At 71.1% G+C, this 56,501-nt stretch carries 54 protein-coding genes (1 of these 54 running past the window's edge); 18 read left to right on the top strand and 36 right to left on the bottom strand.

Going from position 1 to position 56,501, the window contains the following annotated elements:
• The 6 genes from AB0C82_RS19495 to AB0C82_RS19470 form a co-directional block, all read left to right on the top strand.
• Positions 1-825 carry the 3' portion of a hypothetical protein gene (locus tag AB0C82_RS19495; RefSeq protein ID WP_362843326.1) on the top strand. The gene continues 459 nt to the left of window position 1, outside the view, so only the last 825 of its 1,284 coding nucleotides appear in the window; its start codon lies off the left edge, out of view; its stop codon occupies positions 823-825.
• Entirely contained in the window at positions 812-2,086 is a 1,275-nt protein-coding gene (locus AB0C82_RS19490) for an MFS transporter (protein ID WP_362843324.1), read from the top strand. The genes AB0C82_RS19495 and AB0C82_RS19490 overlap by 14 nt, the downstream gene beginning before the upstream one ends.
• 56 nt (positions 2,087-2,142) lie before the next feature.
• Positions 2,143-2,742, top strand: a complete 600-nt coding sequence (locus tag AB0C82_RS19485) for a phosphoribosylanthranilate isomerase (protein ID WP_362843321.1) — start codon at positions 2,143-2,145, stop codon at positions 2,740-2,742.
• Between the two features lie 185 nt (positions 2,743-2,927).
• Positions 2,928-4,340, top strand: coding sequence for an AMP-binding protein (locus tag AB0C82_RS19480; protein ID WP_362843319.1), 1,413 nt, complete (start codon positions 2,928-2,930; stop codon positions 4,338-4,340).
• Positions 4,337-5,059: a hypothetical protein gene (locus AB0C82_RS19475; protein WP_362843316.1), complete on the top strand. Its 723-nt coding sequence runs from the start codon at positions 4,337-4,339 to the stop codon at positions 5,057-5,059. Before AB0C82_RS19480 ends, AB0C82_RS19475 begins: the two co-directional genes overlap by 4 nt.
• Positions 5,060-5,061: 2 nt before the next feature.
• Positions 5,062-6,333 (top strand): amidohydrolase family protein, encoded by a 1,272-nt coding sequence (locus tag AB0C82_RS19470; protein WP_362843313.1) that lies wholly within the window; start codon positions 5,062-5,064, stop codon positions 6,331-6,333.
• A gap of 23 nt (positions 6,334-6,356) precedes the next feature.
• On the opposite strand, the gene AB0C82_RS19465 is transcribed toward AB0C82_RS19470, so the two are convergent.
• The 15 genes from AB0C82_RS19465 to AB0C82_RS19395 all read right to left on the bottom strand — a co-directional run bounded on the left by AB0C82_RS19465 (position 6,357) and on the right by AB0C82_RS19395 (position 22,084).
• Entirely contained in the window at positions 6,357-7,022 is a 666-nt protein-coding gene (locus AB0C82_RS19465; protein WP_362843310.1) for a flavodoxin family protein, read from the bottom strand.
• Positions 6,992-7,591, bottom strand: coding sequence for an aminodeoxychorismate/anthranilate synthase component II (locus tag AB0C82_RS19460; protein WP_362843307.1), 600 nt, complete (start codon positions 7,589-7,591; stop codon positions 6,992-6,994). Before AB0C82_RS19460 ends, AB0C82_RS19465 begins: the two co-directional genes overlap by 31 nt.
• Positions 7,588-9,081: an anthranilate synthase component I family protein gene (locus AB0C82_RS19455; protein WP_362843304.1), complete on the bottom strand. Its 1,494-nt coding sequence runs from the start codon at positions 9,079-9,081 to the stop codon at positions 7,588-7,590. Before AB0C82_RS19455 ends, AB0C82_RS19460 begins: the two co-directional genes overlap by 4 nt.
• A 141-nt stretch (positions 9,082-9,222) precedes the next feature.
• The gene (locus AB0C82_RS19450) at positions 9,223-9,900 is read right to left on the bottom strand and encodes a phenylalanine--tRNA ligase beta subunit-related protein (protein WP_362843301.1); all 678 of its coding nucleotides are present in this window, start codon (positions 9,898-9,900) and stop codon (positions 9,223-9,225) included.
• A complete protein-coding gene (locus AB0C82_RS19445) occupies positions 9,897-11,210 on the bottom strand; it encodes a Gfo/Idh/MocA family oxidoreductase (RefSeq protein ID WP_362843299.1) in 1,314 nt (437 codons plus the stop codon). The genes AB0C82_RS19450 and AB0C82_RS19445 overlap by 4 nt, the downstream gene beginning before the upstream one ends.
• A 67-nt stretch (positions 11,211-11,277) precedes the next feature.
• Positions 11,278-12,393, bottom strand: coding sequence for an Ldh family oxidoreductase (locus tag AB0C82_RS19440; protein WP_362843296.1), 1,116 nt, complete (start codon positions 12,391-12,393; stop codon positions 11,278-11,280).
• Positions 12,394-12,436: 43 nt separating this feature from the next.
• Positions 12,437-13,744 carry a M20/M25/M40 family metallo-hydrolase gene (locus tag AB0C82_RS19435; RefSeq protein WP_362843293.1) on the bottom strand — a complete coding sequence of 436 codons (1,308 nt, stop codon included), beginning with the start codon at positions 13,742-13,744 and terminating at the stop codon, positions 12,437-12,439.
• Positions 13,737-14,639 (bottom strand): sugar phosphate isomerase/epimerase family protein, encoded by a 903-nt coding sequence (locus AB0C82_RS19430; protein WP_362843290.1) that lies wholly within the window; start codon positions 14,637-14,639, stop codon positions 13,737-13,739. Before AB0C82_RS19430 ends, AB0C82_RS19435 begins: the two co-directional genes overlap by 8 nt.
• A 5-nt stretch (positions 14,640-14,644) precedes the next feature.
• Positions 14,645-15,769, bottom strand: coding sequence for a DegT/DnrJ/EryC1/StrS family aminotransferase (locus tag AB0C82_RS19425; RefSeq protein WP_362843288.1), 1,125 nt, complete (start codon positions 15,767-15,769; stop codon positions 14,645-14,647).
• Complete coding sequence (locus AB0C82_RS19420; protein WP_362843286.1) at positions 15,766-16,926, bottom strand: DegT/DnrJ/EryC1/StrS family aminotransferase; 1,161 nt, start codon at positions 16,924-16,926, stop codon at positions 15,766-15,768. The genes AB0C82_RS19425 and AB0C82_RS19420 overlap by 4 nt, the downstream gene beginning before the upstream one ends.
• The gene (gene trpA / locus AB0C82_RS19415) at positions 16,923-17,720 is read right to left on the bottom strand and encodes a tryptophan synthase subunit alpha (protein WP_362843284.1); all 798 of its coding nucleotides are present in this window, start codon (positions 17,718-17,720) and stop codon (positions 16,923-16,925) included. Before trpA ends, AB0C82_RS19420 begins: the two co-directional genes overlap by 4 nt.
• Positions 17,717-18,904, bottom strand: a complete 1,188-nt coding sequence (gene trpB / locus AB0C82_RS19410; RefSeq protein ID WP_362843281.1) for a tryptophan synthase subunit beta — start codon at positions 18,902-18,904, stop codon at positions 17,717-17,719. Before trpB ends, trpA begins: the two co-directional genes overlap by 4 nt.
• On the bottom strand, positions 18,901-19,698 hold the full coding sequence (locus tag AB0C82_RS19405) for an indole-3-glycerol phosphate synthase TrpC (protein WP_362843279.1): 798 nt from the start codon (positions 19,696-19,698) through the stop codon (positions 18,901-18,903). Before AB0C82_RS19405 ends, trpB begins: the two co-directional genes overlap by 4 nt.
• On the bottom strand, positions 19,698-20,744 hold the full coding sequence (trpD, locus tag AB0C82_RS19400) for an anthranilate phosphoribosyltransferase (RefSeq protein WP_362843277.1): 1,047 nt from the start codon (positions 20,742-20,744) through the stop codon (positions 19,698-19,700). The genes AB0C82_RS19405 and trpD overlap by 1 nt, the downstream gene beginning before the upstream one ends.
• Positions 20,744-22,084 carry a nucleotide sugar dehydrogenase gene (locus AB0C82_RS19395; RefSeq protein ID WP_362843274.1) on the bottom strand — a complete coding sequence of 447 codons (1,341 nt, stop codon included), beginning with the start codon at positions 22,082-22,084 and terminating at the stop codon, positions 20,744-20,746. The genes trpD and AB0C82_RS19395 overlap by 1 nt, the downstream gene beginning before the upstream one ends.
• A 107-nt stretch (positions 22,085-22,191) precedes the next feature.
• Here AB0C82_RS19395 and AB0C82_RS19390 point away from each other — a divergent pair, with 107 nt between their 5' ends.
• Complete coding sequence (locus tag AB0C82_RS19390; RefSeq protein WP_362843272.1) at positions 22,192-23,592, top strand: PLP-dependent aminotransferase family protein; 1,401 nt, start codon at positions 22,192-22,194, stop codon at positions 23,590-23,592.
• A 21-nt stretch (positions 23,593-23,613) separates the two neighbouring features.
• Here AB0C82_RS19390 and AB0C82_RS19385 read toward each other — a convergent pair whose 3' ends face one another.
• The 3 genes from AB0C82_RS19385 to AB0C82_RS19375 all read right to left on the bottom strand — a co-directional run bounded on the left by AB0C82_RS19385 (position 23,614) and on the right by AB0C82_RS19375 (position 26,202).
• Positions 23,614-24,288, bottom strand: coding sequence for a response regulator transcription factor (locus tag AB0C82_RS19385; protein WP_362843269.1), 675 nt, complete (start codon positions 24,286-24,288; stop codon positions 23,614-23,616).
• Positions 24,272-25,288, bottom strand: a complete 1,017-nt coding sequence (locus AB0C82_RS19380; protein WP_362843266.1) for a histidine kinase — start codon at positions 25,286-25,288, stop codon at positions 24,272-24,274. Before AB0C82_RS19380 ends, AB0C82_RS19385 begins: the two co-directional genes overlap by 17 nt.
• 194 nt (positions 25,289-25,482) lie before the next feature.
• The gene (locus AB0C82_RS19375; protein WP_362843263.1) at positions 25,483-26,202 is read right to left on the bottom strand and encodes a hypothetical protein; all 720 of its coding nucleotides are present in this window, start codon (positions 26,200-26,202) and stop codon (positions 25,483-25,485) included.
• 397 nt (positions 26,203-26,599) lie between these two features.
• Between AB0C82_RS19375 and AB0C82_RS19370 the strand changes: the two genes are divergently transcribed.
• Both AB0C82_RS19370 and AB0C82_RS19365 read left to right on the top strand, forming a co-directional pair.
• Positions 26,600-27,430, top strand: a complete 831-nt coding sequence (locus AB0C82_RS19370; RefSeq protein ID WP_362843260.1) for a UbiA family prenyltransferase — start codon at positions 26,600-26,602, stop codon at positions 27,428-27,430.
• A 309-nt stretch (positions 27,431-27,739) separates the two neighbouring features.
• Positions 27,740-28,678 (top strand): ACP S-malonyltransferase, encoded by a 939-nt coding sequence (locus AB0C82_RS19365; protein WP_362843256.1) that lies wholly within the window; start codon positions 27,740-27,742, stop codon positions 28,676-28,678.
• Positions 28,679-28,942: 264 nt separating this feature from the next.
• On the opposite strand, the gene lysS is transcribed toward AB0C82_RS19365, so the two are convergent.
• Positions 28,943-30,703 carry a lysine--tRNA ligase gene (lysS, locus tag AB0C82_RS19360; protein WP_362843253.1) on the bottom strand — a complete coding sequence of 587 codons (1,761 nt, stop codon included), beginning with the start codon at positions 30,701-30,703 and terminating at the stop codon, positions 28,943-28,945.
• Positions 30,704-30,839: 136 nt separating this feature from the next.
• Between lysS and argS the strand changes: the two genes are divergently transcribed.
• Complete coding sequence (gene argS / locus AB0C82_RS19355; RefSeq protein WP_362844183.1) at positions 30,840-32,612, top strand: arginine--tRNA ligase; 1,773 nt, start codon at positions 30,840-30,842, stop codon at positions 32,610-32,612.
• A 96-nt stretch (positions 32,613-32,708) separates the two neighbouring features.
• Here argS and AB0C82_RS19350 read toward each other — a convergent pair whose 3' ends face one another.
• Both AB0C82_RS19350 and AB0C82_RS19345 read right to left on the bottom strand, forming a co-directional pair.
• Complete coding sequence (locus AB0C82_RS19350; RefSeq protein ID WP_362843250.1) at positions 32,709-33,902, bottom strand: phospholipase D-like domain-containing protein; 1,194 nt, start codon at positions 33,900-33,902, stop codon at positions 32,709-32,711.
• Positions 33,903-33,976: 74 nt separating this feature from the next.
• Complete coding sequence (locus AB0C82_RS19345; protein WP_362843247.1) at positions 33,977-35,332, bottom strand: helix-turn-helix transcriptional regulator; 1,356 nt, start codon at positions 35,330-35,332, stop codon at positions 33,977-33,979.
• Positions 35,333-35,705: 373 nt separating this feature from the next.
• Here AB0C82_RS19345 and AB0C82_RS19340 point away from each other — a divergent pair, with 373 nt between their 5' ends.
• Positions 35,706-36,449 carry a DUF4232 domain-containing protein gene (locus AB0C82_RS19340; RefSeq protein ID WP_362843244.1) on the top strand — a complete coding sequence of 248 codons (744 nt, stop codon included), beginning with the start codon at positions 35,706-35,708 and terminating at the stop codon, positions 36,447-36,449.
• On the opposite strand, the gene AB0C82_RS19335 is transcribed toward AB0C82_RS19340, so the two are convergent.
• On the bottom strand, positions 36,410-36,862 hold the full coding sequence (locus tag AB0C82_RS19335; RefSeq protein WP_362843242.1) for an ATP-binding protein: 453 nt from the start codon (positions 36,860-36,862) through the stop codon (positions 36,410-36,412). The two genes, AB0C82_RS19340 and AB0C82_RS19335, sit on opposite strands and share 40 nt — an antisense overlap.
• A 152-nt stretch (positions 36,863-37,014) precedes the next feature.
• Between AB0C82_RS19335 and AB0C82_RS19330 the strand changes: the two genes are divergently transcribed.
• The 4 genes from AB0C82_RS19330 to AB0C82_RS19315 are packed head-to-tail and all read left to right on the top strand — an operon-like array spanning position 37,015 to position 39,128.
• The gene (locus AB0C82_RS19330; protein ID WP_362843239.1) at positions 37,015-37,800 is read left to right on the top strand and encodes a helix-turn-helix transcriptional regulator; all 786 of its coding nucleotides are present in this window, start codon (positions 37,015-37,017) and stop codon (positions 37,798-37,800) included.
• Positions 37,797-38,048, top strand: a complete 252-nt coding sequence (locus AB0C82_RS19325) for a DUF397 domain-containing protein (protein ID WP_362843236.1) — start codon at positions 37,797-37,799, stop codon at positions 38,046-38,048. Before AB0C82_RS19330 ends, AB0C82_RS19325 begins: the two co-directional genes overlap by 4 nt.
• Positions 38,049-38,072: 24 nt before the next feature.
• Entirely contained in the window at positions 38,073-38,729 is a 657-nt protein-coding gene (locus tag AB0C82_RS19320; RefSeq protein WP_362843234.1) for a 1,4-alpha-glucan branching protein, read from the top strand.
• A 48-nt stretch (positions 38,730-38,777) separates the two neighbouring features.
• The gene (locus tag AB0C82_RS19315; RefSeq protein ID WP_362843231.1) at positions 38,778-39,128 is read left to right on the top strand and encodes a hypothetical protein; all 351 of its coding nucleotides are present in this window, start codon (positions 38,778-38,780) and stop codon (positions 39,126-39,128) included.
• Positions 39,129-39,154: 26 nt separating this feature from the next.
• On the opposite strand, the gene hemB is transcribed toward AB0C82_RS19315, so the two are convergent.
• The 6 genes from hemB to AB0C82_RS19285 all read right to left on the bottom strand — a co-directional run bounded on the left by hemB (position 39,155) and on the right by AB0C82_RS19285 (position 45,708).
• The gene (hemB, locus tag AB0C82_RS19310; RefSeq protein WP_362843228.1) at positions 39,155-40,153 is read right to left on the bottom strand and encodes a porphobilinogen synthase; all 999 of its coding nucleotides are present in this window, start codon (positions 40,151-40,153) and stop codon (positions 39,155-39,157) included.
• 111 nt (positions 40,154-40,264) lie between these two features.
• Positions 40,265-41,932: a bifunctional uroporphyrinogen-III C-methyltransferase/uroporphyrinogen-III synthase gene (locus tag AB0C82_RS19305; RefSeq protein WP_362843225.1), complete on the bottom strand. Its 1,668-nt coding sequence runs from the start codon at positions 41,930-41,932 to the stop codon at positions 40,265-40,267.
• On the bottom strand, positions 41,929-42,915 hold the full coding sequence (hemC, locus tag AB0C82_RS19300) for a hydroxymethylbilane synthase (RefSeq protein WP_362843223.1): 987 nt from the start codon (positions 42,913-42,915) through the stop codon (positions 41,929-41,931). Before hemC ends, AB0C82_RS19305 begins: the two co-directional genes overlap by 4 nt.
• Positions 42,912-44,393, bottom strand: a complete 1,482-nt coding sequence (locus AB0C82_RS19295; RefSeq protein WP_362843220.1) for a glutamyl-tRNA reductase — start codon at positions 44,391-44,393, stop codon at positions 42,912-42,914. The genes hemC and AB0C82_RS19295 overlap by 4 nt, the downstream gene beginning before the upstream one ends.
• A complete protein-coding gene (locus tag AB0C82_RS19290) occupies positions 44,390-45,160 on the bottom strand; it encodes a redox-sensing transcriptional repressor Rex (RefSeq protein WP_362843217.1) in 771 nt (256 codons plus the stop codon). The genes AB0C82_RS19295 and AB0C82_RS19290 overlap by 4 nt, the downstream gene beginning before the upstream one ends.
• A gap of 272 nt (positions 45,161-45,432) precedes the next feature.
• Positions 45,433-45,708 (bottom strand): glutaredoxin family protein, encoded by a 276-nt coding sequence (locus AB0C82_RS19285; RefSeq protein WP_362843215.1) that lies wholly within the window; start codon positions 45,706-45,708, stop codon positions 45,433-45,435.
• A 135-nt stretch (positions 45,709-45,843) separates the two neighbouring features.
• On the opposite strand from AB0C82_RS19285, the gene AB0C82_RS19280 reads away from it, so the two are divergent.
• The 3 genes from AB0C82_RS19280 to AB0C82_RS19270 all read left to right on the top strand — a co-directional run bounded on the left by AB0C82_RS19280 (position 45,844) and on the right by AB0C82_RS19270 (position 49,465).
• A complete protein-coding gene (locus AB0C82_RS19280) occupies positions 45,844-46,788 on the top strand; it encodes an HAD-IB family hydrolase (protein ID WP_362843212.1) in 945 nt (314 codons plus the stop codon).
• 493 nt (positions 46,789-47,281) lie between these two features.
• Entirely contained in the window at positions 47,282-48,058 is a 777-nt protein-coding gene (locus AB0C82_RS19275; protein WP_362843210.1) for an ECF subfamily RNA polymerase sigma factor, BldN family, read from the top strand.
• A gap of 210 nt (positions 48,059-48,268) precedes the next feature.
• Positions 48,269-49,465, top strand: coding sequence for a DUF5667 domain-containing protein (locus AB0C82_RS19270; protein ID WP_362843208.1), 1,197 nt, complete (start codon positions 48,269-48,271; stop codon positions 49,463-49,465).
• A gap of 75 nt (positions 49,466-49,540) precedes the next feature.
• Here the strand turns inward: AB0C82_RS19270 and AB0C82_RS19265 are convergent, their stop codons facing one another.
• The 8 genes from AB0C82_RS19265 to AB0C82_RS19230 all read right to left on the bottom strand — a co-directional run bounded on the left by AB0C82_RS19265 (position 49,541) and on the right by AB0C82_RS19230 (position 56,389).
• On the bottom strand, positions 49,541-50,608 hold the full coding sequence (locus AB0C82_RS19265) for a lysophospholipid acyltransferase family protein (RefSeq protein ID WP_362843205.1): 1,068 nt from the start codon (positions 50,606-50,608) through the stop codon (positions 49,541-49,543).
• 15 nt (positions 50,609-50,623) lie between these two features.
• Positions 50,624-51,682, bottom strand: coding sequence for an NAD-dependent epimerase/dehydratase family protein (locus AB0C82_RS19260; protein ID WP_362843203.1), 1,059 nt, complete (start codon positions 51,680-51,682; stop codon positions 50,624-50,626).
• Between the two features lie 192 nt (positions 51,683-51,874).
• Complete coding sequence (locus AB0C82_RS19255; RefSeq protein WP_003948845.1) at positions 51,875-51,973, bottom strand: AURKAIP1/COX24 domain-containing protein; 99 nt, start codon at positions 51,971-51,973, stop codon at positions 51,875-51,877.
• Positions 51,974-52,083: 110 nt separating this feature from the next.
• A complete protein-coding gene (locus AB0C82_RS19250; protein ID WP_362843200.1) occupies positions 52,084-52,296 on the bottom strand; it encodes a helix-turn-helix domain-containing protein in 213 nt (70 codons plus the stop codon).
• A 128-nt stretch (positions 52,297-52,424) separates the two neighbouring features.
• Positions 52,425-53,240: a phosphatase gene (locus AB0C82_RS19245; protein WP_362843197.1), complete on the bottom strand. Its 816-nt coding sequence runs from the start codon at positions 53,238-53,240 to the stop codon at positions 52,425-52,427.
• Positions 53,241-53,355: 115 nt separating this feature from the next.
• Positions 53,356-54,528 (bottom strand): acetoin utilization protein AcuC, encoded by a 1,173-nt coding sequence (locus tag AB0C82_RS19240; protein WP_362843194.1) that lies wholly within the window; start codon positions 54,526-54,528, stop codon positions 53,356-53,358.
• On the bottom strand, positions 54,497-55,702 hold the full coding sequence (locus tag AB0C82_RS19235; protein WP_362843191.1) for an MFS transporter: 1,206 nt from the start codon (positions 55,700-55,702) through the stop codon (positions 54,497-54,499). The genes AB0C82_RS19240 and AB0C82_RS19235 overlap by 32 nt, the downstream gene beginning before the upstream one ends.
• A 42-nt stretch (positions 55,703-55,744) precedes the next feature.
• Positions 55,745-56,389, bottom strand: coding sequence for an HAD family hydrolase (locus AB0C82_RS19230; protein ID WP_362843188.1), 645 nt, complete (start codon positions 56,387-56,389; stop codon positions 55,745-55,747).
• Positions 56,390-56,501 lie beyond the last annotated feature (112 nt).

Here is a 56,501-nt window from a genome sequence, read left to right as displayed (position 1 = left end):
CGCGCGGGCGCCGACAGCCAGGGCGTGCACGTGGTGCGTTCCGAGGACGGACTGGACGCCCTGCTGGACGGCGCCGACCTCGCCGACGCCCAGTGCGAGGAGTTCATCGACGGGGCGCTCTACCAGATCGACGGGGTGGTGAAGGGCGGCAAGCTGCTCACCTCGCGCGCCTGGCGCTGCGGTGGCAACTGCCTGGACTTCGCCACCGGCACGGCCTTCAGCTCGGTCGCCAACGACGACCGGGACTTCGAGAGGCGGGTGACCGGCTTCGCCGAGCGCGTGTGCGCCGCCCTCGCCCTCACCGACGACGTCTTCCACCTGGAGGTCTTCCGCACCCCCCGGCCCTCGGGCGACGGCGACGACCTGGTGTTCCTGGAGATCGGGGCACGGGCCGGCGGCGGTCAGGTCCGGGTCATCTGGGAGGAGGTGTACGGGGTCGACCTGGTCGCCGCGTCCGCACTGGTCCAGCTCGGCGAGGACGTGACGATCGAGCCGATGGACCTGGACGGACCGGTCGCCGGGTATCTGATGATGCCCGAGCCGCCCGTGCGCCCGGCCGTCGTGGACGCGGTGACCTCACTGGTGGACCGGGTTCCCGTGCTCTGCTCCGAGACACTGCCGCCGCCCGGCACGGTCCTGCGCGGCAACGGAGGCGCCGTGCACACCGCCGGCACGTTCCGCTACCGCGGGGACAGTTCGGCGGAGGTCGAGGAGGCGATCCGGCAGACGCTCGCCTCCTACCGGCTCGACTGGCATCCGCTCGACGAGCAGCCCGCAGGCGCCGGGGGGCCGGTAGTCCGGGAGGCTGTCCATGTCGTCGGCTGAGCTCCTCGACCGGGCCGGGCCGCAGGCCCCGGAGCCGGCCCGCGGGCTGTGGCACCACCGGGACTTCCGCAGGCTCTGGGCCGGGCAGACGGTCTCCCTGCTCGGCTCCCGGGTCACCGAACTGGCCCTGCCGATCACCGCGATCGTGCTGCTGGACGCGAGCCCCGCCCAGCTGGGACTGCTGAACAGCGCCCAGTACCTGCCGGTGCTCTGCGTCACCCTGCTCGCCGGAGTGCTGGCCGACCGGGTGCGCCGCCGTCCACTCCTGATCACCGCCAACCTCGGGCGGGCCGCGATCCTCACCGCGGTGCCGCTGCTCGCCTGGCTGGGCGGGCTCGACATCTGGGCCCTGTGCGCCGTGGCGTTCGCGACCGGGGTGCTCACCGCCCTGTTCGACGTGGCGTACCAGGCGTACGTGCCCTCCCTGGTGGCCAAGGAGCAGCTGGTCGAGGGCAACAGCAAGCTGCAGGCGAGCCGTTCGGTCGCGGAGACCGCGGGTCAGGGTCTCGGCGGGACGCTGATCCAGGTGCTCACGGCGCCCGTGGCCATCCTGGTCGACTGCCTGGGCTATCTCTTCGGCGCGGCCATGCTGCTGCGGATCCGCACCCCGGAGACCCGGCCGGTCCGCGCGCCCGGTGCCAGGCCCTCCGTCCGCAAGGACATCGCCGCGGGACTGCGCATGACGCTGAACAGCAGGCTGCTGCGCGTGATCATGCTGCACGCGTCCCTGTACAACCTGCTCTGGGACGTCGTCCTGGTCGTCTTCCCGCTCTACGCCATCCGGGTCCTGCACCTCGGCCCGGCCGGACTCGGCGTGATCATCGCGGTCGGCAGTATCGGTGCGCTCGGCGGGGCCCTGTCCGCCGGACCGCTCGGGAAGCGGCTCGGGGTGGGCCGCACCATGGTGTTCGGCATGATCATCGCCTCGTCGGCGACGCTGCTGCTGCCGCTCGCGGCCGGTTTCGGCAGCGGCCCCGCGTCCGTGCTCCTCGGCGTCAGCTACGTCCTCAACGGCTTCGGCATCGCGATCTTCAACATCCACTCGATCACGCTGCGCCAGGCGACCGTGCCCCCGGAGCTCATCGGCCGGGTCAGCGCCACCTTCCGGTTCCTCACCTGGGCGGTGATCCCGGTGGGCGGGCTGCTCGGCGGGCTGCTCGCCTCGGCGGCCGGTCCGCGGGCCGCACTGGCCGTGACGGCCTGCGGACTGACCGCGGGGGCGCTGCTCTTCCTGTGCTCACGTACCGCCGTCCGGTCGTGAGCACCGGCCCTGACAGCATCGACGTCACCACTCCCGTTCCGGATCCAGGAGGAAACGTGTACATCAAGGTATGCGGGCTGAGCCGCCCCCAGGACGTGGCGGCCGCGGTCGGCGCCGGGGCCGACGCGATCGGCTTCGTGCTCACGCCGAGCCCCCGCCAGGTCACCCCCGCGGCCGTCCGCGCGCTGACCGCCCTGGTGCCGGAGGGCACCGCCACGGTCGCCGTGTTCCGCGGGGAGCCGCTCGACGAGGTGCGCCGGGCCGCGGCCGAGGCGGGCGTCGACACCGTGCAGCTGCACGGCGGGGAGCCCCCCGAGGCGTTCGCCGCGCTGCGCGCCGACGGGTTCCGGCTGATCCGGGCCACCTCCCCGGAGGGCGGGGCGCCGCTGGAGAGCGGTGCGTACGGAGAGGACCTGCTGATCATCGACTCGCCCCGGCCCGGCTCCGGCGAGCGCTGGGACCCGGCCGCTCTCGGGGTCTCCCCCACCGGTCCGTGGCTCCTCGCCGGCGGGCTCTCCCCGGACAACGTCGCCGGGGCGGTCACCGGTATGCGGCCGTGGGGGGTGGACGTCTCCAGCGGCGTGGAGCACACGCGCGGCGTCAAGGACCCGGACCTGATCAGGCAGTTCGTGGCGGCGTCCAGAGCGGCCGCGTGAGCGCGGCGGCCCCCGCCGCACTGCCACCAAGAGCGAACGGACTGTCTCCTAAGGCGAATTGAGGACGCATCGGCGTGGCCCGCAGTATCGGATAGCCGCTTCCCGGACGCGTACGGGCGCACCCGGGCACCCACCTGGTGCACGGCACTCCGTCCACCGCACCCGCCGAATCACCTGGGGGATCCATGTGGCTGCCCACATCCGGGAAGCACCGCGACTTCATCGAGCGCTATCTGAGCCTGCACGACCGCTACACCGCGGGTGAACTCGGCGACGACGAATGGGGGGTGTGGGCGCAACGGCAGCTGCGCGAGGTCGTCGCGCTCGCGCAGGACGGCTCACCCTTCTACGCCCGTCACCTGGCCGGTGTGCCGGCCGCCGGGCTCACCCTCGACGACATGCGTTTCCTGCCCTTCACCACGAAGGACGATCTGCGTACGGCCATGTCCGACGTCCTCAGCCGTGATCTCGACGAGGCCTGCTTCTACTACGAGACCACCGGCACCACCGGACCGGCCACCCCCTGCCCCCGCGACCCGCGCGAGGTGATCGCCTCCAACGCCCATGTGACGGAGAGCTGGCGGAACATCTTCGCGGATGTCTTCGGCGACCGGGCCCCGCGCGTCGGCGTGATGGGCCCCACCGAGGTGCACTCGCTCGGCGACACCCTCGGTGACGTGGCCCGCAACGTGGGATCGGCCGTCGCCAAGATCTGGCCGTACTCCCCCGTCATCGGCTTCCCCAAGGCCCTGCAGCTGATGCGGGACCTGGCCCTGGACGTGGTGTTCTGCACACCGAACGTGGCGCTCTCGCTGGCCCGGGCGGCCCGCGAGCAGGGGCTCGACCCGCGCCGCGACTTCGCCGTGAAGGTCTTCCTGGTCACCGGCGAGATGTGCACCCCCGACCTCGCCCGTCAGATCGACCAGGCCTGGGGCGCCCGGACGTACAACGCGCTCTACGGCTCCCAGGAGACCCTGGTCATCGCCTCGGCCTGCGCACACGGCCGGCTCCACCTGGCCCGGCCCAACTACATCGCCGAGCTGGTCGATCCGGACACCGGCGTCGCACTCGGTGACCGGGGGACCGGGGAACTGGTCGTCACCATGCTGATCGACGGGATCAAGCCGCTGATCCGCTACCGCACAGGCGACCTGGTCGAACTCTCCGACAACGCGTGCGGCTGCGGCATCCGGGGCCCCGTCATGCGGGTCGTCGGCCGTACCCGCGACCGGATCGTGCTGGGCGGTCACAGCTTCCAGGCCTGGCAGATCGAGCGGGCCGTGCTGTGCCGGATCGATCACAGCTACGGCTACCAGGTCGTCATCGACCGCGCCGAGGACGGCGAGGACCTGCTCACCGTCCGGCTCGACCTGCCCGACGGGCCCGTACCCGGGCTGGAGGCCGCGCACGCTGCGCGGGTCGCCGACGCGCTCGGGGTGCGGTGCCGGGTGGAGCTTCCGGACGAGCTGGACCCGGTCACCACGACCGGCGCCTTCGTCAGCTGGAAGGCCGCGCGCATCCACGACCGGCGTACCGCCGTCGACCACGAGACGGCTGCCGCCCGCCGGCTCGCCGGGGCCAGGGGGCACCGCGCATGACCGAGCCCCTGTTCCGCGCCCTGAGCGTCCGCGGCGGCGACGCCGACTCCGACTCCGACGCGACACCGTTCCCCATCCTGTGGGAGCCCGCCCGGATACCCCACTCGCCGCTGCTGCGGCCCGGCACCCTGCGCGTCGGCACCCTCGGCCCGGACGGCACCACGTCGATGGTCGCCCTCGCCCGCCTCGGGCGCCGGCTCGCCCACCTCGGGGGCCCCGTGGTGGAGCCCGTGCCGTACGACTCCTTCGAGGAGCTGCTCGCCGCCGTCGGCAACCGCGGCGGCCCCGCCTACGCCCTGGTGCCGGGGGCCGCCGAGTGCGCGACCCGTTTCTTCTGGTCGCCCCGGCTGCGGCTGGACGCCACCTTCTCCTCGCCGACCCCCGAGTACGGCATCGCGGCCCCGGCGCCGCGGCTGCGCGAGGGAGTCCTGCGGCTCGCGACCCTGCACGAGACCCGCCGCCTGGTGGAGCTGCTCGACGGGGCCGAGGGCGGCCGGGGCGGTTACGACATCGCCTGGGTACCCGCCGAGTCCACCATGCACGCGGCCCAACTGGTCACCGAGGGACGCGCGGACGCCGCCGTCACCAACGAGCCGGGACGCGCCGCGCACCGGCTGAGGTTCCACGTCTCGCGGCCGGGCGTCCCCATGGTGTGGATGGTGTTCGGGCCCGCGGTCCTCGCCCGGCCCGAGGCCGGCCGACAGCCTCTGGGGAGTTGATCGTGACCACTGACCGCCGACTGCTGCTGCACGACGTCACCGTCCAGGAGGGGCTGGGCCGCGCCTCGCTGCCCGCCCGCTCCGTACTGGTGGCGGGGGATCGCGTCGAGGCCGTGCTGCCGGCCGCCGAGGCTCCCGCCGAGGGCGACTTCGTCCGCTGGGACCTGGCCGGGGCGGCGGTGATGCCCGGCATGACGCTGGGCCACACCCACATCGCGTACGTCAATGTCACCACCGGCCGCGAGACGCTGTTCAAGTACCGGGTGCCCGAGGTCGCTCTGCACGCCGCCCGGCACGCGGCGGACCTGCTGAGCTGCGGATACACGGCGTTCGTCGGAGCCGGATCGGTCGCCGGGATCGACATGGCCCTGAAGAACGCGATCGAGGCCGGTGTCATCGCCGGCCCGCGCATCACCCCGTGCAGCCGCGACCTGATGGTGTCCGGCCCGCCGGGGCGCCGTTCGCCCGAGCTCAAGGAGCGGATGCCGCGCGAGCTGATGCCCGTCGTGGACGTCCTCGGCGATCTGGTGAAGTACACCGAGGAGGAGATCGACGAGGGCGCCGAGTTCATCAAGGTCTTCTCCTCCGGAGACGACACCTTCCCCAACGCGCGCTCCGAGGAACTTCTCTTCACCCGTGAGGAGTTGTCCCTGGTCGTGGAGACCGCGCACCGGCGCGGTGCCCGGGTACGGGCCCACTCCCGGGGTCTGGCCGGCATCCGCAACGCGCTGGCCGCCGGGGTCGACGTCATCGACCACGCCACCTACGCGGACGACAGGGCGCTCGACGAGATCGCCGGGCGCGGCGTGTTCGTGGTGCCGAGCCTGTTCCAGCCCGACCGGCTGCTCGCTCTCGGGGAGCGGTTCGGCAAGGCCCCCGACTATCTGGAGTCCCTGGACTTCCGGGACGAGATCGAGAACACCCTGCGCTTCCTGCCGCTGGCCGAGAGCCGCGGCATGAAGATCGTGCCGGGCGACGACTTCGGCTTCGCCTGGACCCCGCACGGCACGTACGCGGACGAGCTGGTGATGTACGTCGAGCGGGCCGGCATCCCGCCCGAGACGGTCCTCAAGTGGGCCTGCGCCCACGGGGCCGAGCTGGCCGGACGCGGTGCGGACGCCGGGGTCGTGGCACCGGGCCGCCTCGCCGACCTGGTGGTCTGGGACCGCGACCCGGCGGCGGACCTCACGGTGCTCCAGGACAAGGGGGCGCTGCGGTCGGTGCTGGTCGGCGGGCGGCACGTGGCGGGGCCGGTGGCACCGCCCGCCCGCTGAACCGGCGGACCCGGCCGGGCTGTTCACCCCGTGGGGCTGAGCAGTCCGGCCCTTTCGTTGCGGGGCAGGGACAGCAGCCGTGCGGTGTCCCCTCGGCCGCCGTGCGGCAGCAGCAGGAGCCGCAGCAGGTCGATCATGCGCTCGATCAGCCCTCGGGCGGCGGCCAGGCCCTCCTGGTCCTCGCCCGGCGCGAACTGGTCGTGCACGAAGGCGGGGAAGCCGCTGCCCGGCACGATCATCCGGTTGAGCAGGACGTTGTCGATGAGCTGCCCGTAGACCCGGTCGTGGCTGTAGCGCCGCCCGGTGACCACCACTCCGGCCACCTTGTTGGCGAGCGGGCGGTCGAAGCGCAGGTGCCCGACCCCGGCCCGCTCGATGAAGTTCTGCATGACGCCCGCCAGCCCGAAGCCGTGCACCGGCGCCGCGTACAGCACCCCGTCGGCCCGTACGAGCCGGTCTATCAGGGCCGGCACATCGTCGTCCAAGGAGCACGGCAACGGCCGCACATTGCAGTCGCCGCAGGGGCCGCAGGGCGTGATGTCGTACTCGGCGAGCGGAATGACATCGAGGTGCACGCCGTGCTCGGCGGCCTGGGCGGCCAGCATTCGCAGCACGCGGCCGGTGAGCCCGTCGGGCCGTTCGGAGCCGTTCAGGGCGGCTATCGACGCCCAGGGACGGTGGTCAGCCATGGCTGTATCCCTTCGAGGAAGTTGGTGATGAACGCGGATCCGGTCTGTGTGGTGATGCTTTCGGGGTGGAACTGCACGCCTTCGACGGCCAGCCGGCGATGGCGCAGTCCCATCACGCAGCCGTCCTCCCGCGCCCGTGCGGTCACCATGAGCTCGTCGGGCAGCGGATCCGCGACGGCCAGGGAGTGGTAGCGGGTGACCTCGGTACGGTCGGCGAGGCCCGCGAAGACCCCGGACCCGTCGTGGTCGAGGCGGCTGGTCTTGCCGTGCACGATGCGCGCCGCCCGCTCGATCCGGCCGCCGTAGGCCAGCCCGATGGCCTGGTGGCCCAGGCAGATCCCGAGCAGCGGGACCCGGCCGGCGAAGTGGCGTACGAGTTCCGGGTGGCCGGAGTCGGCCGGGTGCCCGGGACCCGGTCCCAGGACCACCGCGTCCGGGCGGCGGGCGTCCAGCTCGGCCGGGGAGTGTGCGAGCGCGGTGACGACGTCCGTGTGGGCGCCCTGCTCGCGCAGGTAGTGGTCGATGATGTGGACGAAGCTGTCGCGTGCGTCGACGAGCAGGATCCTCATGCCGTCAGCACCTCGCCCGTCAGCGCGGCGTAGACCGCGCTCATCTTGATCAGCGTCTCGCGCCATTCGCCGTCGGCCGAGGAGTCGGCGACGACGCCGGCGGACGCCTGCAGCGCGTAGGTCCCGGTGTCGGGGTCGTGGACGGCGGTACGGATGCACAGGGCGAGGGTCGCCGCGTGCCCGCGGACGTCGATCAGGCCCAGGGCGCCCGCGTAGGCGCCGCGCGGCCTGCCCTCGATCTCCTGGATCAGCTCCATGGCGCGGACCTTGGGCGCCCCGGTCATGGTGCCCGCGGGGAAGGTGGCGCGCAGGGCGGACCACACGTCGGCGCCTTCGGCCAGCTCGCCGCGCACCGTGGAGACGAGGTGGTGGACCTGGGCGAAGTGCTCGACGGCCATCATCTGTCCGACGGCGAGGCTGCCCGGCACGGAGACCCGGGCCACGTCGTTGCGGCACAGGTCGACGAGCATGATGTGCTCGGCGCGTTCCTTCTCGTCCGCGTGCAGCGCGGCGACACGGCGGGCGTCCTCGGCGGGGTCGGCGGCCCGCGCGATCGTGCCGGCGATGGGCCGCATCGCCAGGGTCCGCCCCTCGATCCGCAGCAGCAGTTCGGGGCTGGCCCCGACCAGGGTGCGGCCCGCCCACGGCACCAGGTACATGTACGGCGACGGGTTGCTCCGGCGCAGCCGGCGGTAGGCGTCGATGGCCGGCAGCGGCGTCGTCACCTCGATGCGGTGGCCGATCTGGATCTGGTAGACGTCGCCCGCCCTGATGTGCTCCAGACAGCGGCGCACCCGCTCGGTGAACTCCTCCCGGCGGACGGTGCGGCGCACGGAGTACGGCCGGGGGGCGGGGGGCACCGGGGCCCCGGCCTCGTCCGGCAGGGTGCGCACCAGTGCCGAGAGATCGGCGCCCAGCACGCCCGGGTCACCGAACTCGGGCGCTGTCGCGTGAAGTTGCTGGCTCTCGCCGGTCGCCAGGTCGTAGGTGACGACGTGCCGGAAGAGCGTGAGGGTGATCTCCGGGTCACGGCCGGGGGTACGCGGCGGCAGCTGCTCCAGGTGCCAGGCGGCCTCGTAGCCCAGGACGGCGAGGAACCCGAAGGCGTAACTGTCGAGCGGTACGTCGGTCTCCACGGCGAAGGCCCCGTTCACGGCCTCCAGCAGGTGCCGCACTCCGTCGCGGGCGCGGTCGGCGAGCGGGCGCAGCCGGTCCACGAGCTCCGGCACCCCGTCCAGGCCGATCCGCCCGTCCCGCACGATGATCCGGGCCAGTGCCTCGGCCCCGACCGCGGCGACGCGGCAGTCCTCGTCGGGTCCGGCCAGGCTCTCGAAGAGGAACACCTGGTCCTCGCCGAGCAGCCGGCGCAGCTCGGCGCCCAGGGCGAGCGGTTCGTGCGGCGGCAGCGGGGTGCGCGCGACGGTCACCCGCAGGGGTGCGGCGACCGCCGGCGGTGGCGCTGCGGCGGGCTCGACGGCGGTCATGGTCATCGTGGGCGGTCTCTTTTCGGTACGGGGGTCGGTCAGCGACGTAGCTCCAGCCAACCAACAGCGCGTACCTGCCAGGCAGTCCACTGTCCCGGGCCGGCGGCGGACCACTTGACCGCCCCGCCCGGGAGACCACCGGGGCCTCTACCGCCCCGCCCCGCCCAGGAGTTCGGCCGCCGCCAGCAGCGCGTCCCGGCAGGTGTCCTCGTCGACACCGGGGACCGAACAGGCCAGCAGCAGCACCCGGCGGGTCTCCTTGGTCACCGCCTGGTGGACGCCGTCCCGGTGGGCGAACTGCGACAGCACGCGCTTCTCGTCGGCGAGCACCAGCCCGCCGGCCTCCAGGGTCACCGGCCCGTCCGCGCCGAGTGCGGTGAACTCCTCGGTGCCGTCGGTCAGCCGCAGCGCCACCTCGCCCTCCAGCATGTCCCGGTCGAACAGGCCGAGCGCGACGAGGTCGCGCACCGCCACCGCGTTGACCGCGTCGACGACCGGGTTGATCCTGGGCCAGGATCCGAGCGGCTTGGCCCGCAGCCCCCGGTCGATCAGGGCCTGCACGGAGGGCGGCCGCTTGTCGGGGTGGCTGCCGATGAGACGGCTCAGCTCGCGGTAGGCGGCGATGTTCGGGGCCGCGCGCACCTCGGCGCGGCTCGCCCCGGTCCACTGCGCGTGGGCCTCGGCCCAGACCGCTTCGGCCGGTGCCGGGCCGGTGGAGGGGATCTGCGCCTCCAGGGTCAGGACCTGGACGCCGGGCACGACCGCGCGGGCGTCGGGTGTCACGGCGACCTTGCGGAAGGTGGGTGTGGTCCTCGGGGTGGTCATCGGGTTCCTCCGGAGAAGGTGAAGGTGTCGAGCGTGTGCAGGTCCAGGTCCTCGGCGGTGAGGACGCGTTCGGTGTCGATGAGGATGTTGTAGTGGTTCGGCGCGTGGCACTCGTCGAATCCGGCCACCCGTCCGATCGGCCCGCGCGGCCCCGAGACCACGTCGCCCCGGTCGATCACCGTGCCGGTGGGGAACTCGGCGAAGCCCAGGAAACCCACGTGGTCGACGCGGTCCCCGGTGGCGGAGGGCCGGTCGGTGGTGGTGACCAGCTCGTGCACGTCACCGGCCCGCACACAACGGGACTGCCAGGGCGACAGCCTCATGCCACGGTCCGCACGCCGGTGGAACAGCAGCTTCACCAGGTGGGCGGAGACCGGCTCCTTGGCGGACATCCGCAGCCGCTGCTCCTTGGTCCGGCCGATGCCGTACGCCTCCTCGACCAGGTCGACGATGTGCGGGCCCCGGTCCGGCCCGGTCCGGCCGTCACGCACCACCCGGTGGAAGTCCGCCATGATGCCCGCGTACTCGTGGTCGAGGGAGGACTTGAAGGCCTCGAAGCCGTCCAGCATGTCGGCGTACAGCTCCCGGCCGTCCTTGAGGTGCACGGTGATGTCCTTGTGCTCACCGGTCTCCAGGGCCCAGTCCAGGTCCACGTGGACCGGGATGCCGTCGGCGGTGGCCAGGCTCAGTTCGGCGCAGAACTCGACGCCGGCCCGGACCTCACCGATCGTGGCGTCGGTCAGCGTGAGGGGGCCGAGCACGGTCTCCAGGGCGTCCAGGGCGTTGGGGCCGTTGTCGATGACACAGCCGCCGCCGCAGCGGTCGAGGTCCTGGTACCAGCGGTCGGCGCCGGTGTGCTCCTCGATCTTCTCCTGGTAGCGGCTGGTGACGTGGGAGATGAGGCTGGGCTCCGGCAGCCGTTCCGCCAGGTCCCGCACATGGGTGTTGTAGCGGCGGTGGAAGGCGGTGAACAGCGTCGCACCGTGCTCCTCGGCCAGCTGTATCAGGCGGTGCGCGTCCGCGGCGTGGACGGTCAGCGGCTTCTCGCAGCAGACGTGGACGCCGGCCCGCAGGACGTCGGCCACGACCGGGGCGTGCGCGTGGTTGGGCAGGGTGACGACCACACCGTCCACCAGGCCCGAGGCGAGCAGGTCACGGTGGTCGGTGAACATGACGGTCCCCGGGGGGAAGCCGGTCAGCTTCGCCCGGTCGAGGTCGCAGACGGCGGTCAGCCGCAGCTCCGGGTCGTCCTCGATGGCCTGCAGGAAGAAGGGGGCGATGACGCCCACGCCGATGACTCCGATACGCATGATGGTTGGGTCCTTTCCGTTTCCGTGGTGGTTTCGGGTCGCGGAGCCGCGGGGCTCCGCCGTCGCTTCAGGCCGCGGGCTGCAGGCTCCGGCCGGTCAGCGCGTCGGGCGCCGGCACCATCAGCTGCTCGGCGAGCGCGGTCAGGCCCTCGGCCACCGGTCCCGGCAGCTCGACGCCGTCGCGCTGCGACTGCGCGTAGCGCAGGGCCTCGGGGGCTCCGGGATAGGTGACGCCCCGTGTCGCGTAAGCGGCGGCCGGGGAATTCGCGACCGTGTCGAGCAGGATGCGGTTCTCGGCGGCGATCGCCCGCGCGGAGCCGAACGCCGACGGGTCGATCACGATCGCCGTGTGACCCACGTTGTCGTCGCCCGCCGGTTCGCCCTTCAGCACGCCGGGCCGGGGGCCGTACGCGGCGCCGGAGAGCGGGCCGCACAGCAGGTCCACCAGCAGGGCGAGCCCGAAGCCCTTGGCGCCACCGGTCGAGGCCGGCCCGCCGAGCCAGGCGACGTCCGCCTCCTCGGCCATGAAGTCGGCCGGGTCCGAGGTCGGCGTGCCGTCGTGGCGGACCAGCCACTCCTGCGGGACCTCCTGGCCCTCCCGGTACGCGGCCTTGATCTTTCCGGTGGCGACCACCGTGGTGCTCATGTCGAGGACGAAGGGCGCGCCCTCGGTCACCGGGACGGCCGCGCTGAGCGGGTTGGTGCCGAGCATCCGCACGGTGCCGCCGAGCGGCGGGGCGACGCCCTGGGCGCCGCAGTTCGTCATCGCCAGGCCGATCAGACCGACGGCGGCCGCCTTCTGCGTGTAGTAGCCGGCGCTTCCGAAGTGGGTGCTGTTGCGTACGGCGACCATGCCTATGCCGGTCTGGCGCGCCTTGGCCATGGCGATGTCCATGGCCAGGTCCATGGTGACGAGGCCGAGCCCCCTGTCCCCGTCGAGCAGGGCGGCCCCGGCGGTCTCCCGCACGACGTGCGGTGCGGCACCGGCGTCGATCCGGCCGTCGAGCAGGCGGGGGGCGTAGATGTTCACCAGTCCGTTGGTGCCGTGCGTGGTGAAGCCGTTCGCGTCGGCGTACGTGATGACGTCGGCGGCGGTGCGAGCCGATTCGGTGTCCAGGCCACATTCGATGAGGACGTTGCGGACGAAGGCGGTGAGTTCGGCGAGGGGAACACGGACGGTCATGACAAGTCCTCCGGTCGTGGATAAGTTGGCGGAAAATGACGGATCAGGCGGTGCGGGCGGCGAACGCGTGCACCAGTTCCTTGATGCGCCGGGCGTACGTGTCCAGGTCGTCCAGGTGGACGAACTCGTCCGGTGTGTGCGCGCCGTTGGCGTCGAGGCGGCCCGGTCCGCAGGCCACGACATAGCGGCCGGGGCCCGGTGCCCAGATCGCGTCGCACGTGAACGCGGAGCCGTCGGCGAGACCGTCGTGGCGGACGAACCCGGCGTCGTTCAGGAACAGTTCGGCTTCCGCGTCACGGTTGTTCAGGGTGGGCAGGCCCTGCTTCAGCCAGTCGAGGCGGACGATCCGGCGCCAGTCCTTCACCGTGCGGCGGCTGAACGGGTCGTGGGCGTGGGAATGGGCGAACTCGGTACGGGCCTCCTCGATCAGCACTTCGAGGGAGGCGGCGAGCAGCTCGGCCTGCTCGGTCGCCGGGTAGGCGATGTTGAGCAGCAACTGCCCACCGCCGTACACCCGGTTGTGCGCCGTGCCGGTGTGCAGGCCCGACACGCAGAGCTTGGCCCCCATCCCGTGGGCGAGCGGGCCGAGCCGGCGGGCGAGGAAGTCCGCGAGGAAGCCCAGGAGCACGGTGGCGTTGTGGCCGTCGGCGGGGTGGTCGTCGGTGGAGTCCTGGCCCGTCACGGTGATCCGCGGGGTCATCGCGGCGGTGCAGCCGTCCATGAAGGTGTTGCCCGTGGGCTCGGCGAACACCATCAGGCGCCCGGTGTACCCCGCGTCGACCAGCGCCCGGGTGCCGTACGTGCCCATCGCGCCGCCCTCCTCGCCGGGAACGGAGGCGATCTGCACCTCGATCCGGTCCTTCAGCCCCGGGTCCTCGGCGAAGGCGGCGGCCACGCCGGCCGCGGCGGCGACCCCCGGGCCCTTGTCGTCGACGGCGCCCCGGCCGTGCAGCACCCGCCCCTCCAGGCGCGGCGCGACGTGCGGTCCGACCGTGTCCACGTGGAAGTTGACGACCAGCCGGCGCTCCTGCGGCTGCGGGGATCCGAGGGCGACCACCACGGAGGGCTGCCCGGCCAGGAACGCGGAGAGGTCGCGGCGGGCCATCTCGCGCACCGTGGCCGGCACCTCGGGCCGCTCCAGCAGTTCCGGTGCGGGCGGCCCGTGCAGGGCGACACGGAAGCCCCGCTCCACGGCTCCCTCCAGGAACACCCGCTGCGCGCGGGCCGCCCCGTCCATCGGGCCGCCTTCCAGGGGCGAGACCGAGTCGACGGCCATCAGCTCGGTCAGCCACTCCAGATCCGCGGCCGCGAGGCCGCCGTCGGTGCGGGTCGTGCGGGCCGTCTCAGCCATGATGGCTCTCCTCCCAGTACGTACGGCTGTCCGTGGTGTCGACGCCGAGCAGCCCGATGCAGCGCCGGGTGTACTCCCGGTATCCCTCGGCGAGTGCGGCCGGATCGCCCGACAGCCCCAGATGCGGGATGTGGGCCAGATGCGGCTCCAGGCTGTAGTGGCCGCGGTAGCCGTGCTCCTCCAGCAGCCGCACGCACTGGGCGACCTGGGCCGTGCCCTCGCCGGGCATCGTGAACTCGGCCGCGCCGCCGGAGAGGATCCCGTCCTTGATGTGCACGTGCTCCACCCACGGGACCACACGGCGCAGGAAGTCGAGGGAGTCGTAGCCGTACGCGATCCCGTTGCCCGTGTCGAACAGCAGCCGCAGGCGGGGACTCGCGACCTCCTCCAACATGCGCACCGAGTGCGCGGCGCTCTGCCCGGCCCAGCCCTGGCAGTTCTCGTGCAGCAGCGTCACGCCCAGGCGCTCCGCCTCGCGGGCCAGCATCCGCATCCGGCGCAGCGACTCGGTGCGCCACTCGCGCTCCGGCCGGCCGTCGTTGGGGTACGACATGACGCGCAGCCGGTCGCAGCCGAGCAGTGCCGCCGCCTTGGCGGAACGCTCCAGCGCCGCGAGCTCGCCGTCCATGCCGGTGGCGACGCTGGTGGACCAGGAGCCGACCGGGGTGTCCACGACCGGCACCCGCAGGCCCGCGACGATGGTGCGCCGGGCCAGGTCGGCGGCTTCGCCGGCGGGCAGCTCGTGCAGGCCGAGACCGTCGACGGTGCGCAGCTCGATCGCGCTCATGCCCAGTTCGTGATGGATGGCCAGCTGGCCCACGAGATCGGGGGCGGCCTCGTCCCCGATGCCGCACAGCCGGTCCACGGTGATGCCCTGGAGGTCTCGCACCGACACCGCGCTCACCTCCCCGCCGCGTAGAAGCGGTTGACGGCGGCCACGACGCGTTCGGCCGCCCCTGGCGCCATGTCCGGGTGCAGGGGCAGTGCGAGCGCCTCGCGGGACAGCTGCTCGGCCACGGGGAAGTCACCGGGCCCGTGGCCGAGGTGGGCGAACGCGGGCTGCAGATGCAGGGGGCGCGGATAGTAGACGGCCGTCTCGATGCCCTGGCCGGCCAGATAGCCGCGCAGCTCCTCGCGCTGCTGGGCCCGCACCACATAGGTGTAGACGGAGCGCCCCTCGAACCCGCCCGGCGGCGGCAGCAGCGCCGGAGCCAGCGGGCGCAGCCCCTCCTCGTAGACCGCGGCGATCTCGCGGCGCCGCTCCAGCAGCCGGTCCAGGTGGGGGAGTTTGCGCAGCAGGAAGCCGGCGGTCAGCTCGTCCATCCGGCAGTTGAAGCCGAGCAGCTCGTGGTAGAACCGCTTGCCGACGGGCTGGCCGTGGTTGCGCAGCATCCGGGCGGTACGGGCGAGCTCGGGGTCGTCCGTGACGATCATCCCGGCGTCGCCGATCCCTCCGGCGGGCTTCGCCGGGAAGAAGGAGTACACCCCTGCGTGACCGTGCCGGCCGGCGGGCCTGCCGTCGGCCACGGCGCCGAGGGCGATCGCGCTGTCCTCGACCAGGTGCAGTGAGTGCCTGGCGGCGATCTCCGCGAAGGCGCCCATCTTCGGGGAGCTGGTGAACAGGTAGGCCGGCAGCAGTGCCCGGGTGCGTGCGGTGACCGCGGCCTCGGCTGCGGCCGGGTCGAGCAGGCCCGTCTCGTACTCGACGTCGGCGAAGACCGGGCGCGCCCCGCGCAGGGCGATGGTGGAGGCGGTGGAGACGAAGGAGAAGGCGGGGGTGACCACCTCGTCCCCTTCACCGAGGCCGAGCGCGGCCAGGATCACGGTCAGCGCTCCGGTGCCGCTGGCCACGGCGACGGCGTGCGCCGCTCCGGTGCGCGCGGCGATCTCCGCCTCCAGGCGCTCGACCCGGGACTTCAGGATGAACTCGTCGCTCTCGGCGACCTCCTGGAAGACCTCCACGATGTCGTCGGCCCAGTCGGCCGAGCGAGCGGGCCAGTCGAAGTACGGGATGACGGTGGTCACGATGCGGCTCCGTAGAAGGCGTGGACCAGGGCGGCGACACGGTCGGCCTGCTGGTCGGTGAGATCGGGGTAGAGGGGCAGTGCCAGGGCGCGCCGCGCGGCGGCCTCGGACACCGGGACGGGGTGGCGGGAGCCGGGCAGCGGAGCGAGCAGCGGCTGCTGGGTGAGCGGGCGCGGGTAGTACGCCTCGGTGCCGACCCCGTGGGCCTCCAGGTACGCGGCGAGCTCGTCCCGGCGGTCGCACTCGATGAGGTACACGTAATAGACCTGGTTGCTCGGCGTCTTGGCGGGCGCCATCCAGGGCGTGGTCACGGTCCCGGCGAGCGGGGCGAGCAGCCGGTCGTAGCGGGCGGCCAGCTCGGCGCGCCGCCCGGTCTCCTCGCTCAGCCGCTCCAGCCGGTGCAGCAGGAACGCCGACTGCAGCTCGTCGCACCGGCTGTTGTAGCCGATCTCCTGGTAGACGTACGCGCCGTCCGTGGCGTACGCGCCGTCCGTGCCCTGGCCGTGCAGGCGCAGCCGCCGGGCACAGGCGGCGATCTCGTCGTCGTCGGTGAGGAGCATTCCGGCGTCGCCGAGCGAGCCGAGGGTCTTGGTGGGGAAGAAGGAGAGCACCCCGCCGCTCCCCCACAGTCCCGCGTGCCGCCCGCCCGCCCACATGTCGATGCCCTCGGCGCTGTCCTCCAGCAGCACGAGGCCGTGCCGGTCGGCCAGGTCCTTCAGCACCTCCATGTCGGCCATCTGCGAGAACAGGTGGACCGGCATGATCGCCTTGGTGCGCTCGGTGATCGCGGCCTCGGCGCGCTGCGGGTCCATCGCGTAGCTGCCGGGAAGCACGTCCACCAGCACCGGCTCGGCGCCCACGTGCAGCACCGACGAGGCGGTGGCGAAGAAGGTGTACGCGGGCACGATGACCTCGTCGCCGGGGCCGATGCCCGCCGCCCGGAGCAGGATCACGAGGGCGTCGGTCCCGTTGGCGACGGCCACCGCGTGCCGGGCGCCGGTGCGTTCGGCGATCACGGTCTCCAGTTCGGCGGTGACCGGGCCCGAGGTGAACCGGCCGGAGGCGGCCACCTGGCGGACCATGGCCTCCAGCCGGGAGCGGTCGCGGCGGGCTGAGGCCGCCCCACTGAAGAACGGGATGGCGGTGGCGTCACTCATCGCGTGGCCGCCTTGAGGGAGGAGATCAGCCCGGTGACGGCCCGGCGGCGGCCGGCCGCGTCCCTGGCGGCGCCGATGGCCTGCAGCAGCGCGCTGCCCACGATCACGCCGTCCGTCTTGCCGTGCAGCGAGGCCACGTGCTCCGGGCGGGAGATGCCGAACCCGACGGCCATCGGGGTGTCCCCGGCGGCGCGCACCCGCTCCAGGTAGGCGTCGATGCCCGGGTCCAGGTCCTTGCGCACCCCGGTGACGCCGTTCGCCGCGAGGACGTACAGGAAGCCCCGGGAGGCGGCGGCGGACGCCGCGATGCGCTCCGCCGAGCTGCCGGGAGCGGTGAAGAACGTCTGGCCGAGCTCGGTGGCCTCGGCCTGCGCCAGCCACTCCGCGCCCTCGCTGACCGGCAGGTCGGGGACGACGAACCCGTCGACGCCGGCCGACCTGGCGTCGTCGTACAGCTGGGTCAGGCCGTACCGCAGGAACGGGTTGCAGTAGCCCATGAGCACGATCGGCGCCTCGACCCCGGCGGCGCGCGCCTCGGCGACGACGTCGAGGGTGGCGGCGGCGGTGGTGCCCGTGTCCAGGGCTGCCTGGCCGGTGGCCTGGATGACCGGGCCGTCGCCCAGCGGGTCGGAGAACGGGACACCGAGCTCGATCACGTCGGCGCCCGCGTCCACGGCGGCGGAGATCAGGCCGACGGTCTCACCGAGCAGCGGGTAGCCGGAGGTGATGTAGGCGACCAGGGTGGTCTCGTCCTTCGTCCGGTTGTCGGTGAAGGTCTGTTCGATGCGCTTCATCGGGAAGTCTCCTCACGCTGTTCGAGGGCGGCCATGGCGGAGGTGAGGTCCTTGTCACCGCGGCCGGAGAGATTGACGAGGACGGTGCTGCCGGGGGCGCACTGGCGGGCCACCTTGAGGGCGCCGGCCACCGCGTGCGCGGACTCCAGGGCCGGGAGGATGCCCTCCTGGGCGCTGAGCGCGACGAACGCGTCCAGGGCCTCGTTGTCGGAGGCGGAGATGTACTCGACCTTCCCGGAGTCCTTGTAGTACGAGTGCTCGGGGCCGACGCCGGCGTAGTCCAGGCCGGGAGCGATGGAGTGGGTGAGCTGGATCTGCCCGTCGTCGTCCTGCAGCAGGTAGGTTCGGGTGCCCTGCAGTACGCCCGGGTCCCCGTAGAGCAGCGGGGCCGCGTGCCCGCCCTCTCCGCCCTTGCCCTCACCGGCGGCCTGCACGCCGACGAGGCGGACCGGGTCGTCGAGGAAGGCGCTGAACATCCCGGCCGCGTTGGAACCGCCGCCGACACAGGCCACGACCGCGTCGGGCAGCCGGTCGTTCTCCTCCAGGAACTGGGCGCGGGCCTCCCGGCCGATGACCGACTGGAAGTTGCGCACGATGGTCGGGAAGGGGTGCGGCCCGACGACCGAGCCGAGCAGGTAGTGCGTGGTGTCGGGGCGCGCGATCCACTCACGGATCGCGGCGTTGATGGCGTCCTTCAGCGTCGCCGTGCCCAGGTCGACCAGCTCGACGCGGGCTCCGAGCAGCTTCATCCGCTGCACGTTGGGGGCCTGCCGTTCGGCGTCGACCCGGCCCATGTAGACGGTGGCGTCGAGCCCGAGGTAGGCACATGCCGCGGCCACGGCCACACCGTGCTGGCCGGCGCCGGTCTCGGCGATGATCTGCTTCTTGCCGAGGCGGCGGGCGAGCAGCGCCTGCCCGATCGAGTTGTTGATCTTGTGGGCGCCGGTGTGGGTCAGGTCCTCGCGCTTGAGCCAGAGCTTGACGCCGTTCTCGGTGGCGCCGAGCCGGTGCAGTTCGGTGATCGGCGTGGGCCGGCCGACGAACATCTTGAGCAGCTTGTCGAGCTCCGCGGTGAACTCCGGGTCGAGCAGAGCCTTCTCGTACTCCTCCTCCAGCTCCTGAAGCGGGCCCACCAGGGTCTCCGCGACGAACTGTCCGCCGTACTCGCCGAATCGGCCGTTCACGAGGCCACCTCCAGAATGGGGACCCCGGTGTAGGAGCGCAGCTGCGCGGCGGGGTCGGGGCTGCTGAGCAGGGACTCGCCGATCAGCGCAGCGTCGAAGCCGTGCGCGGCGATACGTTCGATGTCGGGGCGGCCGGACAGGCCGCTCTCACTGACGGTAAGCACGCCTCGCGGGATGTCGCGGCGCAGCCTGGCCGAATTGTCAAGGTCCACCGAGAAGGTCTGCAGATCCCGGTTGTTGATGCCGACGATGCGGGCCCCGGCGGTCAGGGCGCGGTCCACCTCGTCCTGGGTGAAGGTCTCCACCAGCGCGTCGAGGCCGAGGCCGTGCGCGGTCCGCACCAGGTCGGTCAGCAGCGCGTCGTCGACGGCGCGGGCGATGATCAGGACGCCGTCGGCGCCGCTGTCGTGGGCGAGCGTCACCTGGCGGGTGTCGACCAGGAAGTCCTTGAACATGACGGGGACGGTGACGTCCGGATGCTCCGCGACGGTGCGGACCAGCTCGGCCGAGCCGCCGAAGTAGGGCGAGTCGGCGAGCACGGAGATGGCCGAGGCGCCTCCCGCGATGTAGCTCCTGGCGGTGGGAACGGCCTGTGCCGGGTCGAGCAGCTGTCCCTTGGAGGGGGACTTCGGCTTGATCTCGGCGATGACCGAGACCTCGTCCCCGCCGAGTGCGGCGGCGAACCGGCCGGGCACGGAGGCCGTCCTGCGGCCGCGGGCTGCGGCGTCGGCTGCCGCCGGGCCGCTCCAGGCGGCACGTTTGGCGGCGACTATGTCGTCGAGATGCGTGGCCATCAGGTGTTCTCCGGGGTGATCGGGGTTCGGGCGAGCCGGGTGGCCAGAGCGGCCGGGGCCCCCTGCTGTACGGCGTTCCGGGCGAGGGCGAGCGCGGACGGCAGGTCCGCCGCGGTCCCGGCCAGTCGGAGTACGGCGGCCGCGTTCAGCAGCACGGTGTCGAGCAGTGGTGCGGGCGCCGTCCCGTCGAGGACCTGGCGGGCGAGGACCACGTTGCGTGCCGCGTCACCGCCCGCCAGCTCCGCCCGGCCCGCCGGCTCCAGCGGCAGTCCGGCCGGGTCGACGGTGAACTCGGTGAGTTCGCCGCCGTCCACCTGGAGCACCCGCGCGGGCCCTGCGGTGGTCAGTTCGTCCATCCCGTCGAAGCCCTGGATGACCCAGGTCCGCCGGTAGCCGAGCAGGAGCGCCGCCTGCGCCAGGACCTCCTGGTCCTGCCGGGTCGCGGTGCCGATGAGCCGGCCGGTCAGCGGGGCCGGGTTGGACAGCGGGCCGGACAGGTTGAACAGGGTGCGGAAGCCCAGCCGGCGGCGGACCGGGGCAAGCCTGCTCAGCGCCGGATGGAGCGCGGGGGTGAAGAGGAACGCGAACCGGTGCTCGGCCAGCAGCCCCGTGATGCCGTCCCCGGGGTCGAGGTCGATGCCGAGGGCCTCCAGCAGGTCGGCGCTCCCGCACTGCGAAGTCGCCGCCCGGTTACCGGCCTTGGCCACGGTCGCCCCGGCCGACGCCGCGACCAGAGCGGCCAGCGTGGAGATGTTGACCGAGCCGCTGCCGTCACCGCCGGTGCCGACCACATCGACCGCCGGGCCCGTCCAGTCGACCGGCCTGGCCACCGCCAGCACCGCCTCCACCGCGGCCGCCACGAGTGCCGGGGTCGCCCCGCCCACCGCGACGGCGGTCAGGAAGGCAGCGGCGTCCACCTCGTCCGTGGCCTCGTCCAGCAGCTCCGCCACCGCCGCCCGGGCCGCCTCCGACGACACCGTACGGCCCGCTACCGCGTCCCGGGTGACGGTGGGGAGCGCACGGCCTGCGAGCAGGGCGGCCGCCATCACAGCACCGCCACATTGCTGGCCGCCGCGAGCTTGTTGTGGGTGTCGAGGACGACCGGCGGGATGCCCCACAACAGGTCCTGCTCCAGTCCGGGCACGGAGGTGACCATCACCGCGGCGTCCAGCTGCGCCAGCTCCACCACCGCCCAGTCGGCCTCGGTGACCGGCTCCCCGTCCACGACGAGGCCCGGAACCAGCGGATCGTGGTACGAGACGACGGCCCCGGCGCCGCGCAGCCCGCGGATGACGTCCAGGGCGGGCGCGTTACGCAGATCGGCGACGCCGGACTTGTAACTGACCCCGACGACCAGCACCTTGGCCCCGCGCAACGAGGAACCGCGGGCCTCGACCAGCTCCGCGAGCCGCTCCACGACCTGCCAGGGCCGCTGCTCCACGCGCTCGAACGCGGCGGCCACCAGCTTCATCTCGGTACCGGCACGGTCCGCCGCCTCCCGCAGGAACAGCGGATCGACCGGGATGCACTCGCCGCCGACGCCGGGCCCCGGGTAGTGCGGGAGGAAGCCGTAGGGCTTCGTGGCGGCCGCGTCGATCACCTCACGGACCGGTATCTCCAACTCGCGGCACAGGTCGGAGAGTTCCAGCGTCAGGCTGATGTTGACCAGGCGGAAGGTGTTCTCGAAGACCTTGGACATCTCCGCGATCTCCGTCCGGGAGACCGGGACCACCGTCTCGCAGACCAGCCCGAACAGGGCCGCCGCGCGACGGGTGCACTCCTCGGTGAGGCCGCCCACCACCTTCGGTGTGTTCGCGAGGTTCCAGCCGCTGGTGTTGGCGGGGTCGACCCGCTCCGGTGCCATCGCAACGTGGAAGTCGGTGCCCGGCTCCAGGCCGGTGGTGCGGGCCAGGGCGGCCGCGGCGGCCGCCGTGGTGCCCGGGGGGACGGTGGACTGCAGGATCAGCAGGGACCCGCGGCGCAGCAGCGGAGCCACCGAGTCCATCGCGGCCTGCACGTAGTCCAGGTTGGCCTGCTGGTCGCCGGTCACCGGGGTGGGCACGCAGACGATCAGGACGTCCGAGCCGGCCAGCTCGCCGGGCTCGGTGGTCGCCTTCAACCGGGCTGCCACTGCGGCGAGTTCGCCGTCACTGACGTCCGGCAGATAGGAACTGCCACGCACCACCCGGTCGACCCGCTCGGCGTCGGTGTCCAGCCCGAGCACCGGAAGACCGGCCGTGGCGAATCCGAGACCGAGCGGAAGACCGGTGTATCCGAGGCCGACGATTCCCACCCGCAGGGTGCGGCGTTCGATCTTCTCGTCGAAGACGCTCGCGCTGTCCCGCCCTTGGATCACGGGAGCGAGTACGCCAGTCATTTCAGCCATGGGGTTCTCCCTCTGAGTGCTATAAATTAAGGCCGTTGGCGTGATCAAGTAGGCCAGTGGGCGAGGGGGTTCCTCCAGACCACTGCGGGGGAGACGGAGCAGACCAGATGGCCTGGCATCTGTCGGTCCAAGTGGACCGGGACTCGGCAGTACCGCTCACGGCACAGCTCCAGAACGCCATCAAGACCAGGGTCGAGGACCGGGTTCTGCACCCCGGGTCGCGATTGCCGTCGAGCCGTCAACTAGCCCTGGACCTGGGGCTTTCCCGCAGCGTGGTGGTCGAGGCGTACGAGCAGCTGATCGCCGAGGGCTACCTGGACGCGGTCCGCGGATCGGGCACCCACGTCGCCCGGCAGATGCCCGAGAGCGTCGGCGACACGTCCCTGCTGGACTCCCGTCCGGCGACGAGTGCGCGCTGGGATCTGCGGGTCGGCATAGCGAACCTGTCGAACTTCCCCCGGCAGGAGTGGCTCAACTCCTATACGAAGGTGCTGCAGAACGTCGGCCGCGAGGGCATGGACTACCCCCCGGTCTCCGGCATCGCCGAGCTGCGCAATGAACTCTCGGGGTATCTGGGGCGGGTGCGCTCGGTGCACACCGAGCCCGGGCAGGTGATGGTCACCGCGGGGTTCGCCCAGGGGCTGGCACTGCTCTCCGACTCCCTCCAGCGCCTCGGGATCCATGAACTGGCCATCGAGGAGCCGGGGCACAGCGGACAGCGCCGTTTCATCCTGGACACCGGGCTGACCCCCCTGCCGGTCCCGGTCGACGAGGAGGGCCTGGTCGTCGAGGCCCTGGAGCGTACGGGCGCCCGCGCGGTCCTGGTCACCCCCGCGCACCAGTTCCCGACCGGGGTCATCATGTCGCCGGAGCGCCGCGAGCAGCTCCTGGCCTGGGCGCGGGCCCGGGACGGCTGGATCATCGAGGACGACTACGACGGCGAGTTCTGGTTCGACCGCGGGGTCAGGCCCACCGCTCTGCAGGAGGGCGACCCGGAGCGGGTGGTGTACGCGGGGACCACGAGCAAGGTCCTGGTCCCCGGCCTGCGGCTGGGCTGGCTGGCGATACCCCCGAAGCTGTACCCCCTGATGGAACGGGTCCGCTCCCGCCAGGACCAGGGCTCCGACACCCTCACCCAGCTGGCCTTCGCCGAGCTGATGCGCAGCGGCCTGCTGGACCGGCACCTGCGCCGGGTGCGCTCCCGCTACCGCTCCCGCCGCGAGGCCCTGGCCGCGGCCGTCCACGAGTCCCTGCCGGAGGCCCGGATCATCGGCTGCGCGGCCGGCCTGCACAGCTACGCGGTGCTGCCCCCCGGCACCGACGAGGCGGCCGTGGTCCATGGCGCCCTGCGCCGCTCGGTCCTGGTCCGCAGCGGCGCGGCGTTCCGCTTCGGCGGGCCGCCCGGTGAGCCGGGCCTGCTCCTCGGGTACGGCTCACTGCCCCTCACGGGCATTTCGGAGGCCGTGGCGGCGATCGGCGCGGCGTACGAGGAAGCGCGCCGCGGCTGAGCCGCCGGGCCCGGCGGCCCCTCAGCGCATCGAACGGCCCCGGGGGGCCGCGATCAGCTTCTGGGCCAGCGCCTTGTTCACCGCGTCGATGCGCGACACCGCCTCCAACTTGTCGAAGATGTTGCGCAGATGACGCTTGACGGTGCCTTCGGTGATGCCGAGCCTGGCCGCGATCTGCCGATTGCTCATGGCTTCCGCGACACACGTCAGCACCTCGCGCTCGCGCGGCGACACCGGACCCGTTTCCTGCTCGTGTGTGTGGTCACCGCCCGCGGTGTAGCCCGAGCGCGGCACCAGGATGGTGATCTGGTCGTCCTCCCGCGCGGCGTTGCGGACAGCACTCAGCAGGGCCGCCCGGGAGACGCTCTTGTGCAGATAGCCCCGGGCGCCCAGCTGCAGCAGCTCGTGGACGAGCGGCTGGTCGTCGTACATGGTGAGGATGATGATCCGCAGGGCGGGAAAACGTTCCAGCAGCCCGCGTACCGCCGCCCGGGGGTGGTGGTCCGGCATCTCCACGTCGAGCAGCAGCACATGCGGCTGGTGCCGCTCCACCAGCTCCGCGAGGGCCCGTCCGCTGCTCGCCTGGGCGACGACCTGCAGGTCGTCCTCCGCGTTGAGCAGTTCGGCCAGCGCGGTGCGCAGCAGCGTGTGGTCGTCGGCCGCGAGGATGCGGATCAGTTCAGGTCGCGCGTTCAACGGAATCACCTGGGAGGTCCATCAGGGGGATCGTGATCGTGACCTGGGTGCCGCCGGATTCGGTGGAGCTGGTGAACAGGATCGTTCCGCCGAGCAGTTCGACCCGCTCGGTGGCCGACGCGATCCCGTTGGCCCGTCCCGCCGTGGCGACCGACGAGACGTCGAAGCCGCGTCCGTCGTCCTCGATCAGCGCCTGCAGTTTGTACGGTGCGATGTCCACCGCCGCGAGCACGTGCTCGGCCTCGGCATGGGCCAGGGAGTTGCGCAGGCACTCCCGCACCACGACGAACACCTCGTCGAGCGTGTCCTGCGGGGCCCACTCCTCACTGCCGTTGACCTGGATCCGCACCTTGGAGGGGGTGATCTCCATCGACTCCAGGAAGGCGGTGAACGCCGACTCCAACGTGCCTTCGCGGTCGGCCCGACGCAACTGGGTGACCAGGTCGCGGATGATGCCGAGGGCCTCGGTGAGGGTTTCCTTGACGGCACCGATCCGCGCGGCGACCTCATGAGGGCTGGATTCCCAGGTCAGTTCGTGCAGTTCGATCCGGCGCAGGGCGAGGCTGACGTAGTTGCCGAGGTGGTCGTGTATCTCGCGGGCGAGCTGCCGCTGGCTGGCGGCGTTGACCTCCCGCACCGTGTTCAGCAGGTAGGTGTCGTGCCCGATCGCGCCGGCTTCCAGCCGTTTGCCGATCCCCCGCTGCAACGTACGCACGCCCGCCTGGAAGCCGTCGAACGCGGCGGGCGAGTCGACCATGGCCTTGCCGAGCGCGTCGAAGACGATGTCGAAAAGGATCATTCCGGCACGGATGGAGTGGACGGCGTCGATCCCCTGCGTCGCCCGCTCCACCCCCAGGCCCTCGACCTGCTGGATCAGCCCGTCACGCACCTCGGCCCGGCCGTGCCGCAGGCTGTCCGCGCAGTCCCGGATGATCCGCTCCGCCTGTAGGGCGCACGTACTCCAGGTCTCCTCGGATGCGACCAGGGGACTTTTGATCATTTCAAGCCGACTCCGGTAATCGGACAGTAATTCGTGCGTCCGGGACAGAAGTTGTTCGGCTGTTTCGGATTCAATAAAACCCGAATGCATCAAAAGAGCCCCCACCCTCACCTGAAACCTACTCACGGATCATCATCGTAGGTTACGAAATGTCAGCACGACTCTACCCGTCCCACGTTCTGAGACAAGCCGTCCTACGGCCATGAAAACACGGTAACCGCGGCCTCCGGCGTCGCCGTGGCAACGCAACCGACATATCCATCGGGGCAGTCCACGTCGCGCACGAACCAGTCGGCCGAATCGCCGGACCGGTGCGCGCGCCGCAGCCCGCCCGATTCCGGCGCACCGACAAACACGGGTGTACGGAGCCCGGTTCCAGCCGCTTTGCCCACCGCCTCGACCGCGGTCCAGGTGCGGAACCCGGCGATCCGGTCCTGCGCGCCCACCGCCGGCACCCGGCTCCAGTCGAAGGACGCGCGGAGCCGCTCGACGTCCACGCCCACCGCCCCCGGCCCCCCGGCCACACCCACCAGGGCGGCCGCCCCGGAGTGCGACAGGCTGAAGCCGAGATCCGGCCATGGCCCGTCCACGAGCACGGGCCGCCCGCGGCCGCAGTCGCCGCACAGGTCCGGCTCGGGGCAGCGGCGGGTGAAGCGGGGCAGACCGGGAGCGACTCCGAGGTACCGGCCGAGCACCGTACGCAGGGCGAGATGGGCGCAGCGGTAGCGCCACCGGGCGACGGGGTGACGAATCCGCGCAAGACGGGCGCGTTCGCCGGGATCGAGGACCGCGTCCGCCCCCTCGGACGGGACACGGTCCAGGGAAACGGACCAGACATGGATCTCCCCGGGCACGAGGACCGGGGTACTCGGGGAAGAAATCGGGGACAGGGACGGGGACAGCAGGGTACGCATGATGGCTTCCCGGGGTCGGAAACGGACCAGGGCTGCCAACGGCCCATGACGGGAAGCGGGGTGCCGGAAAGGACGGCGCCCGCCTGCTCACCAGCGAAGCGCGGGCGGGAGGCGGGCGGGGGGTCCACTTCGGCGGTGGTCCGGCGTACCAGAGCGGAATGAAAAAGGCTCCGGCGACGGGATGAATTCGGAATCCGACCCGCCGGTATTCGATGCCTCTTTAGAGGTAGGCATGGCTCATTTGCAGAACAGTCAGGCCGACCCCCTCATGCCTAGAGTCCTGGCCATGCCTACGGCGACGATACGGCCACTGCCTGTGACTGCACCCAGTGGTCCGAAGTACCGGAATCAAAGCATTCTGCGGCTCTGCATCGAAGAATCCCGGCCCGTCGTTCTGATGGCCTTCCAGCTCCGTTATTTCGCCGGCATCGCGCTGGCGCTCGCAGCGGATCCGGTCATCGGCGCATGGTCGGTGCTCCAGGCGGTGTGCGGCTCCCTCGCATGGTTGGGCGCCATCTTCTCCACCTATCTCTACAACGGGTACAGGGATTACCACGAGGACCAGGTCAACGGCTCGGCCAGGCCGATAGCGAGCGACCGGCTGTCCCGCCCCGCCGCACTGCTCGTCGCACGCTGGGCTGCCATCGCCTCCCTGATGTCCGCGGCATGCGCCGGTCCCGGCCCCTTGCTGCTGTGCGCGGCGATGCTGCTGCTCGGGCTCGCCTACTCCGCGCCCCGCACCGGCTGGAAGAACAGCACGCCCGCCACGATGGGAGTGGTGTTCGCGTCCGGGCTGCTCACCTACGCCGCCGGCCCGCTCGCGCTCGGCGTCTCGGGCAGCTCACCCGCACTGTTCCTTACGGCCCTCGCCATGTCCCTGTGGATGGCGCTCGTCGGTGCGGTCGCCAAGGACTTCTCCGACATCGAGGGCGACGCCGCCGCCGGCCGCAGGACCTGGGCCGTGACCCTGGGCGAACGGCGCACCCGCGTCCTCGTCGCGGTGGGCGCCTGCTTCGTGGGGGTCTCCTTCACCGCCGGGGCGCTGCGCTGGGCACCGGAGCAACTGCCCACCGCCTGCGTCGTCCTGGTGGGCGGGCTGGCGCTGGCCGCCGTGACGCTCGGCGGCAACGCCGCCGACGACCGCCACCTGCGACGCCGCCCGTACCGCTTCTTCATGGTCACGCAGCACTGCGCACATCTGGCCCTGCTCGGCCAGGCCGTCGCCTGATATTCGACCCAACACGCGGAACCGGTCCGGGAATCACGGCGGAACCGGCCCGATAACACAAAGGAACACTCCCCCTCCCAAAGGCGCATTCAGCCACCACTCAAGTGCAACGCACGTTCCTGAAAGGGGGGTTGAAGTGGTTTCATCACCGGAGAAGGCAACGGATCGCAAAAATGTGATCCGGACCGCGGTATCCGGGAATGGGAAAGTCACTGACTCCGGTGGCGGGGAACGCGTGTCAGCGGATGGGAACGCGTTCCCCATCGCAGTGACACATCGCCCCCGGCCGCAGGAAGGAGACGCAAGACGATGACGAGCACCCGACTGGCACTCATGTTCCCCGGGCAGGGAGCCCAGCGTCCGGGCATGGGCCTGCCCTGGCACCGCACCCCCGGCTGGTCCGTGGTGGCAGAGGTCTCCGAGGCCGCCGGCCGGGACATGGAAGCCCTGCTGCTGGACGCCGGCACGGAGACGCTGCGGCGCACCGACAACGCCCAGCTGACCACCTTCACCCTGGCCATGGTGGCGCTGACGGAGCTGCGCCGCCAGCACCCGCTGGCCGCCTTCCCCGGCGCGTGCGCCGGACACAGCCTGGGCGAGTACACCGCCCTCGTCGCCGCCGGGATCCTGGACCCGCAGGACGCGGTCCGCCTGATCGTGGCACGCGGCACGGCGATGCGGACGGCCTGCGAAAGCGCGGACGGCGCGATGGCCGCGGTCATCGGCCTGGACGCGGCACAGGCACAGCACGTGGTCGACGAGATCCACGCGGACGGCGGCCAGGTGTGGGTGGCGAACCTCAACTCACCGCAGCAGACGGTGATCGCGGGCCGGGCGGCCGACGTGGAGCGCTGCTCCCGGGCGGCGGAGCGGGCCGGGGCCGCGAAGGTGGTGGCCCTGACAGTGGGCGGCGCCTTCCACACCCCGTTGATGGCCGGGGCGGTCGAGCCCTTCGCGGCGGCCCTCGCCACGGCACGGTTCATGCCCGGCCATTCCGCGGTCGTCTCCAATGTGGACGCCCGCGCCCACCGCGGCGGGCCGCACTGGGCGGAGCTGCTGCGCCTCCAGCTGACGGCCCCGGTCCGCTGGTCGGACACGCTGCACACGCTCACCACGGAACTGGCCTGCGACCGCCTCATGGAGATCGGCCCGGGCAGGACCCTGACGGGTCTCGCCAAGGCCACCGTCCCCCGCGTCCCGCGCGACACGTTCTCCGACCCGGAGAAGTCCCTGGCCCCTGCGGCCTGACCCCGCACCCGGCCGGCCCGGGCCTCCGACCCCTTCACCACCACCCCACGAGCCACCCCCTGCTTGTGCCTCACCACCCCCCCGTGAGGCACAACCCACGTGCCTCAACCCCCCCCGTGAGGCACGGCCCCCGCGGAATCCCCCCGCCGCGGGTAGCAGCGAAGGGCCGCCACCCGGATCACCGGGTGACGGCCCTTCGCCGTACACACACCGCACGTATATACGTGCGCCGGACGCGTTACGCGTATACGTGCGCCGGACGCGTTACGCGCCGAGCAGCCTGCGCACCCGGTCCGCCCCCACCGCGAGCAGCAGGGTGGGCAGTCGCGGCCCGGTGTCGCGGCTGACGAGCAACCGGTACAGGAGCGCGAAGAACGACCGCTGGGCCACCTTCAGCTCCGGCGTCGGCTTGGCGTCCGCGTCGAGCCCGGCCAGCACCTTCGGCACGCCGTAGACGAGCGTCGTCAGCCCGTCGAGCGACCAGTGCGAGTCCAGCCCCTCCAGGAGCAGCCGCAGGGACTCCCGTCCCTGCTCGTCCAGCGAACCGAGGAGCTCCTTGTCCGGCTCGTCGCGCACGATCGTGCGCGCCTCCGCCGGGACCTGGCTGGTGATCCAGTTCTCGGCACGGTCCAGACGCGGCCGCGCCTCGTCCAGCGAGGTCAGCGGGTTCTCCGGGTCCAGCTCGCTGAGGATGCGCAGCGTCTGGTCCTCGGCCCCGGCAGTGATGTCGGCGACCGAGGCGAGGGTGCGGTACGGCAGCGGGCGCGGGGTGCTCGCCAGCTCACCGGCGGCCGTGCCGACGGCCCGGGCGTACGCCGCCGCGTCGGCCGGCAGGACGGAGCCGTCGGCGACCTTGCGCGCCAGCGAGTCCCACTCGTCGTACAGCCGCTGGATCTCCTGGTCGAAGGCGATCTTGAACGACTGGTTGGGCTTGCGGCGTGCGTACAGCCAGCGCAGCAGCGGCGCTTCCATGATCTTCAGCGCGTCCTCCGGCGTCGGGACGCCACCCTTGCTGGAGGACATCTTCGCCATGCCGGAGATCCCGACGAACGCGTACATCGGTCCGATCGGCTGGACGCCGTCGAAGACCTCGCGCACGATCTGGCCGCCGACGACGAACGACGAGCCCGGCGACGAGTGGTCCACGCCGCTCGGCTCGAAGATCACGCCTTCGAACGCCCAGCGCATGGGCCAGTCGACCTTCCAGACCAGCTTGCCGCGGTTGAACTCGTTCAGCCGGACGGTCTCCGCGAAGGCGCACGCCGAGCAGGTGTAGTTCAGCTCGGTCGTGTCGTCGTCGTACGAGGTGACGACCGTGAGGTCCTTCTCGCAGTTGCCGCAGTACGGCTTGTACGGGAAGTAGCCGGCGGTGTTGCCGCTGCCGTCGTCCTCGTCCGCCGCGCCGGAGCCCTCGGCGGCCTCCAGCTCGGCCTCGTCGACCTTCTTCTGCTGCGGCTTCTTGCCGCCCTTGGCCGCCGCGCCCGGGTCCTTCTTCGTCCGGTAGCGGTCGAGGATGGCGTCGATGTCGCCGCGGTGCCTCATGGCGTGCAGGATCTGCTCGCGGTACGTGCCCGCGAGGTACTGCTCCGTCTGGCTGACGGAGTCGTACTCGACACCGAGCTCGTCCAGCGCCCCGGTCATGGCGGCCTTGAAGTGCTCGGCCCAGTTCGGGTGGGCGGACCCGGCCGGGGCGGGCACCGAGGTCAGCGGCTTGCCGATGTGCTCGGCCCAGGTCTCGTCCACACCGGGGACCCCGGCCGGCACCTTGCGGTAGCGGTCGTAGTCGTCCCAGGAGATCAGGTGGCGGACGGTGAGGCCGCGGCGGCGGATCTCGTCGGCGACCAGGTGCGGGGTCATGACCTCGCGGAGGTTGCCCAGGTGGATGGGGCCCGACGGGGACAGACCGGAGGCGACGACGACCGGTTTGCCAGGCGCACGACGCTCCGATTCGGCGATGACATCGTCCGCGAAGCGGGAGACCCAGTCGGTCTCGGTGCTGGTCTGACTCTCGGCCACGGTCGGCACGTCCTTCTCTCGTGTAGATCCCGTCAGGGGGGCACCGCCCATTCTCCCAGGTACCCCCCACAGCGCGAAAACGGCTTTACTCAGCGTGGGATACTTGGGCGATCCCTTGTCCCCCTACGGAAACGGCAGCCAGCTCATGGCCTCGGTCAATTCCCTCGCTTCCACGCTCCAGCAGCAGCTGGCGGACGCCCTGACGGCAGCACTGCCGGATGCCGGCACCGCGGACCCGCTGCTGCGCCGAAGCGACCGGGCCGACTTCCAGGCCAACGGCATCCTCGCGCTCGCCAAGAAGCTCAAGGGCAACCCGCGCGAGCTCGCGTCCCAGGTCACGGCCGCCCTTCCGGCGGGCGACCTGATCAAGGACATCGAGGTCTCGGGCCCCGGCTTCCTCAACATCACGCTGACGGACAAGGCGATCATCGAGACGCTGGCCGCGCGCGCCACGGACGCCGGGGGCCGCCTCGGCGTGCCGCTCGCCGCGCACCCGGGCACGACGGTCATCGACTACGCCCAGCCGAACGTGGCGAAGGAGATGCACGTCGGCCACCTGCGGTCGGCGGTCATCGGCGACGCGATGGTGCAGATCCTCGAGTTCACCGGCGAGAACGTGGTCCGGCGCCACCACATCGGCGACTGGGGCACGCAGTTCGGGATGCTCATCCAGTACCTGATCGAGCACCCGCACGAGCTGGACCACCGGGACGGCGCCGACGACGGCGAAGCCGCCATGTCGTCACTCAACCGCCTGTACAAGGCCTCGCGGGTCCTCTTCGACTCCGACGAGGAGTTCAAGGCCCGCTCCCGGGACCGGGTCGTGGCGCTCCAGGCGGGCGAGCCGGAGACGCTCGCCATGTGGCAGCGCTTCGTCGACGAGTCGAAGATCTACTTCTACTCCGTCTTCGACAAGCTCGACATGGACATCCGCGACCCTGACGTCGTCGGCGAGTCCGGCTACAACGACATGTTGGAGGACACCTGCCGGATCCTGGAGGAGACGGGCGTCGCCGTCCGCTCCGAGGGTGCGCTGTGCGTGTTCTTCGACGACGTGAAGGGCCCCGACGGCAACCCCGTACCGCTGATCGTCAAGAAGACGAACGGCGGCTACGGGTACGCGGCGACCGACCTCTCCGCGATCCGCGACCGGGTGCAGAACCTCAAGGCGAACAGCCTCGTGTACGTCGTGGACGCCCGGCAGTCCCTGCACTTCAAGATGGTCTTCGAGACGGCCCGCCGCGCCGGCTGGCTGGGCGGGGACGTGAAGGCGCACCAGCTGGCCTTCGGCACCGTGCTCGGCAAGGACGGCAAGCCGTTCAAGACCCGTGAGGGCGAGACGGTCCGGCTGGTGGACCTGCTGGACGAGGCGATCGACCGGGCGACGGCCGTGGTCCGCGAGAAGGCCGAAAAGGTCGGCCTGGGCGAGGACGAGATCGTCGAGAACGGCCGGTACGTCGGAATCGGGGCCGTGAAGTACGCGGACCTGTCGACGTCCGCGGTGCGGGACTACAAGTTCGACCTGGACCAGATGGTGTCGCTGAACGGCGACACGTCGGTGTACCTCCAGTACGCGTACGCCCGTATCCGCTCCATCCTGCGCAAGGCCGGCGACGCGAAGCCGGCCGCGCACCCGGAGCTGGAGCTGGCCCCGGCCGAGCGCGCGCTGGGTCTGCACCTGGACCAGTTCGGCGAGGTCCTGTCCGAGGTCGCCGCCGGGTACGAGCCGCACAAGCTGGCCGCGTACCTCTACCAGCTGGCCTCGCACCTCACCACGTTCTACGACCAGTGCCAGGTCCTGAGCGACGAGAACCCGGCCGAGGTCGTGGAGAACCGCCTGTTCCTCGTCGAGCTGACGGCCCGCACGCTGCACCAGGGCATGAAGCTCCTCGGCATCAGGACCCCCGAGCGCCTCTGAGTGCTCACCCTGTTCGCCCAGCTCATCGGCATGGCGAAGGCCCCGCACCACACGTGCGGGGCCTTCGCCGTGAACAGGCTTCTCGTCCGTCGTCCGTCACAGGTACCGGCGTATCGGCACGACCGCGGCCTCCCGGGCCCGCTGCGCCCATGACCTGCGCTTCCAACGGCCCGGCCGGATCAGCTCGCTCCGCCGCAGGTCGTCCTCGAAATGACCGTCCAGCGTGGCGGTGAGTTCCGGGTCCAGCACGGCCAGCATGACTTCCTCGTCGTGGTCGAGCGAGCGCCGGTTGAAGTTGGTCGAGCCGATCAGCGAGGCGACGTTGTCGACCGTCATCACCTTGGCGTGCATCATCGTCGGCTGGTACTGGAAGATCTTCACTCCGCAGCCGGTGAGGTCCTCGTAGTGGTGCTGCCCGGCGAGCTGGCACACGCGCTTGTCGGTGTACGGCCCCGGCAACAGGATCTCCACCGTGACACCACGCCGCGCGGCCGCGCAGAGCAGTTCGACGAAGTACGTGTCGGGTGCGAAGTAGGCGGTGCAGATCCGCACGCGCTCCTCGGCGGACTCCAGCATGACCCGGAACAGGGTCTGCATGTCCTGCCACCCGAAACTGGCCGAACCCCGCACCACCTGCACCACCGCGTCCCCGTGCCGGGTGCTCTCCACGAAACGGTCCCGGGTGTCGAAGAGTTCGTCGTGGCACTCCGCCCAGTTCTGGGCGAACGCCGCCGCGAGACCGTCCACTGCCGGCCCGCGCAACCGGACATGCGTGTCACGCCACTCGTGCTCGTCGCGGGCGTCACCGCACCACTCCTCGGCGATCCCCACCCCGCCGGTGAAGGCCGTCTCCTCGTCGACGACGAGCACCTTGCGGTGGCAGCGGTGGTTCTGCTTCAAGGGCGAGAGATACAGCGGCTTACGGAACCAGGCGACGTGGACGCCCGCCTCCTCCATCATCTCCAGCTGGTCCTTCTCGATCAGCCGGCTGCCGAAACCGTCCAGCAGCAGCCGCACCCGGACCCCGGCTCGGGCCCGCCCGGCCAGCGCCTCGGCGAAGTCGCGGGCTATGTCCCCGCGCCAGTAGACGAAGGTCATCATGTCGACGGTGTGCTCGGCGCCCCGTATGGACGCGAGCATCGAGCCGAATATCTCGTCCCCGTTGCGCAACACCACGAGACCGTTGCCCTCGGTGGCGGCGATGCCGATCAGCCGCTCAAGCCTCCGCCGCAGGCGCAGCATACGTTCCGCGAAAACGGGGTCCGGTCTCTCACCTGAGCTGCGGGACATCGTTCACCTGTCCGTATAGGGAATGGAATGCCGACCGACTGTACTCCCGCTCGCCCGCCCCTCCCCCGCCACCCTCAGTAGTCCCGCAGGACCCACGTCTTCTTCTCGGCCCAGTAGTCGTACAGCGGCCGGTCGTTCAGGCTCATCGTCCGAAACGGCTTCCCGTTGTCGTCGATGCGCATCGTGCCGCTCCGGTCACCGCTGCTCCAGTCCAGTTCCAGATACCAGTGGGCGTCGTACGTCTGGGTGCGGGCGTACACCACCAGAACCACCGGATCGTTCGCGGACGTCTTGAGCGGCAGTGGATTCGCGGGCAGTGTGCGTTCCCCGTTGTCCGTCGGGACGGCCTTGAACAGGGGACGCGCGGCGTCGAGATTGACCTCGTACGTGGACACCAGCACCCCGCTCCCACAGCCCTGCAGCATGGAGTAGGCCTGCCAGGCCGGCGCGGCCGTGCGGCCCACGACCCGTACGTGCATGGCCTGGAGGACGACGGCGTCCGCCTCCTTCCCCTGCACGACCACGTCGATGCGCTTCAGCCCACCGGGTACGGCTCCGAGGGCGCCGGCCCACACCCCCGCGTCGGGCTCGTAGGGCGGCGGCGGCACCCGCTCCGGCTTCCGGTCCAGCATGTAGGTCTGGTCGCACTTGTCCTCCCAGGTCTCCGGGCGGATGTGCACGGCGAGCGGCAGGCCGGACTTCGATCCGGCGCCGCCGGACGTCTCCGGCCTCACCGTCCGGGACCGCTCGGCCGACGCGGAAGCTGACGCGGACGCGCCCGCGTCCGAGGGCGAAGGGCTTCCCGACACCTTCTCGCCCGTCGTCGCGGTGCCGGACGGCTTCCCCTCCCCGCTCGGGCGGCGCGAAGCGCCGGCGCCCGGCCCCTCCCCCTTGCCTGATGCGACCGTGTCACTGCCCTGCGGGGGCGCCCTGTCGACGAGCACCACGGTGGTGGGGACGGCGAGCGCCACGACGGCCGCGGCGACGAGCGCGAGGCGCAACGGCCTGTTGCGCCTGCCGGGAGCAGGGGCCGGCGCGGCTTCCGGTACGGGTTCCGGTACGGCTTCCGGTACGGGTTCCGGCTCCGGTTCCGATTCGGACGCGTCGGACACCGTGTCCTCCGGCGCCTCCGCCTCTGCCTCTGCCTCCGCCTCCCGCGCCGCTACCGCCCCCGGCGCCTTCCGCCGCTTCGCCTCGTCCGCCAGAATCCACGCCCGGTGCAGCGCGACCAGTTCGTCCCCCGACGCACGGCAGACCCGCGCGAACCGTTCGACGGGCGCGTAGTCGTGCGGAACGGCGTCCCCGTTGCAGTACCGGTGGACGGTGGAGGTGCTCATGTGCAGTTTCTGGGCCAACGTCCCGTAGCTGAGCCCGGACCGCTCCTTCAGCCCTTTCAGCAGCGCCGCGAAGTCTCGGATCTCTGTGCCCACCCCGACCGTTCCCCTCTTCTTTCCTTCCCGGAACGGCGTTCCAGGCAGGTGCTGTTCGCGCAGGTCAGAGGAGGTGCGAACGTTCCGGCGTCCCGCGTGGCCCAGCAACCGTTGCGACCGAAATCCGGGCGCCGACAAGATGTGGACACACCGCGGCGCTCTCCGAGACCCGCACATCCCACCCTCACCCGCCCCGGGAGCCGCCGTGCGCACTCGACCTGCCTTCAGCCTGACCGACGTACTCGCCACCTGCGTGCTGATCACCTGCGTCGCGGTCGTCACCGCACTCCTCTGAACGCCAGTACACCCGCCCACGCCTCAAGGCGCCAAACGGCGCCCCGCACTTACGCCTTCGAACGGGGAGAACCACCTCATGCGCAACCTTCGCTTCCGCCGCGCCGCCCGCACCTCCGCCCTGGGCACCGCAGCGCTGATCGCCGCCCTGTCTCTGACCGCCTGCCAGGGTGACGGCACGGCAGCGACGGACGACGCCGCCGCCGCGCCGGCGGGATCGGCATCCCAGCAGCCGGCGGAGAGCTCCGCCACGCCGGACCCGGCGTCCGACACGGCCGAGGACTCGGCGAAGGACACGAACGGTTCGGATTCCGCTTCCGGTGACGCCAAGGGTTCCGGTTCGGATTCCGTGAAGCCCGCCGCGAAGCAGCCGCGCAGCACCGGCGACAGCGGCCCCGCCACCCTCGCCTGCGACGGCGGGAACACCAGGGTGACGCTCGCCCCAGTGACCCGCCCCATCAACCACATGCTCCTCAGCGTCACCAACACAGGCTCGAAGGCCTGCAACGCCTACTCCTACCCGTTCCTGCGCTTCGGTGACGCCCAGTCGGCCCCGCGGGCCGTCGAGGCGAGCAAGCCGCAGGCCGTCGTCACCCTCGCGCCCGGCGACACCGCCTACGCCGGTGTCATGACCGAATCCGCGGACGGAAGCGGCACGGGCGGCTACTCCACCAAGGACGTGACCGTCAGCTTCCAGGGCCGCGAGGGCTCCGGCTCCAGCGGCCCGTCCACGGACATCACGCTGAGCAAGGAGGTGTACGTCGACAGCTCCGTGTTCGTCACCTACTGGCAGACCTCCACGGACGACGCCCTGATGCACTGAGCGTCACCCGAGCGGGGCTTCGAGAAGGCGCACCACACGACCTTCCCGGGGCTCCGCTCCCGTACGCCCCATCGGTCGGCCAGCGCGTCGACGAGCAGCAGCCCGCGCCCCGACTCCCCCGCGGGCTCCCGCACCGCGGGCTCCCCGTCTCCGCTGTCATGCACCTCCACGGACAGACCCCACCCCGCGTTCTCCAGCCTGAGCCGCACCAGATACCCCCGCCCCGGCGGCACGCCGTGCACCAGCGCGTTGGTGGCCAGCTCGCTCACGCACAGCACCACGTCGTCCAGCCGCGCCCCGAACCCCCAGTCGACGGCGGCCGCCCGTACGAACTCCCTCGCTGCCGGGACCGATCGGTGCTCACGCCGGTAGAACCGCTCGCGCAGTAGCGAGAGTTGTGTCGTCTCGTTCATGGGACGAGAGTCACACTCCGTGACTACGCTGCCGCAGTGCGTGCACCCGTACAGATTTCTTGTACGGGTCGCCCATGCGTGAAGTACGGACGAGGGTGGGGAGTGGGGACCGTATGCACCCCAGGAAGCGGCAGCGCAGGAACGCGTCGGCGATGAAACTCGTGGGCAAACTGGTCGGCGTGTTCCGCACCGCGGCCGGCCTGACCCAGGCCCAGCTGGCGGAGATGGTGGGCCACCAGGCGGAGACGATCGCCTCCATCGAACAGGGCAGACGTGCGCTGCTGCCGGAGCTGGCACGCCAGTTGGACCGGCTGCTGGAGACGAAGGGGGCGCTGGCGACGGCGGTGGAGAACATGCCGGAGATCGATCTGATCCCGGCGTGGGCGGAGGAGTACATGGATCTGGAGCGGGCTGCGCTCGCTCTTTGCTTCTTCGCGAACCAGGTTCTTCCCGGCCTGCTTCAGACCGAGAACTACGCACACGCTGTCTTCGACAGCCGAGTCCCTACGTTCAGCCGGGAAGAGATCGGCGTCCACGTCGCCAAGCGGCTGAAGCGTCAGGAAATCCTGAGCCGGAAAGTGCCCCCGACCACCAGCTTCGTCATCTCCGAGGCCATTCTGCGAGACCGCCTCGGCGGCGACGAGGTCTATACGGAGACCCTGCGCCACCTGCACGGCTGCGCCGATCTGCCGGGTATCACCCTCCAGATCATGCCACTGGCCAGGCGGACTCACGCGGGGCTCGACGGTCCGTTCATTCTGCTGGAAACACCGGACTACCAGCGCATCGCTTACACCGAAAGCCAGCGCGGCAGCCAGCTCATCTCCGACCCTGACGAGATCAGCATCCTCGCGCAGAGGTATGCGATGCTGCGTACGCAGGCCCTCAACACCGAGGAGACGAAGGACCTGTTGGACGAGCTGCTAGGAGAGCAATGAGCACCGCACTTGAGTGGTTCAAGTCCAGCTACAGCGGCAGCGACGGCGGCGAATGCCTCGAAGTCGCCTACACCTGGCGGAAGTCGAGCTACAGCGGCAGCGAGGGCGGGGCCTGCGTCGAGATCGCCGCCCACCCCGCCGCCGTCCACGTCCGTGACTCCAAGAACCCCGACGGACCCACCCTCACCGTCGCGCCCACCACCTGGGCGGCCTTCGCCGGCTTCGCCGCCGGCCGGCGACTCGTCTGACCCCACGGGAGAGCTACCACCGCCATGGCTGTCATCCACAACACCACCACGCTGACGCCCACCAAGCTGGAACTCCTCGCCTCCTGGCTGCCCGATCAGCCCTGGTACCTCGGCAAGGGCGAGCAGCCCGAGCTGGCCAGGACCGGTGGGTTCCGGCTGGACGACCCGGAGGGTGAGGTGGGGATCGAGTTCATGACGGTCACCGACGCCTCCGGGGACCAACCGGTCATGTATCAGGTGCTGTTCAGCTATCGCGGCGCACCGATCGTGGGCGGCGACGAAGCGCTCATCGGTACGACCGAGCACGGGGTACTGGGGCAGCGATGGGTGTACGACGGGGCGCACGACCCGGTCGTCGTCGCCCAGCTGTTCGCGCTGATCGTCGGCGAGGCCGAGCCGCAGATGCAGAGCACGAGCTACACCCCCGACCCGTCCGTCACCGGGTGGTTCGCGGAGACCGTCGCCGGTGCGGCGCTCGCGTCCACGACCGTGACCGACGACCCGGACGGTACGGACCTTCTGGTGGAGACGGCGGAGGACGGGCGCCGGCTGGCCATCCACATCAACCGCGTCCTCCAGCCCGGCCGGCCCGCCGAAGCCGGGGCCCGGGGTCACGTCACAGCGGACGCGCCCCTGCCCGACGGCACCGAGGCGCGCACGGTGTTCGCCCTCGTCCACTGAGTACGAGAGCTCATGCGGCGATCCCGGGCGCCGAGTTGACTCGTACACATGCCCGATGACCTCACCCACGTGCGTGACACGCGCGCCTGGATCGCCCCGCTCGTCTCCACGCTCGTCACGCTGCCGCTCGCGTTCTTCGCGCTCGTCTTCGGCGGGCTCTCGCCGATGGCCTGCGACTCCTGCTCGGAGGCCGACTCCGACCGCTTCGACGCGAGCTTCGGCCCGGCGTGGACGGTCCTCTGCTGCGGCCTGGTGCTCTCGCTGGTCCTGCTGGTGGCCGCCTGGGCGTTCCCCTGGCGCCAGGGGAACGCCGCCCGCCGCGTGCTCATCTCCGTGCTCGCCCCTGCCACGGTGCTTCTCACGTCCGTGACGTTCGCGGCCCTGCTCGACACACCCTGACGATCAGGCGACGCCGAGGCCGGCCCTCATCCCCGTGCCAGCCGCTGCGCGACCTCGGTGGCCCAGTACGTCAGGATCATCTGCGCACCCGCCCGCCGGATCCCCGTCAGGCTCTCCATGATCGCGGCGTCCCGGTCGATCCAGCCCCGCTCGGCGGCGGCCTCGATCATCGCGTACTCACCACTGATCTGGTACGCGGCCACCGGCACGTCCACCGACTCCGCGACCTTCGCCAGGATGTCCAGGTACGGTCCGGCCGGCTTCACCATGACCATGTCGGCGCCCTCGTCGAGGTCGAGCGCCAGCTCGCGCAGGGACTCGCGGGCGTTCGCCGGGTCCTGCTGGTACGTCTTGCGGTCGCCCTTCAGCGAGGACCCGACCGCCTCACGGAACGGCCCGTAGAACGCCGACGAGTACTTCGCGGTGTAGGCGAGGATCGACACGTCCTCGTGCCCGGTCTGGTCGAGCGCGTCACGGACGAAGCCGACCTGGCCGTCCATCATGCCGCTCGGTCCGACCACGTGGGCGCCCGCGTCCGCCTGGACCTGCGCCATCTCCGCGTACCGCTCCAGCGTGGCGTCGTTGTCGACGCGGCCGTCATCGGTCAGCACACCGCAGTGCCCGTGGTCGGTGTACTCGTCCAGACAGAGGTCGGACATGACCACGAGGTCATCGCCCACCTCTTCCCGCACCGCCCGCAGCGCGACCTGGAGGATCCCGTCCGGGTCGGTGCCCGCCGTGCCCGTGGCGTCCTTCTTCTCGTCCAGCGGGACACCGAAGAGCATGATCCCCGAGACCCCGGCCGAGACCGCGTCGACGGCGGCCTTCCGCAGGGTGTCCAGGGTGTGCTGCTGCACGCCGGGCATGGCCGAGATGGCGACGGGCGCGTCGACGCCCTCGCGTACGAACGCGGGCAGGATCAGGTTCGCCGGGTGGAGCCGGGTCTCGGCGACCATGCGTCGCATCACGGGCGTCGTCCGCAGCCGCCGGGGGCGGGAGCCGGGGAAGTTTCCGTACACAGTCATCCTTCGACGATAGACCCGTACACACCGCCGTCTTACCGACACCCGTGCCGGAAAACGCGGCGGGGCCCGGCAGCCGAAGCCGCCGGACCCCTACACCTGCGACCGAACCGGTCAGGTCGTCGTACGACGTCTCCGCGCACCCGGACGCCGCTCGCTCGGCCGGGTCACCGGGTCACCGGCCTCCTTGGCCGCGTCCCGGCGCTGCGCGCCGAACGCCGCCAGCGCCTCGGCCAGCTTGTGCACCGACGGCTCGGGGGACAGCACGTCGACCCGCAGGCCGTGCTCCTCGGCGGTCTTCGCCGTGGCCGGACCGATGCACGCGATCACCGTCACGTTGTGCGGCTTGCCCGCGATACCGACCAGGTTGCGCACGGTCGACGACGAGGTGAAGAGCACCGCGTCGAACCCGCCGCCCTTGATGGCCTCACGCGTGTCGGCGGGCGGCGGCGAGGCGCGGACCGTGCGGTACGCGGTGACGTCGTCGACCTCCCAGCCCAGCTCGATGAGCCCGGCCACCAGGGTCTCGGTGGCGATGTCGGCGCGCGGCAGGAAGACACGGTCGATCGGGTCGAAGACCGGGTCGTACGGCGGCCAGTCCTCCAGCAGTCCGGCGGCGGACTGCTCGCCGGACGGCACCAGGTCCGGCTTCACACCGAAGTCGATGAGCGCGGCGGCCGTCTGCTCACCGACGGCCGCGACCTTGATCCCGGCGAAGGCACGGGCGTCGAGCCCGTACTCCTCGAACTTCTCCCGGACGGCCTTGACCGCGTTGACCGAGGTGAAGGCGATCCACTCGTAACGGCCCGTGACCAGGCCCTTGACCGCGCGCTCCATCTGCTGGGGCGTACGCGGCGGCTCGACGGCGATCGTCGGCACCTCGTGCGGCACCGCGCCGTAGGAACGCAGCTGGTCGGAGAGCGAAGCCGCCTGCTCCTTGGTGCGGGGCACGAGCACCTTCCAGCCGAACATCGGCTTGGACTCGAACCACGCGAGCTGTTCGCGCTGGGCGGCGGAACTGCGCTCACCGACCACGGCTATGACGGGCTGGTGCCCGTCGGGCGAAGGGAGGACCTTCGTCTGCTTGAACAGCTGCGCGATCGTCCCGAGCGTCGCCGTCCAGGTGCGCTGGCGCGTCGTCGTACCGGCGATCGTGACGGTCAGCGGGGTGTCGGGCTTGCGGCCCGCCGAGACCAGCTCGCCGGCGGCCGCGGCCACCGAGTCGAGCGTCGTGGACACCACGGCCGTGGCATCGCTCGCGCCGACCTCGGCCCAGCAGCGGTCCGAGGCCGTACGCGCGTCGACGAACCGGACGTCGGCGCCCTGCGCGTCGCGCAGCGGCACACCGGCGTACGCGGGCACGCCCACGACGTTGGCGACACCGGGCACGACCTCGAAGGGCACACCCGCGGCGGCGCAGGCGAGCATCTCCGCGCCCGCGTTGCCGTCGAGCCCGGGGTCACCCGAGATGGCTCGGACGACCCGCCTGCCGCCCTTCGCGGCCTCCATGACAAGATTGGCGGCATCCCTGAGAACGGGTACCCCGACGGCTGTTGACGAGACGTCAACAACCGTCAGCTCAGGCGTGCTTACGCCTGCCCGGGCATGGCAGCGGACGACGTCGAGAACATGCGGTTCGGCGACGAGGACGTCGGCGCTCGCGAGCGCCTCGACGGCGCGCAGAGTCAGCAGTCCCGGGTCGCCGGGACCGGCGCCGAGGAAGGTGACGTGCCCTGCGGGCAGGACAGGAAAATCGGATGCGGCGGGGCCGGTGGGGCTCAAAGTGCTCGCTCCCCCATAAGACCGGCCGCACCCTTGGCAAGCATCTCGGCCGCGAGCTCGCGACCGAGGGCCGCCGCGTCGTCGTGCGACGTGGGGACGGGACCGGTGGTGGACAGCTGCACCAGCGAGGAACCGTCGGTAGAACCGACGACCCCGCGCAGACGCAGTTCGTTGACAGTCTGACCGTCGACCAGGAGGTCGGCCAGCGCACCCACAGGTGCGGAGCAGCCGGCCTCCAGGGCGGCGAGCAGGGCACGCTCGGCGGTCACGGCGACCCGGGTGAACGGGTCGTCGAGCTCGGCGAGCGCTGCGGCGAGGTCCGTGCTGGTTGCAGCACATTCGATCGCCAGTGCTCCCTGACCGGGAGCGGGCAAGACGGTGTCGATCGGCAGGAAGTCGGTCACCTCACCGGTCCGGCCGAGGCGGCTGAGCCCTGCGGCGGCGAGTACCACCGCGTCGAGCTCCCCGCTCCGTACGAAGCCGATGCGCGTGTCGACGTTGCCCCGGATCGGCACGGTCTCGATGTCGAGACCGTGGGACCGGCCGTACGCGTTGAGCTGCGCCATGCGGCGCGGCGAACCGGTGCCGATGCGGGCACCGGACGGCAGCTGCGCGAAAGTCAGCCCGTCCCGCGCCACCAGCACGTCACGCGGGTCCTCGCGCTTCGGCACCGCCGCCAGGAGGAGACCGTCGGGCTGGGCCGTCGGCAGGTCCTTGAGCGAGTGGACGGCGAAGTCCACCTCGCCGCGCAGGAGTGCTTCCCGCAGAGCGGCGACGAATACGCCGGTCCCGCCGATCTGCGCGAGGTGCTCCTTGGAGGTGTCTCCGTACGTGGTGATCTCGACGAGCTCGACGGCACGCCCGGTCACCTCCCTGACCGCTTCTGCGACCAGGCCGGACTGCGCCATGGCGAGCTTGCTGCGGCGGGTTCCCAGCCGGAGCGGCGCCGGGGCCGGCGCGCCCAGGGATGAGTTGTCGGTCATGACCGCCCTCTATTCGGGTCGTTCAGGTCTGCCCGGGAGACGGCGGCGACCGTCTGCGGGTCAAGGTCGAAGAGTTCCCGCAGCGCATCGGCGTACCCGGCGCCGCCGGGCTCGCTGGCGAGCTGCTTGACCCGCACGGTGGGCGCGTGCAGGAGCTTGTCGACGACGCGGCGCACGGTCTGCGTGATCTCCGCGCGCTGCTTGTCGTCGAGGTCGGGGAGGCGTCCGTCGAGCCGCGCGATCTCGCCGGCCACCACATCGGCGGCCATGGTGCGCAGGGCGACGACGGTCGGGGTGATGTGGGCGGCACGCTGAGCGGCGCCGAAGGCGGCGACCTCGTCGGCGACGATGGTGCGCACCTGGTCCACATCGGCGGCCATCGGAGCGTCCGCGGACGCCTCGGCGAGCGACTCGATGTCGACGAGGCGCACACCGTCGACGCGGTGGGCCGCGCCGTCGATGTCACGCGGCATGGCGAGGTCGAGCAGGGCGAGCCGGGCGGGGCCGGAGTTCTGCGCGGGCACGGTGGCCCGGCGGACGGGCCGCTCCTGTGCCGTGGCGGAACCGTTCTCCACCCAGGCCGCGTGCTGGTCCAGCTCGGCGGTGGGCGCCAGGGGCGCGGCGGGAGCCTCCGCGGCGTCGTCGAAGGCCACTCCGAGCGCCTCGGCGACGGCCTCGGCCGTGAGGACGAGACCGGTCGCACCGGTGCAGGAGACGACGACGTCGGCACGTGTCAGTTCGCCGGAGACGGCCGCCATCTCCACGGCGCGGGCAGCGGTGCCGCCCTGGCCGAGGATCTCGACGAGCCGGTCGGCGCGGGCCCGGGTCCGGTTGGCGACGACGATCTCGGCGACACCGGTACGGGCCAGGGTCGCGGCGGCGAGCGAGGACATCGAACCGGCGCCGATCACCAGGGCGCGCTTGCCGCCCGCCCAGGCACTGACGTCGGCACCGCCGGCGAGCTGCTGGAGACCGAAGGTGACGAGCGACTGCCCGGCACGGTCGATCCCGGTCTCGCTGTGCGCGCGCTTGCCGACCCGCAGTGCCTGCTGGAAGAGGTCGTTCAGCAGGCGGCCCGCGGTGTGGAGCTCCTGGCCCAGCGCGAGCGCGTCCTTGATCTGGCCGAGGATCTGGCCCTCGCCGACGACCATCGAGTCGAGACCGCAGGCCACCGAGAAGAGGTGGTGGACGGCGCGGTCCTCGTAGTGCACATAGAGATAAGGAGTGAGCTCGTCGAGACCGACCCCGCTGTGCTGGGAGAGCAGCGTGGACAGCTCGGCGACGCCGGCGTGGAACTTGTCCACGTCGGCGTACAGCTCGATGCGGTTGCAGGTGGCCAGCACGGCCGCCTCGGTCGCGGGCTCCGCGGCGAGGGTGTCCTGCAACAGCTTGGCCTGGGTCTCGGCGGCCAGCGAGGCCCGCTCCAGTACGGAGACGGGGGCGCTGCGGTGGCTCAGACCTACGACGAGGAGGCTCATGCCGGCATCACGGCGGGCATGTCCCCGTCGGGTCCCTTCCGGCTCGCGGGAGTGGCGCGCAGAGGCGGCGCGTCGGCCTGCTCCGCGTTGTTCCCCGCCGCTTCCTCGCCGGCCTTGCGCTGCTCGTGGAAGGCGAGGATCTGAAGCTCGATGGAGAGGTCGACCTTGCGCACGTCGACACCGTCGGGCACGGAGAGCACCGTCGGGGCGAAGTTCAGGATGGAGGTCACACCCGCGGCGACGAGCCGGTCGCAGACCTGCTGCGCGGCACCGGCCGGCGTGGAGATGACACCGATCGACACACCGTTGTCGCTGATGATCTTCTCCAGCTCATCGCTGTGCTGGACGGCGATCCCGGCGACCGGCGTACCCGCCATGGCGGGGTCGGCGTCGATCAGGGCCGCGACGCGGAAGCCACGGGAGGCGAAGCCGCCGTAGTTCGCGAGGGCGGCACCGAGGTTACCGATGCCGACGATGACTACCGGCCAGTCCTGGGTGAGCCCGAGCTCGCGGGAGATCTGGTAGACGAGGTATTCCACGTCGTACCCGACACCGCGCGTGCCGTAGGACCCCAGGTAGCTGAAGTCCTTGCGGAGCTTGGCGGAGTTGACCCCCGCCGCCGCGGCGAGTTCCTCGGACGAGACCGTGGGAACCGAGCGCTCGGAGAGCCCCGTCAATGCGCGGAGATACAGCGGAAGTCGGGCGACGGTGGCCTCGGGAATTCCTCGGCTACGGGTCGCCGGTCGGTGAGTTCGGCCAGTTGCCACGGTGCTCCTGCGGGATGAGCGGGGCTGCAGGCGGCCGTATGTCCCAAGACCGCCCCGTCGAATGCAGGCTATGTCTTTGTGAACGCGTGCACAAAGATAGTGTCCGTTTTGTCCGGTCAAAGTGACCGGGGTCACGCGCATTCCCTGCGCGATCCCGGAACCATGGACCGCATCAGCCCGTTGCGGGCGCGAAGGGGGCAAGGCGGTACACACTCCTCACGTCTACGCCCCCGAGACCACTCAAAACGCCCATGATGTTAACCGGGTTTCAGTCAGGCTCCCAGCGCCTTGCGCAACCTTCCCGGGTCCACCCGCCAGAACGTGTGCTGCTCGCCGTCGACGAGGACCACCGGAATCTGCTCCCAGTACTCCTTGTACAGCGCCTCGTCCCGCGTGATGTCCTTCTCCACCCACGACGCGCCGGTCTCCTCGCAGACCGCGCGCACCACGATCCTCGCGTCGTCACAGAGATGGCACCCCGGCTTGCCCACCAGGGTCACCACGCGGTCCTCGGGCCTCTTCTTCGTACGACGCAGCAGTGCACTCATGCCTACATTCTGCTCCCGTCCGCACCCGCCCCACGGACGCCGGAATCACCCGTTTAACACCGCGGTCCCGCAGAGTTCACGCCTTCGCATCCCAGCACGTCCGGCAGGGACGAACAGACTGGCTATGCTCACGACATGGCCGCTCTTGGATGGCTCACACCCCGTAGGCGCTCCGCGACAGCACGGAGCGTCCTGGCAGGCGAGGCAGCAGCCGAGGCAGCGCGGAAGTCAGCACTCTCCGCCGAACTCTCCCCCGACGAGTCCCTCCTTCCCACCGAGACCGAGGAACCCCCGTTCCCGGTGGCGGGGGACGACCGCGCCGCCGCCTTCTTCGACCTCGACAACACCGTGATGCAGGGCGCCGCGATCTTCCACTTCGGCCGCGGCCTGTACAAGCGGAAGTTCTTCGAGCGCCGCGAGCTGACCCGCTTCGCCTGGCAGCAGGCGTGGTTCAGGCTGGCGGGCGTCGAGGATCCGGAGCACATGCAGGACGCCCGCGACAGCGCCCTGTCCATCGTCAAGGGCCACCGCGTCTCCGAGCTGATGTCCATCGGCGAGGAGATCTACGACGAGTACATGGCCGACCGCATCTGGCCCGGCACCCGCGCCCTCGCCCAGGCCCACCTGGACGCCGGACAGAGGGTCTGGCTCGTGACGGCCGCCCCGGTGGAGACCGCCACGATCATCGCCCGCCGCCTCGGCCTGACCGGAGCTCTCGGCACGGTCGCCGAATCGGTCGACGGCGTCTACACGGGCCGCCTGGTCGGCGAACCGCTGCACGGCCCCGCGAAGGCCGAGGCCGTACGCGCCCTGGCCGCCGCCGAGGGCCTCGACCTGGAACGCTGCGCCGCCTACAGCGACTCGCACAACGACATCCCGATGCTCTCCCTGGTCGGCCACCCGTACGCGATCAACCCGGACACCAAGCTCCGCAGGCACGCCCGCGCCCTGGACTGGCGCCTGCGCGACTACCGCACCGGCCGGAAGGCCGCGAAGGTCGGCATCCCGGCAGCCGCCGGTGTCGGCGCCCTGGCCGGCGGCACCGCCGCCGCGGTCGCCCTGCACCGCCGCCGCCGCTGACCCCGGCCCCGCACCCGGCCCCGCACCCGACCCTCACCCCCGGCCGCGCGCCCCTCCTCCGCGCCGCCACGCTTCCCCCCGCCCCACGCGTCACGCGGCAGACCCCCCGGTTCCCGGCCGGGGCGGCACCCTCGCAGGGCGGCCGGACCGGTGCCCCGCGGGCCACGCCCGGGGCCGTACGGCCAATCGGTAGGCCCGGCCGGCGGCTCTCCACGTACCCCTCCGGCCAGTCGGATTGCCATCCTCCGACCACAACCCGTCGCGCCTAGAGGCAGATCTCGAACGTATTCGATCAACAACTGATCACCATGCGCTACTTAGACCGTCACTTAGAGGTCAAGAGAACGACGTAACCGGTGATTTGAGCAACTGGGTGTAGCGCCGCCTGTACGAAGCGTTATTCTCCTCAGACGCATGACGGAGCCCCTCACCCGCTACGACGAGTGACGGTTTTCGAACTGCACGTGATGGAAGCTCTGCCTCTGGGAGTCCCGTGTACCCACATGTCGGGGTTGACGCCTCGGGCCTGGCTACGCTGCGCGCAACGGTCATCGACCGCTTGCGCGGCTTCGTCCCCACCGCGTACGCCGTCCCCGCTTTTGCCGCCCCTGCACCCGTCGGCCCCTGCTATGCCCTGGCCGAACGGAGTGCGGCGGTCGGAAGACGCAGCAACCGCGGCGCCACGACCACGTCAACCGTTCGCCGGCCGACGGCCGACAGCGACAGCGCTCGCATGATGGATCTTGTCGAGCGCGCACAAGCCGGTGAGGCTGACGCCTTCGGCCGCCTGTACGACCAGTACAGCGACACCGTGTACCGGTACATCTACTACCGCGTAGGAGGGAAGGCGACAGCGGAGGACCTCACAAGCGAGACGTTCCTGCGCGCACTCCGCCGCATCTCCACGTTCACCTGGCAGGGCCGCGACTTCGGCGCCTGGCTGGTCACAATCGCTCGAAACCTGGTCGCCGACCACTTCAAATCCAGTCGTTTCCGGCTGGAAGTGACCACCGGCGAAATGCTCGACGCCAACGAGGTCGAGCGAAGCCCCGAGGACTCCGTACTGGAGTCCCTCTCCAACGCCGCGCTGCTGCAGGCAGTGCGCCGACTCAACCCACAACAGCAGGAGTGCGTCACCCTCCGTTTCCTGCAAGGCCTCTCGGTCGCCGAGACGGCCCGGGTGATGGGCAAGAACGAGGGCGCGATCAAGACGTTGCAGTACCGCGCCGTCCGCACCCTCGCCCGGCTCCTGCCGGACGATGCCCGTTAGACCGGCCCACAGTGATCGGTCTGCGACACACTGGTCCGATCATCTTTCGTGCGTAACCCAAGTGCCGCGGCGCTCGTTGTGCCGGTTGCAGGCCCCCTGTCGTCACACCATGACCGATTCCACTCACTCAATCGAGTGGAAACGCTCAAGGTATGCAACCTTCCGGACGCTCAGGGGAGTCGACCGTCATGACGAGAGGAGGTGCCGCCAGTGATCGCAAACGTTTCGGCACACCGGCGGGCGAACGCCTTCGCCCAGGCCGTGGAGGAGCAGTCGCTCCAGGGTGCGGCGGCCGTACAGCCCGAGGAACCGGCCGAACAGGCCGACCACGGACCGCTGTTGGCCCTGGCGAACGGCCTCGGTGAACTACCGAAGCCAAAGTTGGACCCCGAGGTCAAAATGGTGCAACGGGCACAGCTCGTCGCCGCCATGGAGGCCATGTTCGCCGAGGGCGGTGCGTCCACGGGCCCTACGGTGCCCGAGCAACGGAGCAAGGGGGCCCACCGGGCCTCCCCGCTCCGGAAACTGCGCCCCCGCTCACGCTGGGCGAAAGGACTCACCGCCGGCGGACTCACCGTAGGTGTGGCCGCAGGAGCTTTCGGAGGAGTGGCCGCTGCCAGTTCTGACGCCCTGCCGGGTGATTCCCTGTACGGGCTGAAGCGCGGCATGGAGGACATCAACCTCGGTATGGCCAACGGCGACGCCGACCGCGGCGAGGCCTACCTCGACCAGGCGTCCACCCGGCTCAGCGAGGCGCGCCGCCTCATGGAGCGGGGCCGCTCGGGCGAGATGGACCACGAATCACTCGGCGAAGTCAGACGCACGCTCAACCGCATGAGCCACGACGCCACGGAAGGCCACCGCCTTCTGCACACGGCCTACGAGCGGGACGGCTCCATCGGCCCGATGCAGACCCTGGACTCCTTCTCCCGCTCGCACCGCCAGAGCTGGAGCGACCTCCGGGACCGGCTTCCCGTACAGCTGACCGACATCAGCGAGAAGGTCAGCTCGGTCTTCGAGGCCATGGACGAGGAAGTCGCCCCCCTCCAGTCGCTGCTCCCCAGTACCCCGGAGCGCAGCGAGGAACCCCGCCGTACCGAGAGCTCGCCGGACGCCACCGCCCCGTCCGGCGGCGGCGCACCGGCACCGGCCTCGCCGACCACGCCCAAGGAACGGACGGACCGGAGCACCCCGCCCCAACCGTCCGGCTCCGGCAGCAGCCCGGCCGACGGTCTGCTCGGCGGCGGTACGGACGGCCTGCTCGACGACCTCCCGACGGACGACGCCACCCCGTCTCCCCCGGACGGCAAGGTCAGTACGTCACCGTCGCCCGACGTCACCCTCCCGCCGCTGCTCCCCGGCCTGCTCCCGGGCCTTGGCATCGACGGCGAGGACCTGAAGCCGTGAGCACCCCATGAGCACCGCCGGGCCGGGCCCCCGAAGGGCCCGGCCCGGCACCATCCCGCTCTCACACACCCGCGGTCAGAAGAACACCGACCGCCGCTGCACCAGCAACTTGTACAAGGTGTGCTGGATCTGCTCCCGCACCTGATCCGTCAGGTTGAACATCAGCATCGGATCCTCCGCCGCCTCCGGCGGATAGCCGTCCGTGGGAATCGGCTCCCCGAACTGAATCGTCCACTTCGTCGGCAACGGCACCGCTCCCAGCGGCCCCAGCCACGGAAACGTCGGCGTGATCGGGAAGTACGGAATCCCCAGCACCCGCGCCAGCGTCTTCGCGTTGCCGATCATCGGATAGATCTCCTCCGCGCCCACGATCGAGCACGGCACGATCGGCACCCCGGCCCGCAGCGCCGTCGACACGAAACCGCCCCGCCCGAAGCGCTGCAGCTTGTACCGGTCGCCGAACGGCTTCCCGATGCCTTTGAACCCCTCCGGCATCACCCCCACGACCTCGCCGCTCTCCAGCAGCCGCTGAGCGTCCTCGGCACACGCCAGCGTGTGCCCGGCCTTCCGGGCCAGCTCGTTGACGACAGGCAGCATGAAGACCAGGTCCGCGGCGAGCAGCCGCAGATGCCGGTTGGCCGGATGGTTGTCGTGCACGGCGACCTGGAGCATCAGCCCGTCGAGCGGCAGCGTCCCCGAGTGATTGGCCACGACGAGCGCCCCGCCGTCGGACGGGATGTTCTCGATGCCCTTCACCTCGACGCGGAAGTACTTGTCGGCGAGCGGCCGGAGCATCGACATGAGGACCTGGTCGGTCAGCTCCTTGTCGTAGCCGAACTCGTCGACCTCGTAGTCACCGGTGACCCGCCGGCGAAGAAACGCCAGCCCACCGGCGATCCGCCGGTCCCAGCCACCGCGCCCCGCCGCCTCCTGGGCCTCCTGCGGCGGCACCGCTCCCTCTTCGGCCTCCTCGGCACTCACGGGCACCTCCCCGCCCGGAAGGGCGCTCACAGGCGCCGCACCGGCCGCTGCGGACCCCGGGGCCCGGCTGCTGCCCGAACCCGGCCTGCGCCGCGCCGGACGCTGCGCGCCCCCCGACCGCGTGCGGTCGTCGTCGAACGGAATGACCTTGGCATCCGCCATCGTCGATGCGCTCCTCTACCTGGCGCCGTGAGTTGAATGTGGCCCGCCCGCGAGGCGCGACTCCGCGAGCCGGTCGACGGCCCTGCCCACCGTCTCGGGCGGCAGCAGCCCGGGGCCCCGGCTGCGCGCGTACTCCGCGAACGTCTCCGCGGTGCTGAACCGCGGATGGAATCCCAGCGTCTCGCGCATCTGCACGGTGGAGACCACCCGTCCGTGCGTCAGCAGCCGGATCTGTTCCGGCGAGAAGTCCGTCATGCCGATCGTGCGGAGCGCCGAGCCCACCCAGGTGACGGCCGGCAGCAGCAGGGGCACGGTCGGGCGCCCGAGCCGTCGCGAGCACTGCGACAGCAGCAGTACCCCGTCGCCCGCGATGTTGAAGGTGCCGCTGTTCAGCGTGCCGCGCCGCGGTTCCTGGGAGGCGATCCGCAGGACGTCGATGACGTCGTCCTCGTGGACGAACTGGAGCCTCGGGTCGTACCCGAAGACCGTCGGCAGGACAGGCAGCGCCAGATAGTCGGCCAGCGGCGAGTCCGGGTCGGGCCCCAGGATGTTCGCGAACCGCAGCACGCAGACGGCGACATCGGGTCTGCGGCGCGCGAAGCCCCGCACGTACCCCTCGACCTCCACGGCGTCCTTGGCGAAGCCCCCGCTCGGCAGCGACTTGGCCGGCGTCGTCTCGGTGAAGACCGCCGGGTCGCGGGGCGCGGAGCCGTAGACGCTCGTACTGGACTTGATGACGAGCCGTTGGACGGTCGGCGACTTCTGGCAGGCACCGAGCAGCTGCATGGTGCCGATGACGTTGTTCTCCTTGACGGCCGTCCGGCCGCCGGCGCCGAGAGCCTTGCCGGAGACGTCCAGGTGGACGACCGTGTCGACGGAGTGCTCGGCGAGAACCCTCGCTATGGCCGGCTGCCGGATGTCCGCCATGACGAACTCGGCGTCGCCGAGCTGGTGCCCGGGCGCGACGGCGTCGACGGCGATCACCCGGTCGACCCCGGGATCGCGCTGGACGCTCCGCACGAAGCGGCCCCCCAGCTGCCGGGCCACTCCTGTGACGAGCACGACCTTCCCCAAGATCAGCGCCTTCCGTCGGTACGTGAATCGGGTGCCCTGCGGATCGGGGCACTGCCCTGACCGTCACCGTAGCGGGTGAATGTTGCGCTGTGACGACCCCATGGCGGGCCTTGCCGAAGCCTTGGCCCGAATAGCGCCGCAGCCCCCCCGCCGAGACGGCGGGGGGGCTGCGGTTTCACGAACTGCGTTCGCCTACTTCTTGTTGCGACGCTGAACGCGCGTGCGCTTGAGCAGCTTGCGGTGCTTCTTCTTGGCCATCCGCTTGCGCCGCTTCTTAATGACAGAGCCCACGACTACCCTCGCTCACTTCTTCTTCACTGGTGCGGGGCGTCTGGGCCCACACGACCTACGTCGGCCTAGCCTACCCGTCACTTGGTGAGGGACGTAATCCGAGGGCAACGTCAGGCTGACTCCACCCCCACGAACGACTCACGCAGATAGGCGTGAACCGCTTGTTCCGGGACCCGGAAGGACCTTCCCACCCGGATCGCCGGCAGATGACCACTGTGCACCAAGCGGTACACGGTCATCTTCGACACCCGCATGACCGAGGCGACTTCCGCCACGGTCAGAAATTTGACCTCGTTGAGAGGTACCTCGCTGCCAGCAGCCATGACCCACCTGTACCTTCCGCACGCGACGCGCACCGGCTTCCCCTCCGGTGACTCTTCGTCGTTGTGCGCTCACTCCCCAGATTAGGGGCGGGTGATGCGAGTGGGGAAGAGGAGAGACCATCGGGCGCCTAATGTGACAGACGCGCCCGATTGAGTACATAGCGCGTCAACGGACGGTAGAAGTCGGAGTGCACGGCATCATCAAGCGGAACCGCGACGGACACCCGCCCCTCGGCCTCTCCGACGAACAGCGCGGGGTCGTCCGTATCGGCCAGCCCGATCGCCTCGATGCCCAGCTGACCTGCCCCGCAGACCCATCCGTGGTCCCCGACCACCAGCTCCGGCAGCAGCCCGTGACGGTCCGCCGCCTCTTCCAGCGCGGCCCGAACCGGCAGCGGCGAGTGGGTGTGTGCGCCGGTGACACCGTCGGCGGCCCGCACGCCGGGTTCGCGCACCAGCGCGACACGTCGTACGTAGTCGATGCTGTACGTACGTACGCCGAACCGGGTCGTTATGTCGACACATCGCCCCTGCGCGGGGGTGAGTACAGGACACCCGGCCGCCGACAAAGCGTCTGCCAACTCGGCGTAGAACCCGAGCAGCCGATGCGGATGCCCCGTCCCGAACAGCACGGGGGCCCGCCGGTCCGCGGCCCCCGCCAGCCGGTCGGCGAACGCCTCCAGGCCGGCCAGGGTGAGCTCCGGGTCGATCACGTCAGGGCCCGACACGCACGCGGGATCCGGCGAGACCCCGCACTTGTCGGCCATGAGCCGCAGCAGGTCCCGCTCACCCCAGGCCCACTCCGCGTCGAGCCCGAGAGTCACCCTGGGATCCCGTGCCGCGAAGAGCCGGTAACTCTGCAGACTGTTCTCCCGCGTCGTGGCCACGGGACCGGCCAGCCGGGCCGCCAGCAGATGAGCGCGCAGCGCTCCGATGCTCAACACCCTCCCGATGCTCCCGCACCGGTTCCGGCCCCGGCCTCAGAAGCCGCAAGAGGCCCCACAGTTGGCGTAACCGTTCTGCGCCGCACCCGGACCGCGGCCGAAAACCGACGCCTCGTCAGGCCAGCAGCCCGCGCAACGGGAACGCCGAACGCCGGGTCGCGAGCACCGCCTGGTCGAGCCGGTCCGCCGGATCGTAACCGGACTCCCACGACTGCCAGGCAGGCGTACGGCCGTCCGTCATCCGCGCCGGCCCCAACTGCCGGGTCCGCGCGTAGACCTCGTCCTTCCAGGACGCCGGAATCATCGACTCCGGGTCCACCGGCTTGTGCGCGGCGATACCCACCAGGTGCGTCCAGGACCGCGGCACCACGTCGACCACCGCGTACCCACCGCCACCGAGCGCCACCCACCGCCCGTCCTCGGCGTACTCGTGCGCGAGATCGTGACACGCCTCCATGACCGCCCGCTGGGCGTCCAGGGAGACCGCCAGATGGGCCAGCGGGTCCTCGAAGTGCGTGTCCGCCCCGTGCTGGGTCACCAGCACCTGCGGCCGGAAATCCGCCAGCAGTTCGGGCACCACCGCATGGAAGGCGCGCAGCCACCCCGCGTCCCCCGTACCGGCGGGCAGCGCCACGTTCACCGCGCCGCCCTCACCGGCCCCGCCCCCGGTCTCCTCCGGCCACCCCGTCTGCGGGAACAGCGTCCGCGGGTGCTCGTGCAAGGACACGGTCAGCACCCGGGGGTCCTCCCAGAACGCGGCCTGCACCCCGTCCCCGTGGTGCACGTCCACGTCGACGTAGGCGACCCGCTCCGCACCGAGCTCCAGCAGCCGCGCGATGGCGAGCGCCGGGTCGTTGTAGATGCAGAACCCCGCGGCCCCGCCCGGCATCGCATGATGCAGACCACCGGTGAAGTTCACGGCGTGCGAGGTCTCCCCGCGCCACACCGCTTCGGCCGCCCCCACCGAGAGCCCCGCGATCAGGGCGGACGCCTCATGCATCCCGGCGAAGGCCGGATCGTCCACGGTCCCCAGACCGTACGACTGATCGGCGGTCGCCGGGTCGAGGGAGGCGGCCCGCACCGCCGACACGTAGTCCTCACGGTGCACGAGTCTCAGCGTGGAGTCCCCGGCCGCCTTCGCCCCGCGCACATCCACCGCACCGTCGAGTCCGAACGCCCGCACCAGGCCCATCGTCAGGGCGAGCCTGACCGGATCCATGGGATGGCTGTCCCCGAAGTCGTATCCCGTTACTGCGTCATCCCACATCAACTGTGCGCGGCCGCTCATGCCCGCCACCGTATCGGGCGGGCTCGGCGCCGAACGAACGGGCGTACACCAGCGTCGCCAGCACCAGCACCATGGGCACGAGCATCGCCCCGCGGTAGCTCCACGCGTCCCCGAGGCCACCCACGAGCGGCGACCCCACCAGGAACCCCACGTAGTTGAAGATGTTCAGCCGCGCCACGGCCACGTCGCTCGCTCCGGGGAACATCCGCCCCGCCGCCGCGAAGGTCTGCGGCACGATGACGCACAACCCGAGCCCCAGCAGAGTGAACCCGAAAAGCCCCACCCACGCACCCGGCGCCACCGCCACGACCGCGAAACCGCAGGCCGCCAGCACGCTGCCGCACCGCACGACCGTCACCGCCCCGAGCCGCCGCACCCCGATGTCCCCGACGGCGCGACCGAGCAGCGTCGTCACCATGTAGACGTTGTACGGCAGCGTCGCCATCTGCTCCGAACTGCCCAGCACGTCCTGCAGGTATTTGGCACTCCAGTTGGAGACGGTCGAATCCCCGATGTACGCGAAGCACATCACCAGACAGAGCGGCATCAGCAGCTTGAACGGGACAGCCGGCCGCTTCCCCTCTTCCCCGACCGGCGCGACCGCGACCTCGCTCTTCCCGTCGGTGTACCAGCGGCTCCCCAGCAGAGCGGCGGGCAGCAGCACGACGACGGCGGGCAGGTAGGAGACCAGCAGGGACAGATCCCAGTGCGCCCCGGCCCACGCCATCGTCGCCCCGGCGATTCCACCGAGGCTGTACGCCGCGTGGAACCCGAGCATGATGCTGCGCCCGTACGCCCGCTGAAGGCTGACGCCCAGCATGTTCATGGAGGCGTCCAGTGCCCCCACGGCAAGTCCGAAGGCACCGAGCGCGACAGCGACCTGCCACAGCTCGCCACCGGCACCGACCGCGAGCAACGACAGCAGGACGACGGGCTGCGTCCACCGCAGGACGACCCCGGGCCGCACCCGGGCGACGACCTTCTCGGTGACCACGCTGCCGACCCCGGCGAGGATCGGCACAGCGGCCAGGAAGGCGGGCAGCAGCCCGTCGGATATCCCGTAACGGTCCTGGATCGCGGGGATACGCGTCACGAGCAGAGCGAACGCGACTCCCTGCACCAGAAAGCTCAGCACCAAGGAGGCCCTGCCGTGCCGCAACCGCGCGTCTGTCATGGCCGCGAGCGTAAGGCCACCGTCTACCGGTGGGTAGATGGATCAGGCGAGCAATTCGGGGAGTTGGGAGATGTCGGAGCAGTATCCCGTCACCCCGACGAGCCGTTCCGCCGGCATCATCGAAGTGAATCCGTACACATCCATCCCGGCGGCGCGGGCGGCCTGGACGCCGAGCGGGCTGTCCTCGATGACGACGCACCGTTCGGGGGCGACGCCCATCCGTTCGGCGGCGAGGAGGAACAGGTCGGGCGACGGCTTGCCCTGGCCCACGTCCTCCGCGCTGAAGATCCAATCTTCCTCGAACCACTGGTCGAGGCCCGTCTTACGGTGTCCGACCCTGATGCGTTCGTGGGTCGCGGACGACGCGACGCAGTACGCCACCCCGTCGGCGACCAGCTTCGCCAGCAGGTCCTCGACGCCGTCCACCGCGACGAGCTCCCGCTCGAAAGCGGCGAAGACCCGTGAGTGGAGCGTGTCGTCGAAGTCCGCGGGAAGCTTCTGCCCCGTCCGCTCCTCGACGAGATCGTGCACCCGGTGGACGGCGGACCCCATGTAGTCGTGGACGGACTCGTCGTACGAGGTGGGGTGTCCGAGCTCGGTGAGGTAGCCGGCGAGGATGGTGTTGGCGATCGGCTCACTGTCGACGAGCACACCATCGTTGTCGAAGATGACCAGTTCGTAGCGCATGGTTCGAGCCTAGACGCTCTGAACGCAGAAAAGCCCCGTGCCACAAGGGCACGGGGCTTTCCCGGAATAATTGTTCGGCGGCGTCCTACTCTCCCACAGGGTCCCCCCTGCA

The organism is Streptomyces sp. NPDC048560 (assembly GCF_040650955.1).
Taxonomy (GTDB): domain Bacteria; phylum Actinomycetota; class Actinomycetes; order Streptomycetales; family Streptomycetaceae; genus Streptomyces.
The sequence above is the reverse complement of the archived record's forward strand: the minus strand, read 5'-3'. Positions and strand labels throughout refer to the sequence as shown.

Coding starts and splice junctions, on each gene's coding strand:
- AB0C82_RS19490 (WP_362843324.1), top strand. CDS start 812: ATGTCGTCGGCTGAGCTCCTCGACCGGGCCGGGCCGCAGGCCCCGGAG.
- AB0C82_RS19480 (WP_362843319.1), top strand. CDS start 2,928: ATGTGGCTGCCCACATCCGGGAAGCACCGCGACTTCATCGAGCGCTAT.
- AB0C82_RS19475 (WP_362843316.1), top strand. CDS start 4,337: ATGACCGAGCCCCTGTTCCGCGCCCTGAGCGTCCGCGGCGGCGACGCC.
- AB0C82_RS19465 (WP_362843310.1), bottom strand. CDS start 7,022: ATGGCTGACCACCGTCCCTGGGCGTCGATAGCCGCCCTGAACGGCTCC.
- AB0C82_RS19460 (WP_362843307.1), bottom strand. CDS start 7,591: ATGAGGATCCTGCTCGTCGACGCACGCGACAGCTTCGTCCACATCATC.
- AB0C82_RS19455 (WP_362843304.1), bottom strand. CDS start 9,081: ATGACCATGACCGCCGTCGAGCCCGCCGCAGCGCCACCGCCGGCGGTC.
- AB0C82_RS19450 (WP_362843301.1), bottom strand. CDS start 9,900: ATGACCACCCCGAGGACCACACCCACCTTCCGCAAGGTCGCCGTGACA.
- AB0C82_RS19445 (WP_362843299.1), bottom strand. CDS start 11,210: ATGCGTATCGGAGTCATCGGCGTGGGCGTCATCGCCCCCTTCTTCCTG.
- AB0C82_RS19440 (WP_362843296.1), bottom strand. CDS start 12,393: ATGACCGTCCGTGTTCCCCTCGCCGAACTCACCGCCTTCGTCCGCAAC.
- AB0C82_RS19435 (WP_362843293.1), bottom strand. CDS start 13,744: ATGGCTGAGACGGCCCGCACGACCCGCACCGACGGCGGCCTCGCGGCC.
- AB0C82_RS19420 (WP_362843286.1), bottom strand. CDS start 16,926: ATGAGTGACGCCACCGCCATCCCGTTCTTCAGTGGGGCGGCCTCAGCC.
- trpA (WP_362843284.1), bottom strand. CDS start 17,720: ATGAAGCGCATCGAACAGACCTTCACCGACAACCGGACGAAGGACGAG.
- AB0C82_RS19405 (WP_362843279.1), bottom strand. CDS start 19,698: ATGGCCACGCATCTCGACGACATAGTCGCCGCCAAACGTGCCGCCTGG.
- trpD (WP_362843277.1), bottom strand. CDS start 20,744: ATGGCGGCCGCCCTGCTCGCAGGCCGTGCGCTCCCCACCGTCACCCGG.
- AB0C82_RS19395 (WP_362843274.1), bottom strand. CDS start 22,084: ATGGCTGAAATGACTGGCGTACTCGCTCCCGTGATCCAAGGGCGGGAC.
- AB0C82_RS19390 (WP_362843272.1), top strand. CDS start 22,192: ATGGCCTGGCATCTGTCGGTCCAAGTGGACCGGGACTCGGCAGTACCG.
- AB0C82_RS19380 (WP_362843266.1), bottom strand. CDS start 25,288: ATGATCAAAAGTCCCCTGGTCGCATCCGAGGAGACCTGGAGTACGTGC.
- AB0C82_RS19375 (WP_362843263.1), bottom strand. CDS start 26,202: ATGCGTACCCTGCTGTCCCCGTCCCTGTCCCCGATTTCTTCCCCGAGT.
- AB0C82_RS19370 (WP_362843260.1), top strand. CDS start 26,600: ATGGCCTTCCAGCTCCGTTATTTCGCCGGCATCGCGCTGGCGCTCGCA.
- AB0C82_RS19365 (WP_362843256.1), top strand. CDS start 27,740: ATGACGAGCACCCGACTGGCACTCATGTTCCCCGGGCAGGGAGCCCAG.
- argS (WP_362844183.1), top strand. CDS start 30,840: ATGGCCTCGGTCAATTCCCTCGCTTCCACGCTCCAGCAGCAGCTGGCG.
- AB0C82_RS19350 (WP_362843250.1), bottom strand. CDS start 33,902: ATGTCCCGCAGCTCAGGTGAGAGACCGGACCCCGTTTTCGCGGAACGT.
- AB0C82_RS19340 (WP_362843244.1), top strand. CDS start 35,706: ATGCGCAACCTTCGCTTCCGCCGCGCCGCCCGCACCTCCGCCCTGGGC.
- AB0C82_RS19335 (WP_362843242.1), bottom strand. CDS start 36,862: ATGAACGAGACGACACAACTCTCGCTACTGCGCGAGCGGTTCTACCGG.
- AB0C82_RS19330 (WP_362843239.1), top strand. CDS start 37,015: ATGAAACTCGTGGGCAAACTGGTCGGCGTGTTCCGCACCGCGGCCGGC.
- AB0C82_RS19325 (WP_362843236.1), top strand. CDS start 37,797: ATGAGCACCGCACTTGAGTGGTTCAAGTCCAGCTACAGCGGCAGCGAC.
- AB0C82_RS19320 (WP_362843234.1), top strand. CDS start 38,073: ATGGCTGTCATCCACAACACCACCACGCTGACGCCCACCAAGCTGGAA.
- AB0C82_RS19315 (WP_362843231.1), top strand. CDS start 38,778: ATGCCCGATGACCTCACCCACGTGCGTGACACGCGCGCCTGGATCGCC.
- hemB (WP_362843228.1), bottom strand. CDS start 40,153: ATGACTGTGTACGGAAACTTCCCCGGCTCCCGCCCCCGGCGGCTGCGG.
- hemC (WP_362843223.1), bottom strand. CDS start 42,915: ATGACCGACAACTCATCCCTGGGCGCGCCGGCCCCGGCGCCGCTCCGG.
- AB0C82_RS19295 (WP_362843220.1), bottom strand. CDS start 44,393: ATGAGCCTCCTCGTCGTAGGTCTGAGCCACCGCAGCGCCCCCGTCTCC.
- AB0C82_RS19285 (WP_362843215.1), bottom strand. CDS start 45,708: ATGAGTGCACTGCTGCGTCGTACGAAGAAGAGGCCCGAGGACCGCGTG.
- AB0C82_RS19280 (WP_362843212.1), top strand. CDS start 45,844: ATGGCCGCTCTTGGATGGCTCACACCCCGTAGGCGCTCCGCGACAGCA.
- AB0C82_RS19265 (WP_362843205.1), bottom strand. CDS start 50,608: ATGGCGGATGCCAAGGTCATTCCGTTCGACGACGACCGCACGCGGTCG.
- AB0C82_RS19250 (WP_362843200.1), bottom strand. CDS start 52,296: ATGGCTGCTGGCAGCGAGGTACCTCTCAACGAGGTCAAATTTCTGACC.
- AB0C82_RS19240 (WP_362843194.1), bottom strand. CDS start 54,528: ATGAGCGGCCGCGCACAGTTGATGTGGGATGACGCAGTAACGGGATAC.
- AB0C82_RS19235 (WP_362843191.1), bottom strand. CDS start 55,702: ATGACAGACGCGCGGTTGCGGCACGGCAGGGCCTCCTTGGTGCTGAGC.
- AB0C82_RS19230 (WP_362843188.1), bottom strand. CDS start 56,389: ATGCGCTACGAACTGGTCATCTTCGACAACGATGGTGTGCTCGTCGAC.